Annotated in this window: 58 protein-coding genes and 1 pseudogene (1 of these 59 only partly in view); 34 read left to right on the forward strand and 25 right to left on the reverse strand. The window is 62.2% G+C overall.

Annotation, left to right across the window (positions count from 1 at the left end; all coding sequences use genetic code 11):
• Window positions 1-163 precede the first annotated feature (163 nt).
• The 3 genes from M5C01_RS14685 (at window position 164) to M5C01_RS14695 (ending at window position 3,120) form a co-directional block, all read left to right on the forward strand.
• Window positions 164-865: a 2OG-Fe(II) oxygenase gene (locus M5C01_RS14685; RefSeq protein WP_152739340.1), complete on the forward strand. Its 702-nt coding sequence runs from the start codon at window positions 164-166 to the stop codon at window positions 863-865.
• A gap of 105 nt (window positions 866-970) precedes the next feature.
• Complete coding sequence (gene ada / locus M5C01_RS14690) at window positions 971-2,035, forward strand: bifunctional DNA-binding transcriptional regulator/O6-methylguanine-DNA methyltransferase Ada (protein WP_152739343.1); 1,065 nt, start codon at window positions 971-973, stop codon at window positions 2,033-2,035.
• Window positions 2,036-2,190: 155 nt separating this feature from the next.
• Complete coding sequence (locus M5C01_RS14695; RefSeq protein WP_152739345.1) at window positions 2,191-3,120, forward strand: AEC family transporter; 930 nt, start codon at window positions 2,191-2,193, stop codon at window positions 3,118-3,120.
• Window positions 3,121-3,124: 4 nt separating this feature from the next.
• Here the strand turns inward: M5C01_RS14695 and M5C01_RS14700 are convergent, their stop codons facing one another.
• The gene (locus M5C01_RS14700; RefSeq protein ID WP_152739348.1) at window positions 3,125-3,685 is read right to left on the reverse strand and encodes a TetR/AcrR family transcriptional regulator; all 561 of its coding nucleotides are present in this window, start codon (window positions 3,683-3,685) and stop codon (window positions 3,125-3,127) included.
• 102 nt (window positions 3,686-3,787) lie between these two features.
• Here M5C01_RS14700 and M5C01_RS14705 point away from each other — a divergent pair, with 102 nt between their 5' ends.
• On the forward strand, window positions 3,788-4,576 hold the full coding sequence (locus tag M5C01_RS14705; protein ID WP_152739351.1) for an SDR family oxidoreductase: 789 nt from the start codon (window positions 3,788-3,790) through the stop codon (window positions 4,574-4,576).
• Window positions 4,577-4,646: 70 nt separating this feature from the next.
• On the opposite strand, the gene M5C01_RS14710 is transcribed toward M5C01_RS14705, so the two are convergent.
• On the reverse strand, window positions 4,647-5,540 hold the full coding sequence (locus M5C01_RS14710) for a DMT family transporter (protein ID WP_103494674.1): 894 nt from the start codon (window positions 5,538-5,540) through the stop codon (window positions 4,647-4,649).
• Between the two features lie 145 nt (window positions 5,541-5,685).
• Here M5C01_RS14710 and M5C01_RS14715 point away from each other — a divergent pair, with 145 nt between their 5' ends.
• Together M5C01_RS14715 and M5C01_RS14720 are read left to right on the forward strand one after the other, a co-directional pair.
• On the forward strand, window positions 5,686-6,123 hold the full coding sequence (locus M5C01_RS14715; protein WP_100943811.1) for an Lrp/AsnC family transcriptional regulator: 438 nt from the start codon (window positions 5,686-5,688) through the stop codon (window positions 6,121-6,123).
• Between the two features lie 240 nt (window positions 6,124-6,363).
• Window positions 6,364-7,419 (forward strand): permease, encoded by a 1,056-nt coding sequence (locus M5C01_RS14720; RefSeq protein ID WP_103494673.1) that lies wholly within the window; start codon window positions 6,364-6,366, stop codon window positions 7,417-7,419.
• Window positions 7,420-7,431: 12 nt separating this feature from the next.
• On the opposite strand, the gene mnmH is transcribed toward M5C01_RS14720, so the two are convergent.
• Together mnmH and selD are read right to left on the reverse strand one after the other, a co-directional pair.
• Window positions 7,432-8,529, reverse strand: a complete 1,098-nt coding sequence (gene mnmH / locus M5C01_RS14725) for a tRNA 2-selenouridine(34) synthase MnmH (protein WP_152739354.1) — start codon at window positions 8,527-8,529, stop codon at window positions 7,432-7,434.
• Complete coding sequence (gene selD, locus M5C01_RS14730) at window positions 8,529-9,563, reverse strand: selenide, water dikinase SelD (protein ID WP_152739357.1); 1,035 nt, start codon at window positions 9,561-9,563, stop codon at window positions 8,529-8,531. Before selD ends, mnmH begins: the two co-directional genes overlap by 1 nt.
• Window positions 9,564-9,778: 215 nt before the next feature.
• On the opposite strand from selD, the gene gltP reads away from it, so the two are divergent.
• The 6 genes from gltP to M5C01_RS14760 all read left to right on the forward strand — a co-directional run bounded on the left by gltP (window position 9,779) and on the right by M5C01_RS14760 (window position 14,817).
• The gene (gene gltP / locus M5C01_RS14735; protein WP_103494670.1) at window positions 9,779-11,104 is read left to right on the forward strand and encodes a glutamate/aspartate:proton symporter GltP; all 1,326 of its coding nucleotides are present in this window, start codon (window positions 9,779-9,781) and stop codon (window positions 11,102-11,104) included.
• A 26-nt stretch (window positions 11,105-11,130) separates the two neighbouring features.
• Complete coding sequence (locus M5C01_RS14740) at window positions 11,131-11,994, forward strand: AraC family transcriptional regulator (protein WP_178129837.1); 864 nt, start codon at window positions 11,131-11,133, stop codon at window positions 11,992-11,994.
• A gap of 100 nt (window positions 11,995-12,094) precedes the next feature.
• Entirely contained in the window at window positions 12,095-13,003 is a 909-nt protein-coding gene (locus M5C01_RS14745; RefSeq protein ID WP_152739360.1) for a PhzF family phenazine biosynthesis protein, read from the forward strand.
• Window positions 12,993-13,502, forward strand: a complete 510-nt coding sequence (locus tag M5C01_RS14750; RefSeq protein WP_178129838.1) for a RidA family protein — start codon at window positions 12,993-12,995, stop codon at window positions 13,500-13,502. Before M5C01_RS14745 ends, M5C01_RS14750 begins: the two co-directional genes overlap by 11 nt.
• Window positions 13,503-13,559: 57 nt before the next feature.
• Complete coding sequence (locus M5C01_RS14755) at window positions 13,560-14,393, forward strand: AraC family transcriptional regulator (protein WP_103494666.1); 834 nt, start codon at window positions 13,560-13,562, stop codon at window positions 14,391-14,393.
• Between the two features lie 46 nt (window positions 14,394-14,439).
• A complete protein-coding gene (locus M5C01_RS14760; protein WP_152739366.1) occupies window positions 14,440-14,817 on the forward strand; it encodes a cupin domain-containing protein in 378 nt (125 codons plus the stop codon).
• A 51-nt stretch (window positions 14,818-14,868) separates the two neighbouring features.
• On the opposite strand, the gene M5C01_RS14765 is transcribed toward M5C01_RS14760, so the two are convergent.
• Window positions 14,869-16,146, reverse strand: a complete 1,278-nt coding sequence (locus M5C01_RS14765) for a serine/threonine transporter (protein WP_152739369.1) — start codon at window positions 16,144-16,146, stop codon at window positions 14,869-14,871.
• Window positions 16,147-16,375: 229 nt separating this feature from the next.
• Between M5C01_RS14765 and M5C01_RS14770 the strand changes: the two genes are divergently transcribed.
• Complete coding sequence (locus tag M5C01_RS14770) at window positions 16,376-16,921, forward strand: DUF4946 domain-containing protein (protein ID WP_152739372.1); 546 nt, start codon at window positions 16,376-16,378, stop codon at window positions 16,919-16,921.
• An 8-nt stretch (window positions 16,922-16,929) separates the two neighbouring features.
• Here M5C01_RS14770 and M5C01_RS14775 read toward each other — a convergent pair whose 3' ends face one another.
• From M5C01_RS14775 to galU, 6 genes are all read right to left on the reverse strand, one after another.
• Window positions 16,930-17,388, reverse strand: a complete 459-nt coding sequence (locus M5C01_RS14775) for a DUF2214 family protein (RefSeq protein ID WP_152739375.1) — start codon at window positions 17,386-17,388, stop codon at window positions 16,930-16,932.
• Between the two features lie 81 nt (window positions 17,389-17,469).
• The gene (locus M5C01_RS14780; RefSeq protein WP_103494661.1) at window positions 17,470-18,429 is read right to left on the reverse strand and encodes a zinc-binding alcohol dehydrogenase family protein; all 960 of its coding nucleotides are present in this window, start codon (window positions 18,427-18,429) and stop codon (window positions 17,470-17,472) included.
• A gap of 34 nt (window positions 18,430-18,463) precedes the next feature.
• Window positions 18,464-18,637 (reverse strand): DUF1427 family protein, encoded by a 174-nt coding sequence (locus tag M5C01_RS14785; protein ID WP_103494660.1) that lies wholly within the window; start codon window positions 18,635-18,637, stop codon window positions 18,464-18,466.
• A 117-nt stretch (window positions 18,638-18,754) separates the two neighbouring features.
• The gene (locus M5C01_RS14790) at window positions 18,755-19,522 is read right to left on the reverse strand and encodes a helix-turn-helix transcriptional regulator (RefSeq protein ID WP_103494659.1); all 768 of its coding nucleotides are present in this window, start codon (window positions 19,520-19,522) and stop codon (window positions 18,755-18,757) included.
• A 3-nt stretch (window positions 19,523-19,525) separates the two neighbouring features.
• Window positions 19,526-20,884, reverse strand: a complete 1,359-nt coding sequence (gorA, locus tag M5C01_RS14795; RefSeq protein WP_152739378.1) for a glutathione-disulfide reductase — start codon at window positions 20,882-20,884, stop codon at window positions 19,526-19,528.
• A gap of 143 nt (window positions 20,885-21,027) precedes the next feature.
• The gene (gene galU / locus M5C01_RS14800; protein WP_100943795.1) at window positions 21,028-21,867 is read right to left on the reverse strand and encodes a UTP--glucose-1-phosphate uridylyltransferase GalU; all 840 of its coding nucleotides are present in this window, start codon (window positions 21,865-21,867) and stop codon (window positions 21,028-21,030) included.
• Between the two features lie 277 nt (window positions 21,868-22,144).
• Here galU and M5C01_RS14805 point away from each other — a divergent pair, with 277 nt between their 5' ends.
• Together M5C01_RS14805 and M5C01_RS14810 are read left to right on the forward strand one after the other, a co-directional pair.
• Window positions 22,145-22,333 (forward strand): hypothetical protein, encoded by a 189-nt coding sequence (locus M5C01_RS14805; protein ID WP_103494657.1) that lies wholly within the window; start codon window positions 22,145-22,147, stop codon window positions 22,331-22,333.
• A 7-nt stretch (window positions 22,334-22,340) separates the two neighbouring features.
• Window positions 22,341-22,622, forward strand: a complete 282-nt coding sequence (locus tag M5C01_RS14810; RefSeq protein WP_152739381.1) for a hypothetical protein — start codon at window positions 22,341-22,343, stop codon at window positions 22,620-22,622.
• 35 nt (window positions 22,623-22,657) lie between these two features.
• Here the strand turns inward: M5C01_RS14810 and M5C01_RS14815 are convergent, their stop codons facing one another.
• On the reverse strand, window positions 22,658-23,014 hold the full coding sequence (locus M5C01_RS14815; protein WP_152739384.1) for a hypothetical protein: 357 nt from the start codon (window positions 23,012-23,014) through the stop codon (window positions 22,658-22,660).
• A gap of 209 nt (window positions 23,015-23,223) precedes the next feature.
• Between M5C01_RS14815 and M5C01_RS14820 the strand changes: the two genes are divergently transcribed.
• From M5C01_RS14820 to alkB, 3 genes are read left to right on the forward strand one after another with little or no spacing between them, the layout of a single operon-like run.
• Window positions 23,224-23,529 (forward strand): DUF1883 domain-containing protein, encoded by a 306-nt coding sequence (locus tag M5C01_RS14820; RefSeq protein WP_100943791.1) that lies wholly within the window; start codon window positions 23,224-23,226, stop codon window positions 23,527-23,529.
• 39 nt (window positions 23,530-23,568) lie between these two features.
• Window positions 23,569-23,745: a hypothetical protein gene (locus M5C01_RS14825; RefSeq protein WP_178129839.1), complete on the forward strand. Its 177-nt coding sequence runs from the start codon at window positions 23,569-23,571 to the stop codon at window positions 23,743-23,745.
• A 22-nt stretch (window positions 23,746-23,767) separates the two neighbouring features.
• Window positions 23,768-24,424, forward strand: coding sequence for a DNA oxidative demethylase AlkB (gene alkB / locus M5C01_RS14830; protein ID WP_152739387.1), 657 nt, complete (start codon window positions 23,768-23,770; stop codon window positions 24,422-24,424).
• Window positions 24,425-24,435: 11 nt separating this feature from the next.
• Here alkB and M5C01_RS14835 read toward each other — a convergent pair whose 3' ends face one another.
• From M5C01_RS14835 to M5C01_RS14845, 3 genes and pseudogenes are all read right to left on the reverse strand, one after another.
• Window positions 24,436-25,419 (reverse strand): MDR family oxidoreductase, encoded by a 984-nt coding sequence (locus M5C01_RS14835; protein ID WP_152739390.1) that lies wholly within the window; start codon window positions 25,417-25,419, stop codon window positions 24,436-24,438.
• 46 nt (window positions 25,420-25,465) lie between these two features.
• Complete coding sequence (locus M5C01_RS14840) at window positions 25,466-26,101, reverse strand: TetR/AcrR family transcriptional regulator (RefSeq protein ID WP_152739393.1); 636 nt, start codon at window positions 26,099-26,101, stop codon at window positions 25,466-25,468.
• A gap of 58 nt (window positions 26,102-26,159) precedes the next feature.
• Window positions 26,160-26,618, reverse strand: a pseudogene (locus M5C01_RS14845) (GyrI-like domain-containing protein).
• Window positions 26,619-26,807: 189 nt separating this feature from the next.
• On the opposite strand from M5C01_RS14845, the gene M5C01_RS14850 reads away from it, so the two are divergent.
• From M5C01_RS14850 to M5C01_RS14900, 11 genes are all read left to right on the forward strand, one after another.
• Window positions 26,808-27,872 carry a nitronate monooxygenase gene (locus tag M5C01_RS14850; RefSeq protein WP_152739396.1) on the forward strand — a complete coding sequence of 355 codons (1,065 nt, stop codon included), beginning with the start codon at window positions 26,808-26,810 and terminating at the stop codon, window positions 27,870-27,872.
• Window positions 27,873-28,009: 137 nt separating this feature from the next.
• The gene (gene modA, locus M5C01_RS14855; protein WP_152739399.1) at window positions 28,010-28,777 is read left to right on the forward strand and encodes a molybdate ABC transporter substrate-binding protein; all 768 of its coding nucleotides are present in this window, start codon (window positions 28,010-28,012) and stop codon (window positions 28,775-28,777) included.
• The gene (gene modB / locus M5C01_RS14860; protein WP_152739403.1) at window positions 28,778-29,458 is read left to right on the forward strand and encodes a molybdate ABC transporter permease subunit; all 681 of its coding nucleotides are present in this window, start codon (window positions 28,778-28,780) and stop codon (window positions 29,456-29,458) included. It abuts the gene before it with no gap.
• A gap of 3 nt (window positions 29,459-29,461) precedes the next feature.
• Window positions 29,462-30,550 (forward strand): molybdenum ABC transporter ATP-binding protein, encoded by a 1,089-nt coding sequence (gene modC / locus M5C01_RS14865; RefSeq protein WP_152739405.1) that lies wholly within the window; start codon window positions 29,462-29,464, stop codon window positions 30,548-30,550.
• Between the two features lie 72 nt (window positions 30,551-30,622).
• Complete coding sequence (locus M5C01_RS14870) at window positions 30,623-33,256, forward strand: glucosidase (RefSeq protein WP_152739407.1); 2,634 nt, start codon at window positions 30,623-30,625, stop codon at window positions 33,254-33,256.
• A 412-nt stretch (window positions 33,257-33,668) separates the two neighbouring features.
• Entirely contained in the window at window positions 33,669-33,962 is a 294-nt protein-coding gene (locus M5C01_RS14875) for a hypothetical protein (RefSeq protein ID WP_152739409.1), read from the forward strand.
• 286 nt (window positions 33,963-34,248) lie between these two features.
• Window positions 34,249-36,960 (forward strand): magnesium-translocating P-type ATPase, encoded by a 2,712-nt coding sequence (gene mgtA, locus M5C01_RS14880; RefSeq protein ID WP_152739411.1) that lies wholly within the window; start codon window positions 34,249-34,251, stop codon window positions 36,958-36,960.
• A 171-nt stretch (window positions 36,961-37,131) separates the two neighbouring features.
• Complete coding sequence (locus M5C01_RS14885; RefSeq protein WP_100943779.1) at window positions 37,132-37,347, forward strand: hypothetical protein; 216 nt, start codon at window positions 37,132-37,134, stop codon at window positions 37,345-37,347.
• A 24-nt stretch (window positions 37,348-37,371) separates the two neighbouring features.
• Window positions 37,372-39,102 carry a Na/Pi cotransporter family protein gene (locus M5C01_RS14890; protein WP_152739413.1) on the forward strand — a complete coding sequence of 577 codons (1,731 nt, stop codon included), beginning with the start codon at window positions 37,372-37,374 and terminating at the stop codon, window positions 39,100-39,102.
• Window positions 39,090-39,437, forward strand: coding sequence for a DUF2493 domain-containing protein (locus M5C01_RS14895; RefSeq protein ID WP_152739416.1), 348 nt, complete (start codon window positions 39,090-39,092; stop codon window positions 39,435-39,437). Before M5C01_RS14890 ends, M5C01_RS14895 begins: the two co-directional genes overlap by 13 nt.
• Window positions 39,438-39,667: 230 nt before the next feature.
• Window positions 39,668-40,483 (forward strand): hypothetical protein, encoded by an 816-nt coding sequence (locus M5C01_RS14900; protein ID WP_248764339.1) that lies wholly within the window; start codon window positions 39,668-39,670, stop codon window positions 40,481-40,483.
• Between the two features lie 45 nt (window positions 40,484-40,528).
• Here the strand turns inward: M5C01_RS14900 and M5C01_RS14905 are convergent, their stop codons facing one another.
• The 5 genes from M5C01_RS14905 to M5C01_RS14925 all read right to left on the reverse strand — a co-directional run bounded on the left by M5C01_RS14905 (window position 40,529) and on the right by M5C01_RS14925 (window position 43,113).
• Window positions 40,529-40,828 carry a putative quinol monooxygenase gene (locus tag M5C01_RS14905; protein WP_152739418.1) on the reverse strand — a complete coding sequence of 100 codons (300 nt, stop codon included), beginning with the start codon at window positions 40,826-40,828 and terminating at the stop codon, window positions 40,529-40,531.
• 164 nt (window positions 40,829-40,992) lie between these two features.
• A complete protein-coding gene (locus M5C01_RS14910) occupies window positions 40,993-41,151 on the reverse strand; it encodes a hypothetical protein (protein WP_177098625.1) in 159 nt (52 codons plus the stop codon).
• 152 nt (window positions 41,152-41,303) lie between these two features.
• Window positions 41,304-42,098, reverse strand: coding sequence for an alpha/beta hydrolase (locus tag M5C01_RS14915; RefSeq protein ID WP_152739422.1), 795 nt, complete (start codon window positions 42,096-42,098; stop codon window positions 41,304-41,306).
• 176 nt (window positions 42,099-42,274) lie between these two features.
• Window positions 42,275-42,580 carry a DUF6482 family protein gene (locus tag M5C01_RS14920; protein ID WP_152739424.1) on the reverse strand — a complete coding sequence of 102 codons (306 nt, stop codon included), beginning with the start codon at window positions 42,578-42,580 and terminating at the stop codon, window positions 42,275-42,277.
• Window positions 42,577-43,113, reverse strand: coding sequence for a DUF3833 domain-containing protein (locus tag M5C01_RS14925; protein ID WP_152739426.1), 537 nt, complete (start codon window positions 43,111-43,113; stop codon window positions 42,577-42,579). The genes M5C01_RS14920 and M5C01_RS14925 overlap by 4 nt, the downstream gene beginning before the upstream one ends.
• Before the next feature lie 486 nt (window positions 43,114-43,599).
• Between M5C01_RS14925 and M5C01_RS14930 the strand changes: the two genes are divergently transcribed.
• Together M5C01_RS14930 and M5C01_RS14935 are read left to right on the forward strand one after the other, a co-directional pair.
• Entirely contained in the window at window positions 43,600-44,385 is a 786-nt protein-coding gene (locus tag M5C01_RS14930; protein WP_152739429.1) for an EAL domain-containing protein, read from the forward strand.
• Window positions 44,386-44,487: 102 nt separating this feature from the next.
• Entirely contained in the window at window positions 44,488-45,138 is a 651-nt protein-coding gene (locus tag M5C01_RS14935) for an HAD family hydrolase (protein ID WP_152739431.1), read from the forward strand.
• 9 nt (window positions 45,139-45,147) lie between these two features.
• Here M5C01_RS14935 and M5C01_RS14940 read toward each other — a convergent pair whose 3' ends face one another.
• The 5 genes from M5C01_RS14940 to M5C01_RS14960 all read right to left on the reverse strand — a co-directional run bounded on the left by M5C01_RS14940 (window position 45,148) and on the right by M5C01_RS14960 (window position 51,413).
• Window positions 45,148-46,401, reverse strand: a complete 1,254-nt coding sequence (locus tag M5C01_RS14940; RefSeq protein WP_152739433.1) for a 3-phosphoshikimate 1-carboxyvinyltransferase — start codon at window positions 46,399-46,401, stop codon at window positions 45,148-45,150.
• A gap of 86 nt (window positions 46,402-46,487) precedes the next feature.
• Window positions 46,488-47,111, reverse strand: coding sequence for a PAS domain-containing protein (locus M5C01_RS14945; protein ID WP_152739434.1), 624 nt, complete (start codon window positions 47,109-47,111; stop codon window positions 46,488-46,490).
• 84 nt (window positions 47,112-47,195) lie between these two features.
• Window positions 47,196-48,167 (reverse strand): ornithine cyclodeaminase, encoded by a 972-nt coding sequence (locus M5C01_RS14950; protein WP_152739436.1) that lies wholly within the window; start codon window positions 48,165-48,167, stop codon window positions 47,196-47,198.
• On the reverse strand, window positions 48,164-49,300 hold the full coding sequence (locus M5C01_RS14955) for an aminotransferase class I/II-fold pyridoxal phosphate-dependent enzyme (RefSeq protein WP_152739438.1): 1,137 nt from the start codon (window positions 49,298-49,300) through the stop codon (window positions 48,164-48,166). Before M5C01_RS14955 ends, M5C01_RS14950 begins: the two co-directional genes overlap by 4 nt.
• Before the next feature lie 121 nt (window positions 49,301-49,421).
• On the reverse strand, window positions 49,422-51,413 hold the full coding sequence (locus M5C01_RS14960; protein WP_152739440.1) for an amino acid permease: 1,992 nt from the start codon (window positions 51,411-51,413) through the stop codon (window positions 49,422-49,424).
• A 224-nt stretch (window positions 51,414-51,637) separates the two neighbouring features.
• Here M5C01_RS14960 and M5C01_RS14965 point away from each other — a divergent pair, with 224 nt between their 5' ends.
• The 3 genes from M5C01_RS14965 to kdpB form a co-directional block, all read left to right on the forward strand.
• Window positions 51,638-51,784 carry a hypothetical protein gene (locus tag M5C01_RS14965; protein ID WP_164886179.1) on the forward strand — a complete coding sequence of 49 codons (147 nt, stop codon included), beginning with the start codon at window positions 51,638-51,640 and terminating at the stop codon, window positions 51,782-51,784.
• A 238-nt stretch (window positions 51,785-52,022) separates the two neighbouring features.
• Window positions 52,023-53,750: a potassium-transporting ATPase subunit KdpA gene (kdpA, locus tag M5C01_RS14970; RefSeq protein ID WP_103494628.1), complete on the forward strand. Its 1,728-nt coding sequence runs from the start codon at window positions 52,023-52,025 to the stop codon at window positions 53,748-53,750.
• A gap of 16 nt (window positions 53,751-53,766) precedes the next feature.
• Window positions 53,767-54,552: the 5' portion of a potassium-transporting ATPase subunit KdpB gene (gene kdpB / locus M5C01_RS14975; protein ID WP_152739442.1), read on the forward strand. Its footprint extends 1,305 nt past the window's final position; only the first 786 of its 2,091 coding nucleotides appear in the window; its start codon is at window positions 53,767-53,769; its stop codon lies off the right edge, out of view.

Below are 54,552 nucleotides of genomic sequence, written 5' to 3' on the forward strand. Positions count from 1 at the left end.
CCTAGGGGAGCACGCCAGGGAAACACAGCCCCTCTCGGGCAAAGAAACTGCATCGTTCCATGTCTGCCGCTACCCGGAAAATTCAACCGCAAGAGTCGGAGTGTTTGGCCCCAGCGGCCTTTCTAGACTGCAAGCCTCACCGGATATGCCCCGAGGCAAGCTCATGCACACCCGAATACAATCACTGGATTGGCCGGCGATCCGCCGCGACCTGGACCAGCAAGGCAACGCCCTGTTGCCCAACCTCCTCAGCCCCGAAGAATGTCTGGAACTCGCCGCCCTGTACCCGCGCAAAGCGTCTTTTCGCTCCCGGGTCGTCATGGCCCGCCACGGTTTTGGCCAGGGCGAATACCAATACTTCGCCTACCCACTTCCGCCACTGGTCCAGCAACTTCGCACCGACCTCTATCCGCCGCTGGCAACGATTGCCAATGACTGGAACGAACGCATGCAAATAGCCGGATCGTTTCCCGAAACACACCAGGCCCTGCTCCAACGTTGTCATGACGCCGGCCAGCAACGCCCCACCCCATTACTGCTGCAATATGCAGCCGGAGACTACAACTGCCTGCACCAGGACCTCTACGGCGAACAGGTGTTTCCGCTGCAAGTCGCCATTCTGCTGTCCCGACCAGAAGAAGACTTCAGCGGCGGCGAGTTCGTCCTCACCGAGCAGCGCCCACGCATGCAGAGCCGCCCCCAGGTGGTCCCGCTGAAACAGGGCGACGCGGTGATCTTTGCCGTGTCCCAGCGCCCGGTTCACGGCACGCGGGGGTTCTATCGCGTAAATATGCGCCATGGCGTCAGCCGCGTGAATGCAGGCCAGCGACAGACCCTGGGCATCATCTTTCATGACGCCACCTGACATCCCGCTCACAGTCAGTAGAATTCAACCGCAAGACTCGGAGTTTTCCTGTCTCGCAGCGCCCCTAAGCTGAGCGAGAACTGAATCTTCCGACAGGAGAACACCATGAATACCTCGACCCAAGGAAACTCCATGGAACAGGACCCGCGCTGGCAAGCGGTACTGACACGGGACGCCAGCGCCGACGGCAGCTTCGTCTACGGCGTCAGAACCACGGGCGTGTATTGCCGCCCGAGCAGTGGCGCGCGTCGGCCCAATCCGGAAAATGTCGAGTTCTTCGATACCCCCGAGCAGGCCGAAGCTGCCGGCTACCGGCCAAGCCGGCGTGCCGCCGCCGACCAGACGTCGATCAACGAGCAACACCTGGCCCTGGTGACCCGGGCCTGCCAACTCATTGAAACGTCCGACACCCCACCCTCACTCAATCCCCTGGCCGAACAGTTGGGCCTGAGCCCTTTTCACTTCCATCGGGTCTTCAAGTCGGTCACCGGTCTGACACCCAAGGCCTACGCCACCGCTCATCGCGCCGGCAAACTACGGGCACAGTTGGCCCGGGGCGGCTCGGTCACCGAGGCCTTGTACGAAGCCGGCTTCAACGCCAGCAGCCGGTTCTACGAATCGTCCAATGGCGTGCTGGGCATGAAACCCAGCGACTATCGCGCTGGCGGTGCCAACACCGATATTCGCTTTGCCATCGGCGAGTGCTCGCTTGGGGCAATCCTGGTGGCACAGAGTGATCGAGGTGTCTGCGCGATCCTGCTCGGTGACGATCCGGATGCGCTGGCCAAGGACTTGCAGGACAAGTTCCCGCAGGCGCATTTCATTGGCGGCGACGCCGCCTTCGAGCAACTGATCGCCAAGGTGGTGGGTTTTATCGAAGCACCGGCCATTGGCCTGGATCTGCCGCTGGACCTGCGCGGTACAGCTTTTCAGGAACGGGTCTGGCAGGCACTGCGCAACATTCCAGTGGGCAGTACCGCGAGTTATGCCGAGATCGCACAGATGATCGGTGCGCCGAAATCCTTCCGCGCCGTGGCCCAGGCCTGTGGCGCCAACAGCCTGGCCGTGGCGATTCCCTGCCATCGGGTGGTGCGCAGCGACGGCAACCTGTCCGGTTATCGCTGGGGCGTGGAACGCAAACGGCAGTTGCTGGATCGGGAAGCGCAATAGGTTGCCACAACACAGGGTGTGCGGCGCTCCAACGCTGCCTCACCCCAGGCAGCACCCAGGATCGAATCCCTCGCCCCGAGAATAAAGATTGCAGGCTAACGATCTCCGCCTTTACCCTTCCCCACCCGCCTACCACCAAGGCTTCAGCTTCAATAATGTCCTCCGTACTAAGCGTCCTGCTGCCCATCTTTGCCCTGATCCTGGTCGGCTTCATCTGCCGTCGAACCAATCGACTGGGGCCCAACGCGGCTTCCGAGATCAACCGCATGGTGGTCTGGCTGTGCCTGCCGGCGCTGCTGTTCAAGGCCACGGCGACCGCGACCTGGGAACAGATCTGGCACCCGGGATTTGTCCTGGCATTTACCCTCGGTACCTTGGCGATGTTTGTCCTGACCTTGTTGCTGCGCTGGCGCAAGTCCGGGCATTTTGCCGACGCGAGCATCGATGCCCTCAGCGCGTCCTACGCCAATACCGGGTATATCGGGATTCCACTGTGCGTGATGGTGCTCGGCCAGAACGGCCTGGAGCCGGCGTTGATCGCCTCTTTGCTGGTGGTCTGCGTGCTCTTCGGACTGGCCCTGGTGTGTATCGAGATCGGCTTGCAGACCGAACGCCAGGTGCACCGGATCATCTTCAAGGTGCTGCTGGCCCTGGCGAAAAATCCGCTGGTGGTTTCACCCTTGCTCGGCGCGCTCTGGGCCTGGGGTGGAGCACCGTTGCCGGCGCCTTTCGAGAAGTTTCTCAGCCTGCTGGGCGCCGCCACCATTCCTTGCGCGCTGATCTCCCTGGGGCTGTTCCTCGCCCACAAGCAACAAGGCCCACGCCAGGGCGCGACAATGCTGGTGCTGATCAAGCTGATCGCCCACCCGCTGCTGACCTGGTTCCTCGCCTTCAAGGTGTTTCATCTGCCGCCGCTTTGGGCCAATTCGGCGCTGCTCTTGAGCGCGCTGCCCACCGGCACCGGGCCCTTTATGCTGGCGGAGTACTACAAGCGCGAAGCCTCGGTGGTGTCGAGCACCATCCTGATTTCCACCCTGGGATCACTGGTGACACTGTCGATCTGTCTGTATGTGATCGGCAACTGAGGTCCTAAGCCTCAGACGCCACCTCTTGCGTCAGTAACCACTCCCGCGTGTCGCTGAGCACCTGGTCGGCCAACTGCGGGTCATCACAGACCCGCGCCAACACCATGGCGCCGACCATCGCGGCCCAGCTTCCAGTAGCGGCACGGCGTTTTTCCTCGACCGTGGCACCCGTCATGGCCTGGCTCAAACTCTCGATCTGACGGCGAATACTCCCGGTCATCTGCGCCCGCGCCTCGGGGGCCTGACGGCTGGTCTCCGATGCCAGCCCGGCCATCGGACAGCCACCGGCACAGTCCTTCAAATGTGCGGAACTCAAATACTGCGTGACATAACCCGCCACGTCAGCGCCCGCCGGCACCGCCGTCGAAAACACATGGGCCAGGGACTGGGCCACCAGATCGTCCTTCGAGGCGAAATACCCGTAGAAACCGCCATGGGTCAGCCCCGCCGCCTTCATCACCTCCGACACGGTGACCGCCTCATAACCCTTGGCGCGAAACAGCCGACTGGCGGCTTCGAGGATATTGCGCCGGTTCTCTGCCACCTGCTCGCGACTGACCTTCATTGGAAACCTCCGGTAATAGGCTTGACAGTATACATGACAGCTATCATATTTACTAAACATGACAATTGTCATGAATAAATCAACCCGCTGAGGATTACCGTCATGACAGTCAAACCCGCCGTTCTGATCACCGGCGCTTCCACCGGTATCGGTGCCGTGTATGCCGATCGCTTTGCCAAGCGCGGCCACGACCTGGTGCTGGTGGCTCGGGACAAGGCCCGCATGGACAGCCTGGCCGAGCGGCTGCGGCAGGAAACCGGAGTTTCGGTGGATGTGGTCCAGGCCGACCTGACCGATGCCGGCGATCTGGCCCGTATCGAAGCTCGGGTTCGCGACGACGACAAGATAGGCATTCTGATCAATAACGCCGGGATGGCCGGAGCCGGGACTTTCCTCGAGCAGGCGCCTGATGCGGTGAGCCAGGTCATCAACCTCAACATCACCGCCCTCGCCCGCTTGACCAGTGCGATTACGCCACGCCTGATCCAGGCCGGCACGGGGTCGATCATCAACATCGCGTCGGTGGTCGGCCTGGCGCCGGAACTGCAGATGACAGTCTATGGGGCCACCAAGGCCTTTGTACTGTTCTTCAGCCAAGGGCTGAATATCGAACTCGGTGGCAAGGGTCTGTATGTGCAGGCCGTCCTGCCGGCCGCCACCCGCACCGAAATCTGGGAACGCTCGGGCAAGCGGATCGAGGACCTGTCGGCGGTCATGGAAGTCGATGATCTGGTGGATGCGGCGCTGGTGGGCTTTGATCGCCGTGAAACCGTAACCATTCCACCGCTGCCCGATGAAGGCCAGTGGCAAGCCCTGGAAGCCGCTCGCCTGGCGATGCTGCCAAACTTCCTGCAGGTCCTGCCGGCGGCGCGTTATCGCAATGGTGCCTGAGGTCAGCGTCGCGCCACGATAGCGCGTCGTACTCTGGAGCCGGATCTTCTGATCCGGCTGCTCCAAATCCTCAGCGCACAAGCACCCGCTTGAAGCCCAGCGTCCAGCCTTGTTGCATCCCTGCCGCCGCCAGCAGAATGGCAATCACCCCGACCCACTGCACCAGCACCAACTGGTGACCGAAGGCGAACCAGTCGACGAAGATCGCCGCAATCGGGTAGATAAAGGACAGCGCCCCGGTCATGGCCGTCGGCAATTTCTGGATCGCGCCATACAGCAGCACATACATCACCCCCGTGTGCACCACCCCCAGGGTCAGCAAGCTGCCCCAGGCACTCGCCTGCTGCGGGAACGCCGAAATATGCGCCCAGGGCGCCAGCAACAGTACCCCGGTGCAGACCTGGACCAGGGCGATCAGGTGCGGCGGTGTCCCCTTCAAACGCTTGATGATCAACGCCGCGATGGCATACAACAGCGCCGCCGCCAACGCCAGGCCGATACCCAGCAGATACTCGCCGCCGCTCTCTCCCGGCTGCCCGTGGGCACTGACAATCGCCAGCATCCCGACAAAAGCCAAACCCAGCCAGAACAACTTCTGTGCGGTGATCTTCTCACCGAGAAACAACGCCGCCAGGCCCACCAGCATAAACGGCTGGACATTGTAGACCGCCGTGCCGATGGCAATCGAGGCCCGGGAATAGGAGGCAAACAGCAGCACCCAGTTACCGACGATCGCCACGCCGCTGAGCACCGCCAGCAGGAAGGTGGTGCGGGTCAGGATGCCCGGGCGCAGAAAGCCCATGACGGCGCAGATCACCAGCAAGGTCAGTGCACCGAACAGGCAGCGCCAGAACACCACGTCCAGCACCGGCTGGCCGGACACCAGCACGAACCAGCCGATGGTCCCCGAGATCAACATGGCCGCGACCATTTCCAGCGAGCCACGATGCAGTGATGTGTTCATGAATGAGTTCCTCTGAGTCAGCCTTGGACAGATGGCAAAAGTATGCCGATTCCTCCAGCCGCTTCTCCAGCGCCAGAAATAGGCTAGACTTTGCTTCTGCCTTTCTTATCAAGGCAATTTTAGCGATTGACCTAACGAGGCCGCCATGACTGACGAAATCGACCACTTATTGATCAGCGCCCTGATGAGTGACTCACGGCGTTCGCTCAAGGCTCTTGCGCAGGTCAGCGGGCTGTCCTCGCCCAGCGTCGCGGAACGCTTGCGTCGGTTGGAAGAACGCGGCGTGATCAAGGGCTACACCGTCGATGTGGAACCCAAATCCTTCGGCTACCTGTTGCAGGCCATCGTGCGTATTCGCCCCCTGCCCGGCCAGTTGCAGGAAGTGGAACGACAGATCCAGGCGATTCCCCAGTTCACCGAATGCGACAAGGTCACCGGCGACGATTGTTTTATCGCCCGTTTACATGTCCGCGATATGGAACAGCTCGATACGCTGCTGGACCGACTCAACCATCACGCCGAAACCAACACCGCCATCGTCAAGAAGACACCGATCAAGCGCCGCTTGCCGCCGATGACCTGAGATAATCCGTTCAACCCCGCGCCTCTGCGCAAAAACACAACGCGTCGTCGGGAAATACGCCATCAAACAGGTCGCCATACGGACTTGAAATGGCGGAGGTACACACTCGGCACGCTATAAGAAATCGCCCACGCCCCGATAGGCCGAAACCTTCAACACACGTGGGGGCCCAACGGCTGGCGAAGGCCCACCGCTGGGTTATCATTCACCCATCACCCCTTATCCATCGGATACCCTCCCATGCCCACTCTTACCCAAGCTGCCCCCGCCCGAGGCTGGTCGCTCTGGTGGAAACCATTGCTGTTTCTCGCCGTCGCCGCCATCGGCCTGTACTACGTCAAATGGTCGCCCTACTACGCCAAGGCCTTCGTCGCCGCCGACAGTCACAGCATCGGCGCCTCGATCATCAACGACAACCCGGCCTCGCCGGTCGCCGCCGCGCTGGCCTACGCCCAGGTGTACTTCCTGGCGATCTGGAAAGCCGCGGTACTGGCAGTGATCCTCGGCTCGCTGCTGCAAGTGCTGATTCCCCGCGACTGGCTGCTGCGCCTGTTCGGGCGCGCCGGTTTCGCTTCGACCCTGCGCGGTGGCCTGTTCGCCCTGCCCGGCATGATGTGTTCGTGCTGCGCGGCACCGGTAGCGGCCGGGATGCGTCGACAGAACGTCTCGGTGGGCGCGGCGCTGGCGTTCTGGATCGCCAACCCGGTGCTCAACCCGGCGACCCTGGTGTTCATGGGCTTCGTGCTGGGCTGGGGCTTTACCGCGATTCGCCTGGTGGCGGGCCTGGTGCTGGTACTGGGGGTTTCGCTGGTGGCACAACGGGTCGCCCGTCCGGAAACCTTGCCGGAAGCGGCGGTGGAAGCCGTGGTCGATGCCAGCAGCCCGGACCAGAGCAGCTTTATGGCACGCTGGGGCAAGACCCTGTGGCAACTGTTCTGGACCACCATCCCGATCTATATCCTGGCGGTGCTGTTGCTCGGTGCGGCGCGGGTCTGGCTGTTTCCCCATGTGGATGGCGCCATGGGCAACAGCCTGCTGTGGCTGGTACCGCTGGCGATTATCGGAACCTTGTTCGTGATCCCGACGGCGGCCGAGATTCCCATCGTGCAGACCATGATGACCCTGGGCCTGGGAACCGCGCCGGCAGTGGCACTGCTGCTGACCCTGCCGAGCATCAGCCTGCCGTCGCTGCTGATGCTGCGCAAGGAGTTCGACGCCAAGGTGCTGGTGACCGTGGCGGTGCTGACGATGCTGGTGGGTGTGGTCAGCGGGCTGGTGGCCATGCTGGTCTTGTAAGACGCTACCCACTCAACGCCTTTGGCGGCGGTTCCTGAGATACTCCAGCACCGCCGCCTGCTCCCCGGCAAACTCGATCCGCTCGCCTTTGCTTTCACGCTGGAAGGCGTACATCGGGTCGTAATATTCGTTCAGCAAACCTTCGATCCACCCCCGGTGCAGCTCCACCGCACCGCTACGCTCCTGCTCTTCCAGCGCCGCCTGCATCAAGGCCTTCATCCGCTGGTGTCGCTCGCCACCAAGGCGCTTGTGGATGTTGTCCAGGCTGCCCAGCAGTCGCTCGGCAAACAACCGGAATCCCTGATCGGCATACACCGCGACGAATTCCGCGCAGAGATCAACCACATAGTCCCGCAGGATGCGCTCGACCCGGCTCTCCAGGCTGTCTTCAAGCCAGACCATGGGAAACCGTTGCATCCCCTGGAACAGCGTCAGTGGCAAGGCACAACGCCCGACCATGCGGCTCTCATCCTCCAGCACGAAGGATTCGATGCCCCGGTCCTGCTTCTTCAGCAGGTCCACGGCCAGACGGTTTTCAAAGTCGATATTCGACGGCTGGCCGGTAGCGCGCTTGCCGAAGCTGGAACCGCGATGGTTGGCGTGCCCCTCCAGGTCCAGGCTGTTTTCCAGTTGAACGATCACATCGGTCTTGCCGGTCCCCGTCATGCCCCCCAGCAAGACGAAGTCCGCCTGGGCCACGGCCAGCTCAATGGTCTGCATCAGAAAGCTGCGCATCGCCTTGTAGCCACCAGCGACGCGTGGAAAGTCGATCCCCGCGTCGCGAAGCCACTGCTGGACAATCTGCGAACGCAGCCCGCCACGAAAGCAATACAGCACGCCGTCGGGATGGGCGCGGGTGAAATCGGCCCAGGCCTGGAGCCGGGCCGCCTTGACCTCACCGCCCACCAGTTGGTGACCGAGGACAATCGCGGCCTGCTGCCCGTGCTGCTTGTAACAGGTGCCCACTCGTTGCCGCTCGAGGTCGGTCATCAGCGGCAGGTTGACCACCCCGGGAAAGGCGCCCTTGTTGAATTCGACAGGCGCCCGGGTATCCATCATCGGTGTGTCATTGAGAAACAAACTGCGGTAGTCGGTGATATCACGGGACATCAATACACCTCTACCGCGTGGCTCTGTCGCTCTACCAGTTGGCCGATGGGCTCAAGCTCCAGGCCCAGTTCGGCAGCCACGGCGAGGAACTCGGCCTCGCCTTCGGCGCTGACCGCCACCAGCAGCCCACCGCTGGTCTGCGGGTCGCAGAGCACGCGCTTGTGCAATTCGCGCAGAGGCCCGACCTTGCTGGCGTAACTGTCGTAATTGCGCAGGGTGCCGCCGGGCACGCAGCCCTGATCCAGGTAATACTCCACGGCCGGCAGGCGCGGCACCTGCTCATACACGATACGTGCGGTCAGGCCGCTGCCATCAGCCATTTCCACCAGGTGACCCAACAGCCCGAAGCCGGTGACGTCGGTCATCGCGGTAACCCCCGCCAGCTTGCCGAAGCGGCTGCCGGGTTTGTTCAGGGTGCACATCCAGTCCCGGGCCACGCCGACGTCTTCGCTGCGCAACTTGCCTTTCTTTTCCGCGGTGGTCAGCACGCCGATCCCCAGGGGTTTGGTCAGGTACAGTTTGCAGTCGGCCGTCGCGGTGTCGTTGCGCTTCATATGGCGCTTTTCCAGCAGGCCGGTCACCGCCAGGCCGAAAATCGGCTCGGGGGCGTCGATCGAGTGACCGCCGGCCAACGGGATACCCGCCGCGTCGCACACCGCGCGCCCTCCACGAATCACTTCACGGGCGATTTCCGGGGCCAGCAGGTTCACCGGCCAGCCAAGAATGGCGATGGCCATGATCGGATCGCCACCCATGGCGTAGATATCACTGATGGCGTTGGTGGCGGCAATCCGACCGAAATCGAAGGGATCGTCGACGATCGGCATGAAAAAGTCGGTGGTGGAGACCACGCCACGCTCTTCATCGATGGCATACACCGCGGCATCGTCACGCGAGGCATTGCCGACCCAGAGTTTCGGGTCGAGGTTCTGCGCGCCACTGCCGGCCAGGATCACTTCCAGCACCTGGGGCGAGATCTTGCAGCCACAGCCTGCGCCGTGGCTGTACTGGGTCAGACGAATCGGTTCGCTCATCGGTACACCTCAATCCGTTTCAAATTCCACCGAGTTTAACAGAGCCACCGACAACGGGGCCGGATCAGACATGGCCCAATCGTGAGCTTGCCCGGCCCGATTGGCGCTCATGCCCGGGGATTTGCGGCTCAACATCGAGCTGCCCCACCGGCGAGCCATTGCCCGCCTCCCCGGCCCCTGTATCGACCTCCAACAAAAACGGGAACCCTCCTACCATGAACAAGGCAAAACTGAGCCTCGCCTGGCAGATCGTCATCGGTCTGCTGCTGGGCATCGCCGTCGGCGCGCTCCTCAACCACTCCAGCGCGGACAAGGCCTGGTGGATCGGCACAGTCCTGCAACCGGCGGGCGATCTGTTTATCCGCCTGATCAAGATGATCGTCATCCCGATCGTGATTTCCTCGTTGATCGTCGGTATCGCCGGGGTCGGCGATGGCAAGAAACTCGGACGCATCGGTTTCAAGACCTTGCTGTACTTCGAGATCATCACCACCGTGGCAATTATTGTCGGTCTGGTCCTGGCGAACCTGTTCCAACCCGGCCATGGCATCGACATGAGCCTGCTGGGCACCACGGACATCTCCCAGTACGAGAAAACCACCAACGAAGTGCAGGCCAACCACGCCTTTATCACCACCCTGCTGAACCTGGTGCCGTCGAATATCTTCGCCGCCCTAGTACGCGGCGACATGCTGCCGATCATCTTCTTCTCGGTGATGTTCGGCCTCGGTCTGTCGAGCCTCAAGGACGAACTGCGCCTGCCCCTGGTCGGGGTGCTGGAGGGAGTCTCGCAAAGCATGTTCAAGGTCACCCATATGATCATGCGCTACGCCCCGCTCGGGGTTTTCGCCCTGATTTCGGTGACTGTGGCCAACTTCGGCTTCGCCTCACTGTGGCCGCTGGCGCGCCTGGTGACCCTGGTGTACGCCGCCATCGCATTTTTCGGCGTGGTGGTGTTCGGGCTGGTGGCGCGGATCTGCGGCTTCTCGGTGTTCCGACTGATCCGTATCCTCAAGGCCGAACTGATCCTCGGTTTCTCCACCGCCAGTTCGGAAACCGTGCTGCCACGGATCATCGAAAAGATGGAGGCCTTCGGCGCGCCACGGGCCATCAGCCGTTTTGTGGTGCCCACCGGCTATTCCTTCAACCTCGACGGCTCGACCCTGTACCAGAGCATTGCGGCAGTGTTCATTGCCCAGTTGTACGGGATCGACCTGTCCCTCGGTCAGCAGATCACCCTGGTGCTGACCCTGATGGTGACGTCCAAGGGCATCGCCGGTGTGCCGGGGGTCTCGTTCGTGGTGCTGCTGGCCACCTTGGGCAGCGTCGGCATTCCCCTCGAAGGCCTGGCCTTCATTGCCGGTGTGGACCGTATCATGGACATGGCCCGCACCGCGCTGAATATCGTCGGCAATGCCCTGGCGGTGGTGGTCGTGGCGCGCTGGGAAGGCCTTTACGATGACGCGGCGGGCGAGCGTTACTGGCAATCGCTGTCGCGGCCGCAAGCGGACGACGAGCAGGCGTTTGTCCCGGCGCGTTAACGGATAGACTGACGCGAGACACCTGAATGACCACCCTGGAGGTCGATCCCATGGCGCATTTATCGCCCAAGCTCAGCAGCATGTCCCCCGACGTGTTCCGCTTCGAGATCAGCGAAAGCACAGGTTATGCCCAGGACTGGCACGCCCACGACTGTCATATGCTGCTGTTACCGCGCCAGGGTGGATTGTTTCTGTCGACCGAAAGCCACACCAATGCGCTCCATGTCTCGCGCCAGGCCTTTTCCCTGGTGCCGGCGGATTTCGCCCACTCGACCCAGGCCGCCCCGGGTCGGGAGAAACACGTGGCGCTCTACGTCGACTCGCACTACATCAATCACCAGGGTCGGCTCGACGGCTACCAGGCCTTTGCCGAACAGGCTGATCGTTCGGGGATCTGGCAAGGCAGCGAGACCCTCGACAGCATCCTGCGCCTGCACGACCAGCTGGCGTCGGGATGCTCGGCCGAAGCCTTCCAACGCCAGGTCCCGCACCTCAACCACCTGCTGTTCGAAGAATGCGCCCGGCTGATTGCCCGCCAGCAACCGCCGACGCAGCACAGCGATAGCCAGCGCAATGCCCTGCTGGTCCGCGATATCCAGCGCTACGTGCGCGAACACCTGCAGGACGAGCTGAATGTCGACCTTATCGGCTATCAGTTCCACCTGTCGCGGCGCCACCTCACCCGCCTGTTCAAGGCCTGCACCAATGAAACCCTGGTGGATTTTACCAATCGCACCCGGGTCGAAACCGCCGCCCAACTGATCTCCAGCAGTTCCCTGTCGATCCTCGAGGTCAGCCTGGCCGTGGGCATCGATTCGCCTTCCTACCTGGCGCGCCTGTTCAAGCGCTACCTGGGCCTGGTGCCCAGCGACCTGCGCAAGCCACATTGAGGTCATGGCCCAAACGTTCGCTTGTACGACCCGATCCACCTAGAACCTGTCGCTGTCCGTTGCCAGAATCGACCTTATCCACCGTGTCGTGAGGTCAGGTATGAGTGATGTACAGGTTGTAGAAGTCTTCAAATCGAAACAGGGCGGCGGCAACCCCGCCCCCATCGCCGTTGCGGCCGACGGCCTGAGCGCCGAGCAGATGACCGCTATCGCCCGCGCCTACGGCCATGAAAGCGGCTTTGCCTTCACCCCGCAGGATCAGGCCAGCCACGACTACCATTTCCGTTTCTTCGTCCCCCTGCATGAAATGAGCATGTGCGGCCACGCCACCATCGGCACCGTCTGGCTGCTGCAACAACTCGGCAAGCTCGACCGCCAGCAGCTGTCCATCCAGACCCAAAGTGGCACCGTGACCGCGCATATCCAGGGCAAGCCGGGTGATGACGCCTTTATCGAGATTTCCCAGCCGGCGGGCGTGGTGAGCAAGGTCGAGGATGCCGAGATACGGGCACGGATCATCGAGGCCATCGGCCTGCAAGCGGACGACATCCTCGACCTGCCGTTCCTGAACGCCGCCACCAGCCGCATCAAGACCCTGGTTCCGGTCAAGACCCCGGCCCTGCTGGATGCCGCGCGTCCCGACTCGCCGCGCATCAAGGACCTGTGCGAGCAGATCGACTCCACCGGGCTCTATCTGTTCTGCCCGCGCCCGGATATCGCCCGGCAGTTCGACAGCCGGCAATTCCCCAAGGCCTCTGGCTACGCCGAAGACGCCGCCACCGGCATCGCCGCCACGGCCCTGGCGTTCGGTTTACTGGAATACGGCATGATCGAGGCCGATGAACAACCGATCCTGGTGCATCAGGGCCGGGCCATGGGTCGGCCCTCCGATATCTACGTGCGCCTGGACCTGGACGCAGGCAGTGCGCAGCCGGTCGGTTGTTATGTCGGTGGCTACAGCGCCTTTGCCGCCGAGCAGCAACCGGCGGGAGAGCGGCATGAGCACTGAAAACCGCCAATGGCTGCCCTTCTCCGAGGTCCGACAACCGTTCCAGGCATTGCTCTGGGCGGTTTACCACGAGGCGCCGCACAGCTTCGTGGTCCCGACACACTTCAAATTGAGCGTGCGTGACGGCAACCTGCTGTGGGTATCGGGCCAGGTGCCGCGCTTCAACCATGAGATTCGCCACACCGGGATCGTCGGCCAGGATATTTCCCTGGAGCAGGCGCGGGAAGCGGCGCGGCTGTGCACGGCGAACTTCCTGTCGATTGTCGCCGCCGCCTGCGATGGCGACCTGGAACGTGTCGAGCAGATCGTTCGCATCACCGGTTATGTACGGGCCCCCTCGGATTTCGGCGCGCAATCCGAGGTGATCAACGCGGCCTCCGAAGTCCTGGTCCAGGTCTTCGGCGACCGTGGCCAACATGCGCGCTCGGCCATCGGCGTGCAGTCCCTGCCAGGTGGCGCGGCGGTGGAGATAGAAGGTGTGGTTCGATTGAAGGATTAAACGGCGTTTTCCTTTACCATTCGCTTACTTCGGACGGTAAAGGGAGCACCAGGCCACATGGATCAGCGCACAGCAATCACCGACTGGGTCCGGCGGGCGCCACAATCCAGCCCGCTGGAGCGTATTGAAGCATTCTTTTCCGGCCACGGCTTCGACCCTCATCGCCACGACACCTACGCCATCGGCTGCACCTTGTCCGGCGTGCAGAGTTTCAAATATCGCGGCAGCCAGCGCCATAGCCTGCCCGGCGGTACCTTGGTACTGCACCCGGACGAGGTGCACGACGGCGAGGCCGGGACGCGGGATGGCTTCAAGTACCGCATGGTCTACGTGCAACCCTCCTTGATCCAATCGGCACTGGGCGGGCAGCCCCTGCCCTTTGTTCCAGGCGGTATCAGTCACGATCCGCGCCTGCGCCGGGCCACCGAAGCCCTGCTGCGGGGCATGGACAACGTCCTTGATCCACTGGAGGAGGAAGACGCGCTGTTCGACCTGGCCCAGACCCTGAATGCGCTCTGTGGCGCACCACGCCAGCCGCGAAGCTTCGATTACCAGGCGGCGGAACGGGCTCGAGCGTACATTCACAGCGCCCTGGATCGCACGGTTACCCTCGATGAGCTGGCCGAACACAGCGGGCGTGATCGCTGGAATCTGTCACGGGACTTCCGAATGCTGTTCGGCACCAGCCCTTATCGCTACCTGAGCATGCGCCGCCTGGACCTCGTCCGGTCATTGCTGGTTCAGGGTCGATCACTGGCCGAGGCGGCGTTGATCGCCGGCTTTACCGACCAGAGTCATATGACCCGTCAGTTCGGCAAGACCTTCGGTCAGTCGCCGGGACGCTGGCTGAACATGCAGCGCCTGCACAATCGTACAAGCGGTCGACACTGAAATGCAGCTAGGCTGGGTCTTAGTCATCCGCTCAGAGGTCCAGCCCATGAATACCCCACAAGCCCTTTCACCCATCAATTTCGCGCAGAAACTCGCCCTGTTCGATGACAGGTGGAAACCCCGGGTCATTGCCGAAATGAACGACTATCAGTTCAAGGTGGTGAAGATCGAAGGCGATTTCATCTGGCACTCCCATGCCGATACCGACGAGACATTTATCATCCTGGAAGGCGTGCTGCGCATCGACTTTCGTGATCGCCAGGTGCATCTGGCGGCCGGCGAAATGCTGGTGGTGCCCAAGGGTGTCGAGCACAAGCCGTTTGCCGAGAAGGAGGTCAGGATGCTGCTGATCGAACCACGGGGGGTGGTCAATACCGGAGACGAAGGCGGGGAAATGACAGCCAGCAATGACGTCTGGGTTTGAGGTGTCCTGTGGGAACTGGCTTGCCAGCTCCCACGGAAATCGCGTTTCAGGTCAGGCCGACAACGAATAGATCAACGCCGAAATCGCCACCAAGCCCACCAGCGTGACGAATACGTTGGACATCTGCCCCGAATACTGACGCATCGCCGGCACCCGGCGGATCGCGTACATCGGCATCAGGAACAGCAGCGCCGCGATGATCGGCCCGCCGAGGGTCTCGATCATGCCGAGAATGCTCGGGTTCAAGGTCGCCACCAACCAGCACACCACCAGCATGAACGCCGCCGTCATCCGGTCCAGGGCCTTGGCGCCCGGCTTGCGACCGCTCTTGGCGATCAGGCCCTTGAGGCCTTCGCTGGCCCCGATGTAGTGCCCCAGGAACGACTTGGAAATCGCCACGAAGGCAATCAGCGGCGCCGCGAAGGCAATGGTCGGGTTGCTGAAGTGGTTGGCCAGGTACGACAGGATCGACAGATTCTGCGCCTTGGCTTCGGCCAGCTGCGCTGGCGACAGGGTCAGCACGCAACTGAAGACGAAGAACAGCACCATCACCACCATCAGCAGGTGCGCCCGCGACAGGATCTGCGAGCTGCGCTCTTCGGCATGGGTGCCATAACGACGCTTCTGGTCAACCGCAAAGGCCGAGATGATCGGCGAATGGTTGAAGGAGAACACCATCACCGGAATCGCCAGCCACAAGGTGTGCAGCAAGGCCGACGGCTCGGGCGGGCTGCCGGCCGTGGCGAGGATGCCGCCGTTCCAGTGCGGCACCAGGTACACCGCCAGGAACAGCAAGGCGACGATAAACGGATAGACCATCAGGCTCATGGCCTTGACGATCACCTGCTCGCCACACCGCACCACCACCAGCAGGCCAAGGATCAGCATCAGCGACAACAGCGCCCGCGGTGGCGGCACCAGGTGCAGTTGATGTTCGAGGAAACTGCCGACGGTATTGGTCAAAGCCACGCTGTAGATCAGCAGGATCGGGAAGATCGCGAAGAAATACAGCAAGGTGATCAGCGCCCCGGCCTTGATGCCGAAATGCTCTTCCACCACTTCGGTGATGTCCGCGCCATCGCGCCCGGAGAGCACGAAACGGGTCAGGCCACGGTGGGCGTAGAAGGTCATGGGGAACGCCAGCACCGCCAGGACCAGCAACGGCCAGAAGCCGCCCAGCCCCGCGTTGATCGGCAGGAACAAGGTGCCTGCGCCGATAGCCGTGCCGAACAGGCCCAGCATCCAGGTGGTGTCTTGGCGGCTCCAACTGCTCAGTACAGCGGGTGCCGATTCATAGCGTTCGTCGACGCTGTTGGCCTGGTCATTCATCCGGTCGAATCTCCGTTAGCCGGTCATTACCACGCGACCGAGGCGGATAAAAAGCATGTCACTGGCAGCGCCCCGGCCATAAGAGGGGCGCGATTGTCCGGGATTAAGCTTGAGAAGCAAAGGGTTAGCTGAGTAACGGTCGATTGCAGCGGTAGTTTTATCCGCCATCGCCCGTGGAGTATTGATACACTGTAACAATCAACTTCAGCCTCTCGATCAGTGCCCTCCCATGACCCCCGTGCAATGTCGTGCCTGTTTTACCGCCCTTGTCCTGTTGCTGGGCTGCTCCTCGGCCCTGGCTGACGACCTGATCATCACCTGGCCCGGCGACTGGGAAGTACAGACCCTGCCTCCGGCCCAGAACGCCGCGGGCGAAGCGATCAGTGGCCTGCGCCAGCGCGCGGTGAAGAATGATGCCAACGGCGACCCGCTGATGGTCATGGAGTTGACCGAGTCGGGACTCAACCCCGACCACGCAGTCAACCTCCCCGGGGTGTTGCTGGAGATGCGCAAGGCGGTGCAGAAGAACTTCGTCGAGCGCGGTTTCATGAGTGTCTGCAACCGGATTCACGACAGCACCCTGGGCGGCATGGCGGCGGTAGAGACGACCTGCACCATCACCCAGAACGGCGGTCACGTAATGACCCAGACCCTGGTGGCCGCAGCCCGCGACGGCAAGGCGTATTCCTTGCTTTATGCCGGGTCGGCGGACGGTTACAAGAGTGTGGAGCCAGTGGTCAATGGCATCCGGGCGAGCCTGCACCTGCAGCCCTGATTCCCCAGCTACCCGGCCAGGAATCCCCGGGCCATGCCGCTGGCGGCAATCACCATCAGCATGATCAACAAGGCTTCGATATGGCTGATCCGCGCGAATAGCCGGGCACGGCCGATATCGATGACCGAGCCCTTCTTCCGGGCGATACGCCATTTGATCAAGGTGATCATCGGCGCCAGTTCCAGCAGCAGGATAATCACGAACAAGGTCAACTTGAGGTGGAACAGCGGCTGGTGCAGGTAGTAATCCGTGCCCTTCTCGAAACCGCCGAAAGCGCGCAGGCCACCGGTGATCAACAGGACACCGGCGCTGATGCCCCAGAGATTGTCCCAGACAAACACCTGCCGCAGTTCGGCCGGACTGGTGCCGGTGAGACGACGCAAGGCCCCGCCGCGTGCGAGGACCGCCGCCAGGGCGATACCGAACGCCAGAAGGTGAAGCGCTGCCAGGGACCAGTGAGCAAACATTGAGTCGTCTCCTTGAATGAGCAAGACAGTTGTAGCTCAAGCCGCCGATATTTGCGCAGGTCCCCGGCTCGACTCAGGGTCTCAAGGCAACAGGATCACCTTGTCACTACCGCCCTGATTGACCTCGGCATAACGCGCCAGGCCCTCGGACAGCGGCGACTCCAGCAACCCCGTCGGCAGCTCCAGCAAGCCCTCGTCAAAGAAGCGCCCGAACTGATCGAGCATTCGCGCACAGGCCTCGGTGCCATAGAGCAACGAGTTGATCCCGACCACCGAACCGCCCTTGCGGTACAACGCCAGTGCCGGCAATTGCACATGGCCGTCCACCGGCGCGGCGATGATCGCGATCCGACCGAAAGGCGCCAGGGCCGTCACGGCCGGCGGTAGCCAGAAGCCGGTGGTGTCGAAGATCACATCGGCGCCACCGGGGAATACACCATTGACCGACGCCGCGAGGTCTTCCGGCTTGTCCAGTTGAATGGCATCAAAGCCCTTGTCCTGAAGCGCCTTGACCTGCTCCGCACGGCGCACCGCGCCCAGCACCCGGGCCCCGCGAATCTTCGCCAGGGCCAGCGCGGCGCTGCCGACGGCGCCATTGGCACCGATCACCAGCAAACGCGTGTCGGCCTTCACCAGGCTGCGTTCCAGGGCATCCCAGGCGGTGGTGAACGGCACGCCGAGGCTGGCGGCCTGGGCGAAGCTCAGGTGTGTCGGCTTGATCGCCACACCGCTGGCGGGCAGGGTCAGGTATTGGGCATGGGAACCGTCGCCGGTAAAGCCCAGTTCCTTGCCGGTGCCCCAGACTTCCTGGCCCAGCAGCGATTGCGGCCCTTCGATCACCACCCCGGCGAAGTCCCGGCCGGGAATCCGTGGCAGCGTGGTGTAGGAGAAACGCCCCAGCACGTTTTTCACATCGCTGGGGTTCAGGCCGGCCGCCTTGATCTGCACCAGGACTTCTCCGGCAGCAGGCACAGGGGTGGGCACGTCGACCAGTTGCAGGGCCGAGAGATCGCCGGTTTTCGCAAATTGCAGGGCTTTCATACAGTACGTATCCAGTCAGAGAAAAATGCGGGATTCAGGACAGCCAGCCGGCGACCAATTGCTTGCCCAGGGGCCAGGCCTTTTCACCCAGTTGCATGCCCAAAAGGCCAACCAGTGCCACGGCGGGCGGTGCCGGGGAACGGAAGTCGAGCCCGCCGTAAAGCAGGCCGACAGCTATGCCGATGACGAGAGAAACAAGGTAGCTCATGACGAACTCCAGGCTCGGTGAGGGAATGCCCAGAGTCTATGACCGGCAAAGCGGGGGCGTCGGTCAAAGGCTTCTGTCTTTCGGCCAAAGCACCCTCCTCTGCAGGAACAGTGCTCGTCAGCCCGCCGGATAGTGGGACGGGGCAACGCCCAGGGCGCGCCGGAACATATCGCTGAAGCTGCTGGGCGAATAACCCAGCTCCCGGGCGATACGACTGACCGGCACGCCCTGGATCAACTCCGCCACGGCCGTCGCCAATTGCACCTGGCGCCGCCATTCGGCGAAGCCCATGCCCAGCTCGCCCTGGAACAAACGCGCCAGGGTTCGCACGCTGGCCCCGGCCGATTGGGCGTGCTGTTCGAAAGAGATGTCCAGCGACGGCGCGCTCATGACCGCCTGACACAGGTTCATCAGGCGGCGATCACTGTCCGAGGGCATGGGAATCTTCAGAAATGCGCGGCGTGCCCGCTTGAGTTCCAGCAGCGCCAGGTTGACCAACGCTTCGTAATAGTCGCCCCGGGGATCCTCGGCCTGCTCCACCAGATGCACGATCAACTCGCGCAGCAAGCCGCCGACCTCGATCACCTGGACCGTGTCTTCAAGGGTTTCGGCCAACGCCGGGCGCAGGTAGATATTGCGCATCTGCAGATCCGACACCACCCGGATCCCATGGGGGACACCGGGCGGCAGCCACACCGCGCGCTGCGGCGGGACCGCCAGGGCTTCGTGGGGCGTCTCGACCCACATCACCCCCGACATCGCATAGAGCAACTGGCCCCAGGCATGGGCATGGGGCTCGATAAACAAGCCCCGCGGGTAAGTCCGGGCCAGGGGTTGTACCGGCCTGTCGGTGTCGCTCAGGTCCGGCGGTGCGGCCAGGGCCATGGTTCAGCCGGCAACCGGCGTGCGCATGGTGACGAACTCTTCGGCCGCCGTCGGGTGCACGCCGATGGTTTCGTCGAAATGCTGCTTGGTGGCGCCGGCTTTCAAGGCAATGGCCAGCCCCTGGACGATTTCCCCGGCATCCGGCCCAACCATGTGACAACCCAGCACCTTGTCGGTCTTGGCATCCACCACCAGCTTCATCAGGGTCCGTTCCTGGCACTCGGTCAGGGTCAGTTTCATCGGCCGGAAGCGGCTTTCGAAGATCTGCACTTCATGGCCCTGCTCCCGCGCCTGCTCTTCGCTCAGGCCGACGGTGCCGATATTCGGCAGGCTGAACACCGCCGTCGGAATCATCGCGTAGTCCACCGGACGATACTGCTCAGGCTTGAACAGACGACGGGCCACCGCCATGCCTTCGGCCAGGGCCACCGGGGTCAACTGCACACGACCGATGACATCACCCAGGGCGAGGATCGACGGTTCGTCGGTCTGGTATTGCTCGTCGACCTGGATAAAGCCGTTCTTGTCCAGCTTCACCCCGGTGTTTTCCAGGCCCAGATTGTCCAGCATCGGCCGCCGGCCGGTGGCGTAGAAGATGCAGTCCGCTTCCAGCTCGCGACCGTCCTTGAGGGTAGCCTTGAGGCTACCGTCGGCCTGCTTGTCGATCCGCTCGATATCGGCGTTGAAGTTCAGGCCCAACCCGCGCTTGGTCAACTCTTCCTTCAGATGACGGCGCACCGAACCGTCAAAACCGCGCAGGAACAGGTCACCGCGATACAGCAACTGGGTATCGGCGCCCAGGCCGTGGAAGATCCCGGCGAATTCAACGGCAATGTAGCCGCCGCCGACCACCAGGATGCGCTTGGGCAGTTCCTTGAGGAAAAACGCTTCATTGGAACTGATGGCGTGCTCGCGGCCCGGAATCTCCGGAATCTGCGGCCAGCCGCCGGTGGCGATCAGGATGTGTTTGGCACTGTAGCGTTGGCCGTTGACTTCGACCTGATGCGGGTCCACCAGCTTGCCGTGGCCTTCGAGCAGGGTCACGCCGCTGTTGACCAGCAAACTGCGGTAGATGTCATTGAGGCGGTGAATTTCCTTGTCCTTGTTGGCGATCAGGGTCGCCCAGTCGAAGTCCGCCTCGCCCAGCGACCAGCCAAAACCCTGGGCCTGTTCGAAGTCCTCGGCGAAATGCGCGCCATACACCAGCAGCTTTTTCGGCACACAGCCGACGTTGACGCAGGTCCCGCCCAGGTAGCGGCTTTCGACCACCGCCACCTTGGCACCAAACCCCGCGGCAAACCGCGCCGCCCGTACACCGCCGGAACCGGCGCCAATCACAAACAGGTCAAAATCGTAGGCCATTTCAATCTCCTCGGCAGGCGCACAGCATACCCGCTGTAGCCTTCTGGGTCAGCGTCAGGCCTACATGAGGGCGCACTAACGAAAAAGCCACCCGGGTGGGTGGCTTTCTTTCTACGCAGTGCTTTCTGCAACAGCAGGCTCGATCAGTAAGCCTTGCCGGTCTTGTAGAAGTGCTCAAAGCAGAAGTTGGTCGCTTCGATGTAACCTTCGGCGCCGCCGCAGTCGAAACGCTTGCCTTTGAACTTATAGGCAATCACGCAGCCGTCCTGGGCCTGTTTCATCAGGGCGTCGGTGATCTGGATCTCGCCACCCTTGCCTGGCTCGGTCTGCTCGATCAGGGCGAAGATGTCCGGGGTCAGGATGTAACGACCGATGATCGCCAGGTTCGACGGCGCATCTTCCGGCTTCGGCTTCTCGACCATGTTGCGTACGCGGTACAGGTCGTCACCGATCAGGTCGCCGGCAATCACGCCGTACTTGTTGGTTTCCTGCGGATCGACTTCCTGGATCGCGACGATGGTGCAGCGATACTGCTTGTACAGCTTGACCATCTGGGTCAGGACGCCGTCGCCTTCGAGGTTGACGCACAGGTCGTCCGCCAGTACCACGGCGAAGGGTTCGTCACCGATCAATGGACGGCCGGTCAGGATCGCGTGACCCAGGCCTTTCATTTCGGTCTGACGGGTGTAGGAGAACGAGCACTCGTCCAGCAGTTTGCGGATACCGACCAGGTACTTTTCCTTGTCGGTGCCCTTGATCTGGTTTTCCAGCTCGTAGCTGATGTCGAAGTGGTCTTCCAGCGCGCGCTTGCCGCGGCCGGTGACGATCGAGATCTCGGTCAAGCCGGCATCCAGCGCTTCCTCGACGCCGTACTGGATCAGTGGCTTGTTCACCACCGGCAGCATTTCCTTGGGCATGGCTTTAGTCGCTGGGAGGAAGCGAGTACCGTAACCGGCTGCTGGGAACAAGCATTTCTTGATCATATAAGTCCTTGAAAGGGCGGTGTGTACAAGTTTCGGCGCAGTCTAATCAGGCAGCGGCCACCTTACAATGCCCTGCTGATAGCAGACTGACGTCAATCTAGAGAAACCTGGCGGCAGATAGTTCCGGGATTGTGTCAAATTTTGCTACATCCGGCGCTCACAGGCCCGGTCAAGCCTCGACCTTTACGCTTCGGCCAGCAACTCTAGCCGCTATTGACGGTTTATGCCTTGATCTGAGCTATCATCAGCACCTTTCATCAGCCCATGAGACAGATTGATGTCGGCAGCAAAGAACGTGAACGGTTACCTGATCAATCAAGCAAAAGATGGCCAATGGTGGCTGACCGGTGTCGATGGCGAACCTGTTGCCGGTCCGTTCCCGAGCGAAGCCCTGGCCATTGAAGTGGCCTCGGTGTTCGAAGATACCCCTGCCCCCGCCGCCCGGCGTCGTGGCAACAAGGATTGAAGCCGGCATGAACAAATTCCTGGTATTGATCGCTCTACTGGCCCTTGGCGGCTGCGCCACGGCGTCCAAAACCTACCTGAACAACGGCCAGCAGGGCCTGGCTATCGACTGTTCGGGCGAGGCGATGTCCTGGGCCAAGTGCTACGAGAAAGCCGATGCCTCCTGTGCCGGCACCGGCTACACCATCGTCGGCACCGACGGCACCCCGTCGCCCAAGGAAAGCGACAAGACCCTGGGCGTCGACGTGGGCAACTTCAAAAGCCGTACGGTGATCGTCAAGTGCAAATAGCCGCAGGCCCCGTCGGGGCATGCGCGCTGGCAACTTCAGCCTGAAATGCAATGCTCCGCGGCATTGAGCACAGCCTTGGAGCGCAAGGGGAAATTCGACATGCTCTCGAAGACCTTGATGCTGCTGCCGCTGGAGCGCTCTTCAATAATCAGCACCGCCGACGGATGGGTGGAGAATTGGTCACGCACGACCACCTTGACCCCGTCCTTGTGATACGGTTCGATCAACGAAGGCCCGCGCTCCTTGGTCAGCCGGGTATCGAAGCACTGGGCATAAGCCATGGGCTTCTTGCCTGAGATCACGCTCATTGTCGGCGGTGACTGCTCGATGTCCGATACACTCGCACACCCGCTCATGGCCAGAGCAACCAATGCCCACACACCCCACTTCATAAGCAAATCTCCAGTAAAGACGGTAGGACAGCGTCCGGGCGATTTTTCTCCCGCGTCCAAGGATTTAATCCAACTTTTATGGCGACAAGCCTACACAATCCGTCAAACTGGCGCCCGTGCCGGTCGAATAAATCCGCCAGCGCGCTAAAAACGCCCTGCGCCACATGCTATCTTTTTGATTTTGTAGAAAAAGCCTTCTGGAGACGCCCTTGAAATTCATCCACCAGCGCGAGCACCTCAACGAAGACGACATCGTCGTGATCGAATGCTCCCAGACGTGCAACATCCGCCTGATGAACGACGCCAACTTTCGCAGTTTCAAGAATGGCGGCCGACACACCTACCACGGCGGCGCCTTTGATACCTTTCCGGCGAAGATCACCATCCCGAGCACCGGTTTCTGGAACATCACCATTGATACCGTGGTGACCAAGCGCGCCATCAGCGTTACCCGCAAGCCGAACCTGACACACTCGATTCGCATCATCCGACGCTCCAGCTCGAAATTGCGCTGAATCGCCACCGCTGTCCATCTTCTCGTTACTGGAATCGCCGTGAACACCACACCCACCACCAAGTACGTCATCAAATACAAGCTCAACGGTGAGCGTCGCTTCGAATTCGCCCAACTGGAAAACGGCAGCGACGAGCAAGCCCTGGCCGCGCTGAAAGCCATTCATGGTGAAAGTGGCGATGTCATCAGCGATGTGAAAGCGAGCAAGGCCCTGTAAACCTCGCCACCCGCAGCCTGCCATGACCCTCGATCTGTTTGCCGACGCCGACCTGCAGCAACCCGAACGCTTCGAAGCCATCGGCGCGCAATCCTGCGTGCTGCGCGGCTTCGCCCTGCCCTGGGTCGAGCGCCTGTTGCCGGCCCTGGCCGAAGTTCTGGTAGAGGCGCCGTTTCGGCAGATGGTCACCCCGGGTGGTTTCACCATGTCCGCCAGCCTGAGCAGTTGTGGCGAACTGGGCTGGACCACCGATCGCGACGGCTACCGCTATACCCGCATCGACCCGCAAAGCGGTCGACCCTGGCCGGAAATGCCCGAGGTGTTCCGGCAACTGGCGGTGGAGGCGGCCGAGGCGGCGGGGTTTACCCACTTCAGTCCCGATGCCTGCCTGATCAACCGCTACCTGCCGGGGGCGAAGATGTCCCTGCACCAGGACCGCAACGAGCGCGATTTCAGCGCGCCCGTGGTTTCGGTCTCCCTGGGGCTGCCGGCGATCTTCCTGTTCGGCGGCCACGAACGCAGCGACAAGACCCGGCGCATCCCGTTGTTTCACGGCGATATCGTGGTGTGGGGCGGCGTCGACCGGCTGCGTTTCCATGGTGTCCTGCCGATCAAGGAAGGCCATCACCCACAGTTGGGGGCCGAGCGCCTCAACTTAACCTTGCGCAGCGCCGGTTAGCCGCCTGTGGCTTAGCGGTTGACGTCCACCACCACCCGACCGCGCACCTGCCCGGCGAGCAATCGCGGTGCTAGTTCAAGCGCCTCGCTCAGACTGATTTCCTGGCTGATCAGCGCCAGCAGCCCACGGTCGAGATCTTTTGCCAGGCGCTCCCAGGCGAGGATTCGTTGCACCTTGGGTTGCGTCACGCTGTTGATCCCGGCCAGGGTCACGCCGCGCAGAATAAAGGGAGCCACCGAGGCCGGAAAGTCCATGCCCTGGGCCAGGCCGCAAGCGGCCACCGTGCCGTTGGCGCGGATACCGGCGCAGACGTTGGCCAGGGTGTGGCTGCCCACCGAATCGATGGCGGCCGCCCAGCGCTCTTTCGCCAGTGGTTTGCCCGGCTGCGACAGGGGCTCGCGATCGATGATCTCGGCAGCGCCCAGTTGTTGCAGGTAGGCATGCTCGGCGGTACGTCCGGTCGAGGCCACCACCCGATAGCCCAGCCGCGCGAGCAAGGCCACGGCAAAACTGCCGACGCCGCCGTTAGCCCCGGTCACCAGTACATCGCCCTGATCCGGCGTCAGGCCATTGCGCTCCAGGGCCAGGATGCTGAGCATCGCGGTGAAACCCGCGGTGCCGATGGCCATGGTCTGCGCCGGGGTGAAGCCCGCTGGCATCGGGATCAACCAGTCACCGTTGAGCCGGGCTTTCTGCGCCAGGCCACCCCAATGCCCTTCGCCGACACCCCAGCCATTAAGCAGCACCCCATCGCCGACCCGATAATCGGCGTGGCTGCTCTGCTCCACCGTTCCCACCAGATCGATGCCCGGCACCATCGGAAACTGTCGCACCACCGGGCTTGCGCCGGTGATCGCCAAGGCATCCTTGAAATTCAGGGTGCTGTAGGCCACCCGCACCGTCACATCGCCTTCCGGCAACTGCGCCTCGCTGATGGATGCCAGGTTGGCCCGATAACCGTCCGCGTCCTTTTCGATCAAGATGCCGTTGAACATACTTGCCTCCAATTTAGACCGATCGTCTAGAAATAAACCAAAAAAATCAGCGCGCCAGACTGCGCACAAATCCCTGCATGAAAATTTCCAACGGTACATCGCTGCGCACCAGCCGGGCGCGCAATACCGCACCCTCCCAGCCAATCCAGAAAAAGCTCGCCAAGGCCTCGCAGTCCGCGTCCGCCGCCAACTCGCCCGCGGCTTGCGCCGCTTGCAGACAGCGCGACAGGCGCAACTCCCAACTGCGAAACACAGCGTCCAGTTGCTCGCGGTAACTGTCCGGCAACAGCGTCACTTCCTGGCCAAGATTGCCCACCAGGCAACCGCGACGAAACTCATGCCGGGCCATGCCGGCCTTGGCCTCGTCGACAAAACCGCGCAGGCGCTGCAACGGTGGCAGGGACGCATCCAGCAGCCAGCGGTCGAGCTTGCGGGCAAAATACCCGGCGTAACTCTCAAGCACTGCCTGGCCAAAGGCTTCCTTGCTGTCGAAGTAATGGTAGAACGAGCCCTTGGGCACCCCCACCCGCTTGAGCACGGTATCGATCCCCGTGGCCATGAAACCTTGCTCGGTGAGGATCTCGGTGCCGCAACGAATCAGCATCTCGCGGGTTTGCAGGTTCTCCCGGGGGATCTTCGGCGGACGGCCAGGCTTGCGCGGTGCGGGGGTTATCGGAGTCATGGGCACAATATAGACCGATCGGCTACAAAATACATACGACCAAAGAGGTAGTCCCGGCTCAATCGACGACGCCGATATACACCGCCACGCTGTCGGGCCCGGTATAGGCTTCGAAATCCGTGGCAAAACGACGCTGCCCGGGATGCTGCTCGAAGTAGGATCAGATCCGACCCCAGGTGTCGATCACGGTTTGCGGCATGGCGCCACGGCCCTCGAAGACCAGGTAGGGACCCGCCTGTACCTGCAGCGTCTCATAGCCGGGCGCGGGCGCGCTGACCGCCACCGCGGCCGTCACATCGAAATAGCCGCTGGCATCGGACTCGTAACCGGAATAGACGCCATACACCAGCGAGTCGGGCTGCCGGGTACTGATGCGCTCGGCCAATCCCTCGGCGAAAAAGCTGCCCCACAGCCCGCCGATCCTTGCCGTCCGAGGTTGCTGTTCATCCTGATTGCGGGTGCGGACCTGCGGGCCGCAGACCTGGAAAGCGGCCACTTCCACGCGTTTCACGTCCATCTGATTTGTGCTCCTGAGCGGGTGTTTTGAAGTGCGACAACTTTAGGTGGATTTTCCGAGGCCGTCACCGGGGAGCACTTTTTTTGCGTGTGCAAATAAGACAGCGACTGGCCTTACGGTCCTCATTCCTGATACAAACCAGCCCTGTTCTCGTCGTTATCCTCTTATCTGCCCCGGAGAAAAGTCGTCATGAGCACCTGGCCTGACACCCGTATTCTTGACCTGTTCGGCATCGAACTCCCGATCATCCAGGGGCCGCTGGCCGGGGCGACCACGTCCGCCATGATGATCGGCGTTGCCCGGGCCGGCGGCCTCGCGTCCCTGCCCTGCGCGATGCTGACCCCGGAGCAGATTCGTCAGGAGGTGCAGCTCTTTCGCAGCGCGACCCAGGCGCCATTGAACATCAACTTCTTCTGCCACCAACCGCCGGCCGCGGACCCGGAGCGGGAAAAACGCTGGAAAGAGCGCCTGGCCCCCTATTACCGTGAACTGGGCGTGGATTTCAATGCGCCGACACCGGTGTCCAGCCGTGCCCCCTTCGATGAAACCAGTTGCCAACTGGTGGAAGAGCTGCGTCCGGAGATCGTCAGTTTCCACTTCGGCCTGCCGCCCGAAACCCTGCTCAATCGGGTGAAGGCTACCGGCGCGACGATTATCGGCTGCGCCACCACCGTGGATGAAGCGCGCTGGCTGGAAGAGCGCGGCTGCCACGCGATCATCGCCATGGGTAACGAAGCCGGCGGCCATCGCGGCATCTTCCTGAGCAATGACCTCAACACCCAGGTTGGCACCATCGCCCTGGTGCCGCAGATCGCCGATGCAGTGGATGTGCCGGTGATTGCCGCCGGCGGTATCGGCGACGGCCGTGGCATCGCGGCGGCCTTTATGCTCGGGGCCTCGGCGGTACAGCTGGGGACCGCTTACCTGTTCACCCCGGAGGCCAAGGTCTCGGCGTCCCATCACCAGGCGCTGCGCACGGCGAAGGAAAGCGAAACGGCACTGACCAATCTGTTCACCGGCCGGCCGGCGCGGGGGATCATGAACCGGGCGATGCGCGAACTGGGGCCGATAAGCGACATGGCCCCGGCGTTTCCCCTGGCCGGCGGGGCGCTGCTGCCGCTGCGGGCCAAGGGCGAAGCGGACTTCAGCAACCTGTGGTCGGGCCAGGCGTTGCGGTTGAGCGTGGAGCTGCCGGCCGAGGCGTTGACCCGGCAGCTGGCGGAACAGGCCCAGGCGATATTGACCAGACGCTGAGCAGGAGCCGGCCCCCTCGCCAGGGCCATCAAATCGCTATATATTTATTTATATAGCGATTTACCCTCTCAGCGCCGCACACTTCCTATAACAAGCGGCGCATTTGCCTGTCCCTTTCCTTTGAACGGAGCCGCTTCATGACCATTCGTGCCTCACGCTTTGCCCCGACTTGCCTGGCCACCCTCCTCGGCGTGCTCGCTTTCAGCTCGGCCCAGGCTGACGAAGTCCAGGTCGCCGTCGCGGCCAACTTCACCGCGCCGATCCAGGCCATCGCCGCCGACTTCGAAAAAGACACCGGCCACAAGCTGGTCGCGGCCTACGGTGCCACCGGCCAGTTCTACACCCAGATCAAGAACGGTGCACCGTTCGAAGTCTTCCTCGCCGCCGACGACAGCACCCCCGCCAAGCTGGAAAAAGAAGGCGATATCGTTGCCGGCTCGCGCTTCACCTATGCCACCGGCACCCTGGCCCTGTGGTCGGCCAAGGACGGTTATGTCGATGCCAAGGGCCAGGTGCTCAAGGACAACCAGTACCAGCACCTGTCCATCGCCGACCCGAAAGCCGCGCCTTACGGCCTGGCCGCCACCCAGGTCCTGGCCAGACTCGGCCTGACCGACAAGGTCAAGGACAAGCTGGTCACCGGCCAGAACATCACCCAGGCCTACCAGTTCGTCTCCACCGGCAATGCCGAGTTGGGTTTTGTCGCCCTGTCGCAAATCTACAAGGACGGCAAGGTCACCAGCGGTTCGGCGTGGATCGTTCCGGCCGACATGCATGAGGCGATCAAGCAGGACGCGGTGATCCTGACCAAGGGCAAGGACAACGCCGCCGCCAAGGCCCTGGTCGAATACCTGAAGGGCCCGAAAGCCGCCGCCATTATCAAGTCCTACGGTTACCAGCTCTAAATGCCGCTCACGAGTGCTGACTTCGCCGCCATCTGGCTGACCCTGAAACTGGCGTCCCTGGTCACGCTTATCCTGCTGGTGATCGGCACTCCGATTGCGCTCTGGCTGGCCCGCACCCGCTCCTGGCTGCGCGGACCGGTCGGCGCGGTGGTGGCGCTGCCGCTGGTGCTGCCGCCGACGGTGATCGGCTTCTACTTGCTGATCGCCTTCGGCCCCCACGGCTATATCGGCCAGTTCACCCAGTCCATCGGACTGGGCACCCTCACCTTCAGCTTCACCGGGTTGGTGATCAGCTCGGTGATCTACTCGATGCCCTTTGTGGTGCAACCACTGCAGAACGCGTTCAGTGCCATCGGCACGCGCCCGCTGGAGGTGGCGGCGACCTTGCGCGCCAACCCCTGGGACACTTTTTTCAGCGTGGTCCTGCCCCTGGCACGACCCGGTTTTATCACCGCCGCGATCCTCGGCTTTGCCCATACCGTCGGCGAGTTCGGCGTGGTGTTGATGATCGGCGGCAATATCCCGGAAAAGACCCGGGTGGTCTCGGTGCAGATCTACGACCATGTCGAGGCCATGGAATACCTCCAGGCCCACTGGCTGGCCGGCGCCATGCTGGTGTTTTCCTTTATCGTGTTGCTGGCGCTTTACTCGAGCCGCAAGACCAAAATGGGCTGGAGTTGAGCCATGGCTTCTTCGATACAGGTTCGCCTGCACCTGGATTATCCGGACTTTGCCCTGGACCTCGACCTGCAACTGCCCGGCCGTGGCGTCACCGCCCTGTACGGGCACTCGGGCTCGGGCAAGACCACCTGCCTGCGCTGCATCGCCGGCCTGGAAAAAGCCCCCGAGGCCCTTATCCGGATCAACGACCAGGTCTGGCAGGACAGCGCCCGTAAACTCTTCGTCCCGCCCCACAAGCGCGCCCTGGGCTATGTGTTCCAGGAAGCCAGCCTGTTTGCACATCTGTCGGTGCGCGCCAACCTGGAGTTCGGCCTGCGCCGCATTCCCCGCGCACAACGCCGGGTCGACATGGCCCACGCCACCCACTTGCTGGGCATCGGGCATCTACTCGACCGCCACCCACAGCACCTGTCCGGCGGCGAGCGCCAGCGCATCGGCATCGCCCGGGCACTGCTCACCAGCCCGCAACTGCTGCTGATGGACGAACCGCTGGCGGCGCTCGACAGCCAGCGCAAGAACGAGATCCTGCCATACCTCGAACGTCTGCATGACGAACTGGATATCCCGGTGCTCTACGTCAGTCACTCCCAGGACGAAGTGGCGCGCCTGGCCGACCATATAGTCCTGCTCAGCGCGGGCAAGGCTCTGGCCAGCGGTCCCATCGGTGAAACCCTGGCCCGGCTCGACCTGCCCATGGCCCTGGGCGATGACGCCGGGGTGGTGATCGAGGGCACGGTCAGCGCCTATGACGACCAGTATCAACTGCTGACCCTGCAATTGCCCGGCAGCCTGCTGAACGTGCGAGTGGCCCACGCACCGCTGGCCCCGGGCAAGCGCCTGCGCGTCAAGATCCAGGCCCGGGACGTCAGCCTCAGCCGGCAACCGGGCGAACACAGCAGCATTCTCAATCTGTTGCCGGTGACCCTCATAGGGGAAATCCCCGCCGACAACAACGCCCATGTGCTGATCCGCCTGGAGGCCGCGGGTACCCCGTTGCTGGCGCGGGTCACCCGTTACTCCCGTGACCAGCTCAAGCTGGCTCCGGGACAGACCCTCTGGGCACAGATCAAGTCGGTGGCGGTGCTCGCCTGACGGCACTCGATTCCCGCAAGACCGTCGCCGCGTTCTACACTGCTGCTCACTCCCCGAGCGACGGAAGACCCGATGACGGCCAAACCAACAGCGACGCTTCTCGACACCCTTGAAGGCCAGCGCCTGGCCGGTGAGGATGCCACCCGCTGGCGCGAATGGGGACCATACCTGAGTGAACGGCAATGGGGCACGGTACGCGAGGACTACAGCGCCGACGGCGATGCCTGGACCTATTTTCCCCACGAGCACGCCCGTAGTCGGGCCTATCGCTGGGGCGAGGAAGGTCTTGCGGGGTTTTCCGACAAGTCCCAGCACTGGTGCCTCGGACTGGCCCTCTGGAACGAGCGCGACCCGATTCTCAAGGAGCGCCTGTTCGGCCTGAACAATGCCGAAGGCAACCACGGCGAAGACGTCAAGGAGCTGTACTTCTACCTCGACGGCGTGCCCAGCCATGCCTATATGCGCATGCTCTACAAATACCCGCAGGCGGCCTTCCCCTACAACGACCTGATCACCGAAAACGCCCGGCGCGGCCTGGCCGATGCCGAGTACGAGATCCTCGATACCGGGGTGTTCGAGGACAACCGCTATTTCGATATCACGGTCGAGTACGCCAAGCAGGGCCCGAACGATATCGTCATGCGGGTCAGTGTGCATAACCGCTTTCACCAACCTGCCCGCCTGCGCGTGCTGCCCCATCTCTGGGCGCGCAATGACTGGAGCTGGAGCGACCACGCCCGACGGCCGCGCCTGGTCCTGGAAGGTGACAAGATCAGCGCCCAGCACGCCGGCTGCGACCCCATGCAAGCCAGCGCCTGGGGCGATGACAGCTATGAGTGGCTGTTCTGCGAAAACGAAACCAACACTCGGCGACTGTATGGCTCGCAAGACCGCGGACCGTTCAAGGATGGCATCAACGACCATGTGGTGAACGGCGCCGAGAGCATTCGCCGGGATACCGGGACACGGGTCGCGGCGCACTTTTCCCTGGTGCTGCAAGGGGATGAAACCCGCACGGTCTACCTGCGCTTCGCGCCCCCCGATGCCGAAAAGATCAATGCCCGTCATCTGTTCGAAAAGCGCCGCCAGGAAGCCGATGACTTCTATGCCACCCTGCAGGAGGGTCTCGAAGACGCCGACGCGCGCAATGTCCAGCGCCAGGCCCTGGCCGGCCTGCTGTGGTCCAAGCAGCTCTATTACTTCGATGTGAACCAGTGGCTCGACGGCGACCCGACCCAACCGCAACCACCGGCCGAACGCCTGCACATCCGCAACACCCACTGGCGGCACCTGTCGAACTTCGACATCGTCTCCATGCCGGACAAATGGGAATACCCCTGGTACGCCTCCTGGGACCTGGGCTTCCAGGCAGTGGCCTTCGCCCTGATCGATCCGGGCTTCGCCAAGCACCAGTTGCTGCTGTTGGTCAAAGACCGCTTCATGCACCCCAACGGCCAATTGCCCGCCTACGAGTGGCGTTTCGACGACGCCAACCCACCGGTGCATGCCTGGGCGTCGTGGCGGGTCTATCAACGGGAAAAACAGCTGACCGGCACCGGCGATCTGGATTTCCTCGAGCGGATCTTCCACAAGCTGCTGCTGAACTTCTCCTGGTGGGTCAACCGCAAGGATGCCGAAGGCCGCAACCTGTTCCAGGGTGGCTTCCTGGGCCTGGACAATATCGCCCTGTTCAACCGCTCCGACGACCTGCCACCCGGTTACACCCTCGACCAGGCCGACGGCACCGCCTGGGTCGCCGCCTATGCCCTGGACATGATGCGCATCGCCCTGGAACTGGCCAAGCGCAATCCGGTGTATGTCGATATCGCGGTGAAATTCTTCGAGCACTTCCTCTATATCGCCGGGGCGATCAATCGGGTCGACGACAGCGCCGAAGGCCTGTGGGACAACCAGGACGAGTTTTTCTACGACGTGCTGCAACACCCGGACGGCCAAAGCGAACCGGTGCGCCTGCGCTCCATCGTCGGGCTGATGCCGCTGTTCGCCGTGCTGGTGCTGGAACAGCGCGAACACGAAGGCCTGCCCGGCCTGCGCGAGCGGCTGCTGGGGTTCATGCACCATCGGCCCGACCTCGCGGCACTGGTCTCACGCTGGAACGAACCTGGCGACGGCAATCGCCTGCTGCTGGCCCTGCTGCGTGGCGAACGCACCAAGAACCTGCTCAAGCGCATGCTCGATGAAGCCGAGTTCCTCTCCGACTTCGGCATCCGCTCACTGTCCAAGGTGTTTGCCGAACAGCCGCTGGCGATGCAGCTCGACGGCAAGACCCTGAGCGCCCGCTACCAACCGGCGGAGTCCGACTCGCGCCTGTACGGCGGCAACTCCAACTGGCGCGGACCGTTGTGGATGCCGGTCAACTACCTGCTGATCGAATCGCTGCGCGAATTCCACCGCTACTACGACGATCACTTTTCCGTGGAATACCCCAGCGGCTCGGGCTATCTGTCGTCCCTGGACGAAGTCGCCGACAGCCTGGGCCAACGCCTGACCTCACTGTTCCTGCTCGACGAGAACGGATGTCGCCCAGCCATGGCGGCCTACACGCAATTGCAGGCCGATCCGGCGAGTCGCGACCTGGTGCTGTTTCATGAATATTTCCATGGCGACAGCGGACGCGGCCTGGGGGCCTCCCATCAGACCGGCTGGAGCGCGTTGCTGGCCTTGCTGCTGCAACCGAGGCGCTGATCCGCGATAAAAAAGTCCGGTCAAAAAATTAAGTAGATATGTACTCGAGCGCCACGGCGATACATATTCACCTCATTGAAACAAACAACTTCAGAACTCAATACCCGAAGACTATCTCCTTCACTTCAGCTTATATTCAGGTTACTCCAACAAAACGCTGCATTTGATATTGACTTCAAGCACCCCGTTGAGTAAATTCCCCCTGCCTGCTGCTCAGGCCTTTTTTCAACTCACAAAAGAACCCAATGGACACAGTATCTAGACGCTGTCCGGTTCCCGCGAATGCGGCTCACCGGGCGCTTAACCCAGAAAATGACGGGACTCGACGTACAGGTCGGGTGAGCTGCGCCAGGGCTTGATGCTCTTTCCGTAACTCGCCTCTGCCGGCGCCAGTCCGGTCGCGAGGTGTGTTATGACTTTCAAAACCTACGTAATGCCAGGCGTTCGCGCCTTTGCTTCGAACATGCGCGTCAAATTGTCCCGTGAGCCGGTGAAGTCGGCCCGCGGCAACGCCCTGTTCGCCGCCCCCTCCTCCAAGGCTTCGGCACGCGCTTCCGTCTGCTGGCGTATCTGCCCGGCCACCGGCCAGCTGCAACAACGCTGGAATTTCGATGACAGCCAGGACCCGCAGAGTCCCGGGCTTGCGCAGCTGTTCCAGCGCGCCGGCCTGACCCTGAACCTGTATGTCGAGGCCCGCGCCGCTTAATTATCCGGCACTGACACTGACAACTACCGCCCCTGCACTTCCCACTTGGAAGTGCACGGCATAGTTATGCCTTTAATTATTAAAACTTGAGTATTTCATTATGGACGAAGCCAGTAGACGGTTCGCTGTTCGTCATTATTTGGTGAACGGGCAGCGAACGTTAAAACCTTATACACCCTCTTACTCGAATCACTCGCATCCGCGTGACTCGGCCTGTATTCGTTCGCCTGTTGAATAGGTGAGTCGTCTATATGCCCGGTCACGAAGACGTGACAGAGGCATCGCTATGAACGCAGTCAAAGACCCTATCCGGCCCACCGGAAACCGTGCGACGCAAGACACCAAACTGTCGATGCGCGCCGCTCGCGAATCGCAACACACCCTGGCCACCACCCTGAGCAACGTCAACGCCAGCCGTGACGGCCTGACCGAACTGGACGCCGCCGGCCGCCTGCAACGCGAAGGCTTCAACGAAGTCGCCCACGACAAGCCGCCACACGTCCTGATCCAGTTCCTCCAGGCGCTGAACAACCCCTTCATCTACGTGCTGCTGATCCTGGCCGGCATCAGCTTCTTCACCGACTTCTGGCTGGCCGAGCGCGCCGGTGAAGAAGGTGACCTGACCAAAGTCATCATCATCATGACCATGGTGACCCTGAGCAGCACCCTGCGCTTCTGGCAGGAACACCGCTCGGCCAAGTCCGCCGAAGCCCTCAAGGCCATGGTCCGGACCACCGCCACGGTGCTGCGCCGCGAGCAGCTGGGCAACAAGCCAGTACTGCGCGAAGTGCCGATGCGCGAACTGGTGGCCGGCGATATCGTGCAGTTGTCGGCCGGCGACATGATTCCGGCGGATATCCGCCTGATCGAATCCCGCGACCTGTTTATCAGCCAGGCGGTGCTCACCGGTGAAGCCTTGCCGGTGGAGAAGTACGACACCCTCGGCGATGTCGCGGCCAAATCCGCCTCCACCGGCACCGACCAGAGCAATCTGCTGGACCTGCAGAACATCTGCTTCATGGGCACCAACGTGGTCAGCGGCACCGCCAAGGCCGTGGTGGTCGCCACCGGTGCGCGTACCTACTTCGGCTCGCTGGCCAAGGCGATTGTCGGCTCGCGGGTGCAGACCGCCTTCGATCGCGGGGTGAACAGTGTCAGCTGGCTGCTGATCCGCTTCATGCTGGTGATGGTGCCGATCGTGTTCCTGCTCAACGGTTTCTCCAAAGGCGACTGGAGCGATGCCCTGCTCTTCGCCCTGGCGGTCGCCGTCGGCCTGACCCCGGAAATGCTGCCGATGATCGTCAGCGCCAACCTCGCCAAGGGTGCCATGGCCATGGCCCGGCGCAAGGTGGTGGTCAAGCGCCTGAATGCCATCCAGAACTTCGGTTCCATGGACGTGCTGTGCACCGACAAGACCGGCACCCTGACCCAGGACAAGATCATCCTCGAGCACCACGTCGACGCCACCGGCCAGCGCGATGACGCGGTGCTGGGCCTGGCCTGGCTCAACAGCTACCACCAGAGCGGCATGAAGAACCTGATGGACCAGGCGGTGCTGCAGTTCTCCCGGGAGAACCCCAACTTCCAGGAGCCGTTCGCCTACAGCAAGGTCGATGAACTGCCCTTCGACTTCGTCCGTCGGCGCCTGTCGATCATCGTCCAGGACAGCCGTGCCGATCACCTGCTGGTGTGCAAGGGCGCGGTCGAGGAAATGCTCGCCATCTCCAGCCACGTCATGGAAGGCAACGAGGTCGTGGCCCTGGACGAGCAGCGTCGCAAGACCCTGCTGGCCCTGGCCAACGATTACAACAAGGACGGTTTCCGCGTCCTTCTGCTGGCTACCCGCGACATTCCCAAACCGCAGACCAAGGGGCAATACAAGACCGCCGACGAGCGTGACCTGGTCATCCGCGGCTTCCTGACTTTCCTCGATCCGCCGAAGGAAACCGCCGGGCCGGCGATTGCCGCCCTGCGTGAGATCGGCGTCACGGTCAAGGTGCTGACTGGCGACAACGCCGTGGTCACCTGCAAGATCTGCCGTGAAGTCGGCCTGGAGCCAGGCCTGCCGCTGCTGGGCCAGGACATCGAGCATATGGACGACGCGACCCTCAAGCTGCGGGTCGAGGAGCGCACGGTCTTTGCCAAGCTGACCCCGTTGCAGAAATCCCGGGTGCTCAAGGCCCTGCAATCCAACGGCCATACCGTCGGTTTCCTCGGCGACGGCATCAACGACGCCCCGGCCCTGCGGGATGCCGACGTCGGGATCTCGGTGGACAGCGGCACGGACATCGCCAAGGAATCGGCCGACATCATCCTGCTGGAAAAGAGCCTGATGGTGCTGGAAGAAGGCGTGCTCAAGGGCCGCGAAACCTTCGGCAATATCATGAAGTACCTGAACATGACCGCCAGCTCCAACTTCGGCAACGTGTTCTCGGTGCTGGTGGCCAGTGCGTTCATCCCGTTCCTGCCGATGCTGTCGATCCACCTGCTGCTGCAGAACCTGATCTACGACATCTCCCAGCTGGCCCTGCCGTGGGACAAGATGGACAAGGAATACCTGCGCAAGCCACGCAAGTGGGACGCGAAGAACATCGGGCGTTTCATGCTGTGGATCGGGCCGACCTCGTCGATCTTCGACATGACCACCTTTGCCCTGATGTGGTACGTGTTCGCCGCCAACAGCGTGGAAGCCCAGGCATTGTTCCAGTCCGGCTGGTTTATCGAAGGCCTGCTGTCGCAGACCTTGGTGGTGCACATGCTGCGGACCCAGAAGATCCCGTTCTTCCAGAGCACCGCGTCGCTGCCGATCATCGTCATGACGTGCCTGGCGGTGTCCATCGGCATCTACCTGCCGTTCTCGCAACTGGGCACGCTGGTGGGCCTGGTGCCGTTGCCGATGGCGTACTTCCCATGGCTGGTGGGCACCCTGCTGGCCTACTGCGTGGTGGCCCAGAGCATGAAGATGTTCTATATCCGCCGCTTCAAGCAGTGGTTCTGATGCGGTTCGTCAGATAACACCGAACCTTGTAGGAGCAGGGCTTGTCCGCGAAGGGGACCTCGAGACCGCTAAAAGCTTCGCGGGCAAGCCCTGCTCCTACAGGTGCGTGGTGTTCATACGATTGTATTCGCGCATTGGCACCTATAACCCGGCCATCCCCCGGAGCCCACCATGGAACCACTCAGCCAGTTCCTCGCCGTTCTCGACTACAGCTATCGGGCGCTGTCGGTCCTGTTCCTGACCAAAGCGGCAAAAGTGGTCAGGCGGGTCACCGTGAAGCTCTATGTTCGCGGGACGCTGACCGCTATCGAAATGCGCTACCTGCTGGCGTTCTCCAGCACCATCAGTCGTGTCTCGGTGAGGTTGCTGCGCCCACCCAGAAAGTAAAAAACCAGTACGTGGAGAATCCTCATGTCTGGAACCGCTCTGTTGATCCACCTCGCCGGCGCCATCGCCTTGTTGCTCTGGGGCACCCATATGATTTCAACCGCCCTGCTGCGTGGCTTCGGCACCCAGCTGCGCAATGGCCTGGGCCGCAATCTCGATAAACGCTGGAAGGCCCTGCTCTGTGGCATCGGCATCACCACCGTGCTGCAAAGCAGTACCGCGGTAAGCCTGATGGCCAGCTCTTTCACCGCCGCCGGCACCCTCAGTCTCGCTCCGGCGCTGGCGGTGATGTTGGGGGCCAATATCGGCTCGACCCTGGTTGTGCAACTCCTCAGCTTCGACACCTCGATCGCCATCCCCCTGGTACTGCTGGCGGGCTTCGTGGTGTTCCGCCTGCGCGACGACTCGCGTTATGAAAGCGTCGGCTGCGCCCTGATCGGCCTCGGCCTGATGCTGCTCGCCCTGAGCCTGCTGGGTGCCGCCCTCGGGCAGATGGAAAGCACGCCGTTGTTCCATGTGGTCATGCAAGGCCTTGACGGCGACCTGTTGATCGCCTTGCTGGTGGCGCTGCTGCTGACCTGGATGTGCCATTCCAGTGTCGCGGTGATCCTGTTGATCGCCTCCCTGGCCAGCACCGGGCTGATGTCGCCGGTGACCACTCTAGCCCTGGTGCTCGGGGTTAATATCGGCGGCGCCTTGCCGTCGGTGATGAATGCCGGCACCCCGGTCGCCCGACGCCTGCCCCTGGGCAATCTGCTGGTGCGGCTGTTCGGCGCGCTGCTGTTGCTGCCGTTCGCCTCGCTGCTGGGCAAGAGCCTGGCCGCTACCACCATCGCCCCCGCGCAGCTGGTGGTGTACCTGCATATCGCCTTCAACCTGCTTCTGGGCCTGGGCTTTATCGGTTTGGTGGATTGGCTTGCCAAGGGCCTGACCCGACTGCTGCCGACACCGGAGCAGGCCGCCGACCCGGGCATGCCGCAGTACCTCGACGAAGCCGGCCTGGAAGTGGCCAATATCGGTCTCTCGAACGCCGTGCGCGAAGCCCTGCGCATCGCCGACATGCTCTCGGTGATGCTCGATCGGGTACTGCAACTGTTCCAGAAACCCGGCGAGGTGTCGGCCGAGGCTATCCGCCAGCTCGACCAGTCCCTGGACCTGCTCAGCGCGGCGATCCGCGCCTACCTCGCGGATATCGGCCAGGACGGCCTGAGCGACGAGGATGCCGACCGCGCCCAGGAAATCCTGATGTTCGTGATCAACCTGGAGCATGCCGGCGACATTCTCTCGACCAACCTCGCCCAATTGGCGGCGCGCCGTCGGCGCCGTGGCGAACGCTTCTCGGAGTTCGAACTGGGGCACATCTATCCGTTGCACGAAGAGCTGCGCGAAAGCCTGAGCCTGGCGGTCACCGTGTTCCTGCGCGAAGACACCGTCACGGCCCATCGACTGGTGGAGCGCAAGGAGGTGATTCGCCGCCTGGAAGCCGGCGCCAGCCGCGAACACTTTCGTAAACTCAGTGCCGACAAGAGCACCTGGGCCGAGTCGGGGGATATTTTCCAGCGGGTGCTGCGCGATTACCGGCGTGTACACCACCACATCGCGGCACTCGCCTATCCAGTGCTCGAACGCTCGGGAGAACGCGTCCCGGAAACTCAGTCCCCGGGCGCGAACGAGCCAGCACCCGGGCCTGTACACGCCCTTGAACTCAACGACGAGCCCCGGCTCGACAAGGATAACTACCCATGCGCGTCCTGATCTGCGCCGGGCGCTATTACCTGAACGCGGCGATGTGCCGCAAGGTGCTGGAGGCTTATCACCAGACCCACAGGATCAGTGTCCTGATTCATGGCGGCAACCAGTTCCTGGGCAGTGAGATCGAGGATTGGGCCCGGGAAAACGGTACGCACCTGGTGCGCTATCCGTCCAATTGGCAGCTCTATGGCAAGCAGGCCGAACGCCGGCGCAACCAGTTCATGCTGATGGACAGCGAACCGCAGCTGGTGATTGCCTTTCCCGGCGGCCACGACACTGAAGAGCTGGTGGCCCAGGCCAGGGCCATGGAGATCGATGTCCTGTGCCTGGAGGACTGAGCGTCTGTTCACCCCTTATCAAGCAACACCCTGCCCGGCCTTTTACCTAGGTAGAGGTCAGGCCATTGCCTGCACGCGGTCACTGACCGCCCACCCCGAAGGAGCATCAAGCATGAATGAAGAACCCGGTTGTAACGCGTACCACCACGACCTCCATACCCCTTTGCCCGTTTCACGACGACGCGCATTCGACCCGCGCGCCCGTGAGCACCTGATCACCGAGGCCTGCCATGAAAAAATCCACTTCTCGCCACACCAAGCGAACGACCACCGCCCGGCCGACGCCGACGGTTTCCAGCTCCCTGCTTAAACACCTGCCCCCGGCCCAGCGCCGCGCCCTGCAACGCACGGTGGTGCTTGTCGGTGCCACCTTCGGCACCCTCCTGCTGCTTTCGCTCTACTCCAAGGCCCACGCGGCCGGCGGTTCGTACGTCGTCGATGATGGCGGGATCAACGACCCCGGCCAATGCAATATCGACACCTGGTACAAGAGCGGCCGGCACAACGCCGCCAGCGGCGAAACCGTGCTTTCGGCGGACTGCACACCGACCAGTCTGCCCGCCGTGCAACTGGGTGCCGACATCAACCGCAGTCGTGACGACGGCGAGCACACCACGATGCTGAGTCCGCACCTGAAGGCCTCGATTTTCACTCGGGAAGACCTGGGGCTCGAAGCCGCAGTAGTGGCCCAGGCCCACGTTGCCACGGATCGCCGGCATGCCTTCGACGGCGCCGACCTCGCAGTGCCGCTGACCTACACGCCTTTCACACCCTTGCGCCTGACCGTCAGTGCCGGCTGGTACCACGCCCATAACGACGGCGCGCCCAGCGAGGGCCGGAGCTGGGGCGGTGGTGTGGAATACGATGTGCTGAAGTCGCTGACCCTGGTGGCCGAACGTTTCGGCCAACAAAATGGCGACCAGGGCTGGCAGGCCGGACCGCGCCTGCATATTGGCAAAAATCTCGACATCGACCTGGTGGCCGGTCAGCACCTGTCGGGCGATCGCGATCGTTGGTTCACCACCGGCGCGACGGTGCGCTTCTAAGCCACCGGCAACGAACCTGGTGCTTGCACGCCAGGTTCATCAGCCTTACTGCCCAGGCACCTCATCCAACAGCAGGACCTGGCGCTCACTCAACAAATCACCGATCGCCGCGGCCATCGCCTTGTAGTGCGCGGTGCCGCGGTGGTGTTCGATGGCGGCCTGATCGATCCAGCGCTCGACGAAGATGAAACGCTCGGGGTCGGCCTGATCGACATGCAGGATATATTCACGGCAACCAGGTTCGGCGCGGGACGGGACCACGCAAGCCCTGAGATGGGATTCCAGCTCTGCTGCCTTGCCCGGTTTGGCATGAAGACTGGCAACGACACGAATTTCATGGTTCATGGAATTTCCTGGAAAAGGGAGATGAAGTCGTCAGCGATCATGAGCCCTTGCTCCGACGCCTTCAAGTCAAAGGAGTGCATTCGCCACAGGCGCGATATTGATTGGGACCGGGTTTTCAACGGCAGACGAACAACACAGCCCGGCTTTGCACCGGGCTGTGTGTCTCAAGGTTTGAGCGGCAGTTCTTCATCAAGCTCAGAAAGGCTTTTGCCATCGTCGGGGTGTTTCCAGGTTTGCGGCACCTGGTGATCGTCTTCGTTGCCGGGGGTCTCGCTGAGCGGTTCTTGATCCTCATCCGGGATCGGCACCTTGCGCCAGGGCATGGCCTGGACACCCGGGTACGCAAACTCAGTGAACGGGGAAGCAGGTTGAGTATCCATACGCACCTCGCATCAGCAGCCCGGACCATCCGGGCTGTCAGTTTCAGTGTAGGCCTAGCCTGCCGCCCCCTCCACCTTGTGGCTGTCGACTGCGACTATTTGGCATCCAGCGCGTGTTTCGCCGCCTGCTCGATCAGCGCCGCCACTTCCTTGGGGTGGGACTCGTAGACCGCATGGCTGGCGCCAGCGATTTCAATGGTGTGGCTGTTGGCGCGCTTGGCGTACATGCGCTCCAGGTCCGGGTTGATGATCCGATCGGCTTTTGCCACGGCGTACCAGCTCGGCTTGGTTTTCCAGGCGGCCGAAGTAGCGGCGGTGGTAAACACCGAGGCAGAGGTCAGGGACTGGGCATTGGCCTCGAATTCAGCCTGGGCCTTGGGCAGGTCAGCCGCGAAATCAGCGGCATAGAACGCCGGATCCAGGTAGAGGAAGCCGTCCGCGGTTTTCTTCACGGCCTTGGTCAAATTCGGATACAGCTTGCCGTTGGCGGCTTCGGTTTCACCGATATCCAGGGCATGGGCAGCAATGTAGACCAGGCCCACCACATGGTCGTCGGTACCGGCATCGGAAATCACCGCGCCGCCGTAGCTGTGGCCGACAAGAATGGTCGGACCGTCCTGCATCGCCAGGATCCGCTTGACCGCCGTCACGTCATCGCTGAAAGCGGTCAGCGGATGCTGCGCCACCGAGACGTGGTAACCGTCCTTGACCAGGATGTCGTAGACCGGCTTCCAGCCCGCGCCATTCACAAAGGCGCCGTGGACCAGAACGATATTGTGCACGGGGGCCGCTGCCGGAGCCGGGGCCGCCGTTGCGCTGCCGGCCATCGCCAGGGTCATGCAGGCCAGGGAAACGGCCGCCAACAGGGAAGGTACTTTCGCAAATTTCATGGGAATTCGTCTCGCTCGGGATTCGGGTGATCGCCCGGCCTTGTCGGCCATTGCGCCAGTACAAAGTGGCTTGCCCTAGTCCGACGCGCACCACGCCGAGTTATTCCACGACCCGCTGAAAAATATTCGAAAAGCCCGTACCGGCATGCTGCTTACACGCCATCGGACAGCGGCCGTCACCAGGGTGAGGTCAGAGAAAATGGCAGGCGCAGGGGCTCGATGGGACCGTCACGCATACCGCACATCTCGTCGTGGACGACGTGTTGCACCAGCACACAGGGTAGCGACGGCAACTCGCGCAACAACTCACGCACATGACTCGTGGAACGCAGCCGCAGCACTTCACCGCGCGCGTCCAGCAAGGTACGCATGCCCTGCTCCAGTCGAGCTCGCAGCAGGTAGAAGCCGCCCTCCAGCGATAGCAGCTCCAGTTCCTGGACACGCCCTTCGGCGGCCCATTCGCTCAAAGTCTGAAGGTTCATTGCGACACCACCGGCTGCCGGCGGAAAAACAGGGTCACCTGACCCAGTTCGACGCCGAGCTTGCTCATGCTCGAACGATTGATCAAGGTGTCCTCATCCATCAGGTACATCCAGTCGTCGAGGCTCACCTCCCAGGTCGAACCGTCCACCGGCAGGTTCATCTGATAGCGCCAGCGCAGGGCATTGCCCGCTACTTCACCACGCGCCTCGCCGACCACATCGGCGGCACGGCCGGTCCAGTGCCCGGTGGCCCCAGGGGTCAGGGTCCAGATCCGCTGCTGGCGGCTGCCGTCGCTATAGAGGAAATGTTCGTCGAGAATCAGTTGCTCACCTTCGCGACGACTGGCGATCTGCACATGGAATCTCTTGACCACCTCCCCCGAACGTTTCTGGAAGATCCCCCAGGCCTCCACCGGTTGCGAAAAGAAGCGCACCAGATCGAGCGAGGGACGTTCGGCGGCGTAGTGATCGACTTCGACGTTGCCGCAACTGCCCAGCAAGAAGCAACAAAGCGCCATCAGCAGGATTCGCATGCTCCAACACCTCGTAGACTCCGAAAAACTTCAGGAGAACACTCGAAATACTATACAGAAAATAATAATTGTAAAGGTTTTGCCCGACCGGCATCAATTCGACTCCTGTCGAGATATTTGCGAGTCAGAGTGGTAGGCAGCGCGACAGAAAAATCTTGCATCACAGCCGGAAACAACCTGTAGAGCTTGATTTTTCGAGCAGGACGACTCAAATGCAACGCTGTGCATCGGCTCGATGCCGAGCCCAAGAGAACAGCGCTTACCTCCCCGGCATAAGCGATCAAAAAACGATAACCGCCAAAAACCGACACAGAATGAACAACTTATTCAATAAATTCCTATACAAAAACTCACAACCGTACAGATACGTCCACCCACACCGAGATGAAATCAAAGCGCCATCATCCGCTCGCCTTGAACAGGACGGAAAAGGACTATGCTCTGGGAACCCGAAAATATTTCAGGCATTAGCACGAGTGAATCGCTATGAACACGACCCATGGTTCATCCGCAAGCTGTCTTGCTTGTAAAGAGGGCACCGCTCTCGAGTTCGATTTCAGCATGGCATTCCAGCCAATCGTGGACGTCCGCACACACCAGGTATTTGCCTACGAAGCCTTGGTCCGCGGACTTGACGGAAGTGGCGCCCAAAGTATTTTGAGCCAGGTTTCTGAAAGCAATCGTTATGCATTCGACCAGGCTTGCCGGGTAAAAGCAGTCGAATTGGCCGCTCGACTCGTAATACCTTGCTATCTCAGTATCAACTTCCTACCCAATGCGGTGTACCAGCCGGCGGCCTGCATCCGTGCCACGCTGGAAGCGGCAAGGCGCTTCAATTTCCCGACGAGTCGAATTATCTTCGAAGTCACCGAAAACGAGTATCTGGTTGATAAGCAGCATATCAAGCAAATTATGCTGGAATATAGAAAACAAGGCTTCAAGACTGCCATCGATGACTTTGGTGCAGGTTATTCCGGGCTCTGTTTTCTCGCCGAGTTTCAACCCGACATCATCAAGCTGGACATGGAGCTTATCCGAAATATCCATGATGACCGAGTCAGGCAGGTCATCACCGACAGCGTGCTGGGCATGTGTCGATCTCTCGACATACGGGTGATCGCCGAGGGTGTCGAAAGCGAAGAGGAGTATCTCCAACTCCGCCGCCTTGGCGTTGAACTCTTCCAGGGCTACCTGTTCGCCCGCCCGCAGTTCGAAGCACTGCCCAGCATCACATGGCCAACCGAACCAGCGGGCAACGGCCAGACCGCTTGAACAAGCCGTCGACCTGCTCCGCGCACCGGTAAAGACAACCGAAAATCCCGTGCTAGCATGCTGCCTTTGCCCTGCGACAAGGGCTGACAGTGGAGAACGGAGATGGTTGAAGGTCAGCGATTCGCGGCGTTTCTATTCGATATGGACGGGACACTGCTCAACTCCATCGCCAGCGCCGAGCGCGTCTGGGCCCAATGGGCAGAGCGCCACGGCCTCGATGTGGAAGCCTTCCTGCAGACCATTCACGGTGTGCGCAGTATCGAAACCGTGCGCCGCCAGAACCTGCCGGGCGTCGATCCCGAGCGTGAAGCAGCGGCGATCACCCAGGCCGAGATCGACGACGTCGAAGGCGTGATCGCCATCGAAGGCGCAAAAGCCTTTCTCGCCAGCCTGCCGCCGGAGCGCTGGGCGATTGTCACCTCGGCGCCGCGGGCCCTGGCCGAACGGCGGATGGCCGCTGCCGGCCTGGACTTCCCGCCACTGGTGATCACTGCCGAAGATATCGCCCACGGCAAGCCTGCGCCCGACTGCTACCTGCTGGCAGCACAGCGCCTGGGCGTTCGCCCACAAGATTGCCTGGTGTTTGAAGATGCCCCGGCGGGGATTACCGCTGGAGAAGCGGCTGAGGCGCGGGTGGTGGTGATCAGTGCCACCCACGCCCACCCGATGGAAACCCCGCACCGGGTGCTGGCCGATTACCAGCAGGTCGCCGTCGATATCAACGATCTGGGCCTGGCGCTGGTCCAGGCCTGATCGAATCCGTCAGGCGTACTGTACGCCCAGCGACGCCAGGGCCTTCCAGTAATCCGGGTAGGTCTTGGCCACGCAATCGGGGTCCTGGATACGGATACCGGCGACTTTCAGGCCGGCCAGGGCGAAACACATGGCGATGCGATGGTCGGAGTGGGTGTCGATCAGGGCATCGCAGGTGGTGCCGGCCAGGGCCGGATCGGCGGCGACCAGCAGGTCGTCACCTTCCACGCTCGCCAGGCCCGGGCGAATGCCGTTGAGGCCATCGAACAGCGCCTGGACCCGATCGCATTCCTTGACCCGCAAGTTCGCCAGCTCAACGAAACGCACCGGAGTTTTATTGAACGCCGCCAGTACCGCCAGGGTCGGGATCGCGTCCTGCATCTGCGAACCATTGATCACGGCGGGCATGTGCGGGAACTGCTGGATCACCTCCAGTGCCTTGGCGTCCGGCTGGGTGAAGTCTTCACCGGCCACGCCCAGGTCGATATGACCGTCGGTCAGGGCTTGCGCCGCCCACAGGTAGGTGGCCGCCGATGCGTCCGGCTCGATGCGGTAGTCACAGGCCTGGTAGCCGGTGGCGGCAACGCGCCAGAGGGTTTCGTCGAGCACTTCGACCTGGGCACCGAAAGCCTGCATGCAGGCGATGGTCAGGTCGACGTAACCACGGGCACCGATGTCCTTGCCGGTCAGGGCCACCTCGATCGGGGCCTCGCCGCAGGCCGCCAGCATCAGCAAGGCCGATACGTACTGGCTGGACAAGCCGCCGTCGATCTCGAAACGCTTGGCTTGCACGCCGCCACGACCGTTCACGATCACCGGCGGGCAACCGGTCTCGCTGGCTACGTCCAGGCCGCCGCGCTGCAAGGCCTCGAGCAACGGGCCGATCGGGCGCTTGCGCATATAGTGGTCGCCGTCCAACACCACTCGGCCATTCACCGTAGCCACTGCCGCAGTCAGGAAGCGCACCGCGGTCCCGGCATTACCGAGGAACAGCGGTTGTTCCGGCACTTGCAGCTTGCCGTTGCCGGTGACCACGAAGGTGGTTTCGTCCGGTTCGTCGATCTGCACGCCCATCTGCCGCAGGGCAGTGGACATATGGCGGGTGTCATCGCTTTTCAGCGCGCCGGACAGGCGGCTGGTGCCCTTGGCCAGGGCGGCGAGCAACAAGGCCCGGTTAGTGATCGACTTCGAACCGGGCGGCGTCACCTTTCCGTTCAGGGACGCGTTCGGCGGGATCACGGTGAGGGTTTGCTGCACAGCCATTCATCAACTCTCCAGGCTCGAAAGATAAGCGCACAAGCTCGTGCACCTCGACAGTCCGCCATGATGCCATTAATGCGCCCGGCGGATCATCCGTTTCCGTCGTCGGCGGCAATGGCTTTCAGGTAGTTGTAAACCGTCGCCCGGGAAATCTCGAAGTATTCGGCGAAATAATCGACGAAATTGCGGATATCCAACAGCCCGCCGGCCTTGGCCTCGATCAGTGCCAGGCGGATTTCGGCGCGGCCGAAATCGCTTCGGCGCACGCATTGGCGGGCCGAGATGGCTTCGACGATATCGTTGAGCTTTTCCCGCCAGTCGGCATTGAACAAGGCCTGTGGACGCGGCTGCGGCTGGCTGCCGGCGGCAAAGCCGCTGAGCAGCTTCTGCACCTGGGACAGGGCCGTGACATCGAAATTCAGGCACAGCAGGGCGACGATCTCGCCGCTGTCGGCGCGCGCGGCGATGCTGATGGAACGCAACTGGCGATTGTTGGCGCCGTTCTTTTCGTAGGGACCGATAACGTCCGCGCCCTGCTCCAGTTCAGCGAGGTCGTCGAGCAACGAAGGATCACCGACCTTGCGCCGGGAAAAGCCATTGGCGATATGAGTGATCCGCCCGCTGCGGACATCGTGGACCACCGCTTCAAGGTCGGGAAACAGCAGCGCCGCGAAACCATCGGCGGCGGCGTTCATAAAGGCGATATCGACCATAGGGGAGCCGGGCCATTGAAAATAAGCGGGAATTGTACGCAATGCCCCCTGCAGGAGCGAGCTTGGTGGCGAGGCCCCCGGCGCCTAACGCTCCGCGTTGCGCAGCGACTCGATCGCCAGGCTGGCAATGGCAATGTCATGGGCCGCCAGTCCCGTCAGGTCGGCCACGGTCACATCGTCATCGCTGAAGCGCCCCGGGACCTTGCCCGCCAGCACCTGGCCCAGCGAAACATCGGCTCCGGCCTCCACCAACCCCGCCGCCAAGGCATGGGCCAACTCACCCCGCTCGGTGCACTGATGACGATCATCGGTCATGATCACCCGGGCCCGGGCCAGGATCGCCGGGTCCAGCTCCTGTTTGCCGAGGCTGTCGGCTCCCAGTGCGACAATATGGGTACCGGGCCGTACCGCCGAAGCCGGGACCAGCGCCTCGGTTGAAGGCGTGCAGGTCATCACCACGTTGCAACGCTCGAACAACAGCTCAACGCTCGGCAACGCCTGGGCGATCAGGCCCTGATGGCTGAGACTGGCCGCCAACCGCGCGGCTTTGTCCGGGCTGCGGCCCCAGATAAACACCCGGTCGATCCCCAGCATCTCGGCGGTCCAGCGCGCCTGGTGCTCGGCCTGATGGCCGCTGCCGACAATGCCCAGCGCCGTGACCCGCGACGGCGCACCGGCCTTGGCCGCCAGCGCGCCGGCGGCAGCGGTCCGCCAACTGGTCAACCAGCCTTCGTCATTGAGCACGGCCAGGGTCGCCCCGGTCCGCGCATCGAAGACCAGCATCAGGCCGTTATTGGTCTCAAGGCCCTTGGCGGCGTTCCCATAGAACCCCATCGCCACCTTGACCACAAACACCTCGCCACCACGGAAATGGCCAAACTTGATATGACAGTCCCCCGGCGGATCCTGGAACAGCAACTCACCGCCACGGGGCGCGACGACTTCACCCTCGGCATGGCGGATAAAGGCCTCACGCACCACCCGCAACATGTCCTTGCGCAGCAGCACGTCGCGCAACTCCCCCAGGCCATGGACCGGCAACGCTATCGGGCTCATGGACGGCGACCGCGCAGGTAGTTGGCAAACACCTCCAGCCCCTCCTCCATATGGGCCCGGCCATAACCGATACGAAAGCGATCCTGGGGCACCGGCCCCAGCGCCGACTCGTAGATGCTCGACGGCAACAGCAGCACGCCAGTGCGCTCCACCAGGTCGGTGGCGAAACGCTCGACCCCTTCGGCCCTGAGGTAACGCGGGTAGGCAATGCAGCCGCCATCAGGGCGATACCACTCGAACAACTCTTCAAACTCGCGGAAGAATCCATCCAGCAGCGTGAGGTTGTGGCGCATCAACTGGTGGATCCGCGCCAGGATCGGCTCGCGAGCCTTGAGCGCGATCCGTGCCAGCACTTCACTCGGGCCGGCGTTACAGATCGACAGGTAATGCTTCATGCGCTCCATGCGCGACAGCAACCCACGGTCCTGGCAGGCGATCCAGCCGATGCGCAGCCCCGGCAAGCCATAGGGCTTGGACATCACCGCCAGGGACAGACCACGTTCGTAGACATCGGCCACCGCCGGCAGTTGCCCGCCCTCACCCAGGCCCAGCAAGCGATAGGCCTCGTCGCTGAACAGGTAGATACCGTGCTGGCGGCACAGGTCGACCAGAGCGTCGAAACGCTCGCGTTCAAGGATCTTGCCGGTGGGGTTATGGGGAAAGTTGATGGAGATCAGCCGGGTATTGGGGCGGATCGCCGCCGCCACCGCGTCGATATCCAGCGTCCAGCCCTGCTCCGGGTCCAGGGCCACGCCCGTGACCTCGCAGAGACTCAAGGGGATGGTTTCCGAGGACTGGTAGTTGGGCGTTACCACAATGGCGTGGTCGCCTTTATCCAGCAGCGCATGCATGGCCACATAGAGCCCTTCCTCGGCCCCGGCGAAACAGAGCAGATCGGCCGGGACCAGGCGCTCGTAGGTCGAGGCGATCACTTCCAGCAACTCGGGCGCACCGAAGGTCTGGGTGTAGCCCAGGGACAAGGTCTCGAAGGCTTCGCGGTCCGACGCATCGGCCAACGCCAGCAACTCCTTGATGGTCAGGCTTTGCGCATCGGATGCGGTCATATGGTAGCGCGCGGAAAACTCCCACTTGGAAAAGTAGGTTTCCAGGCGGAAATCCGGAAGTGTGGCCATGTGATTTTTCCCCAGGTCAATTCAAGTCACGGCCCTTGCGTCAGGACATCAGGCCTTGGAACGAGAATACCCAGAACAATACATATTGTCTAATTTTTACAAATTATATAAAAACACATTCTCAAGCCATCACGCTCTTGTGTTCGGACCCACTCAATCTGAGAGGCAGAATCACCAGGGGAATGCCATCCAGATGAAGTCGGCGCTGCAGCAGCAAGGGCGTCTGGTTGTGCAGCCACTCGCTGAAACCCCAGCTGTCCTGCAGGATCAGCTTGTTGCTGAAACAGACGCAGCCCGGGTAATGCCGGGTCGCCTCACCGAGCAGCTTCTGCAACTCGGCGACCGGGTCGGTGCCGTAGCCGATTCGCCGTGTCGCGCTGATACCGGCCTGGGCACAGAAGGCCTCCAACTGATCCATGGACTCGTCGAGCCGGGTCTTGCGCCGTTGCACACCGTCGATCCGCCCCCACACATGCCCTTCCACCTTGACGATGCCGACAAACACCACATTGGCGAAACGGTTCGGGAACAGACGCTGCACCCAAAGCAAGGTATGGATCGCCGCGCCCCAATGTTCGGTGGCCAGGATCACCGCCGTCGGCGCGTCTGGCGTGGGCTCGATGCGGGTGACGGTTGCCAGCACCTGCGCCGGCAGGGTGAACTCGGTATCCATCTGCAGGCGCAGGGTTTCCACCTTGGCGTAGTGGTGCCGGACCAGGGCGCAGCCGCCGATCACCAGCAGGGTCAGGCAAAGGGTCGCCCAACCGCCTTCGAAGAACTTTTCCGTCAGGGTTACCAGCAGGATGCCCGAGGCCACGCAAAAGCCCGTGACCGACACCAGCATCCGTCCGAGCCAAGGCCCTTCGCGGCGATGCTGCCACCAGTGGCGGCACAGCCCGGCTTTGGCCAGGGCCAGGCTGAGAAACACATTGATGCTATAGAGCACCACCAGCAGCCCCAGCGATCCCCTTGATAACAGCAGGATCAGCAGCGCGCAGGCCCCCACGAAAACCACCCCGTTCTGCTTGACCAGGCGGTTCGACAGGTTGCAGAAACGGTGCGGCAGCCAGGAGTCGGCGGCCATGCGGCCGAGCAGCGAGGGGGCGAAGATCAGGATCGAATTGGCCGCCACGAAGACAATCGCACCTTCCAGTGCCAGGGTCAGCAGGAGTAGCCCATGACTGGCACCCGGTGCAATCCCGAGTTGCTCGATAACGGCCTTGAACACCACTGCGTTCAGGGTCTGCCCATAGGTCGGTTGCGCGCCCCAGAGGCTGTACAGAAGAATCATGCCGCCGGCCATGAACGCCAGGGAAAAGCCCACCGAGAGCAAGGCGGTGCGACCGGTCTTGATCCGGGGCTCGGCCAGCAGGTTGACGTTGTTGGCAATCGCTTCGGACCCCGCGTAGGTACTGCCCCCCAGGGAATAAGCCCGCAGGAACAGCGCCACCAGCAGAGGCCAGCCGATATCCCCGGACAAGGCCACGGTATCAGCGGAGCTGCGCACCAGCGTGCCCGTCAGGTCACCGGCTTTCGAGGCAACGCCATAGACGATCAGCCCCACATGCACCAGCACAAACCCCAGCGTCAGGGGCAGCAGCAAGCGGATCGAGTCGGCGATGCCGCGCAGATTCAACAGGATCAGCAGCAGCACCAGGCCGACCTCCACCACCAGCTTGTGGCTCTGCCACTCAACCGGCAACAGGCTGAACAACGCATCGGTGCCACTGGCCAGGCAAACCGCAATGGTCAGCACATAGTCGACCAGCAAGGCGCAACCGGCCACCAGGCCGAGCCTGGGGCCCAGCAGTTTCGAGACGATCTTGTAGTTGCCGCCGCCCGAAGGAAACAGCTCGACCACCTGACGATAGGCCAGCGACAGGACCCAGACGGTCAGCAGCGTCGCCAGGGCCAGGAACACCCCCAGCTCGGGATGGGCCCCCAGCGCCAGATAAGCTCTTTCCGGGCCATAACTGACCGAAGCCAAACCGCTGGCTCCCAGGCCCGCCCAGGCCAGCAGACCGACCAGCAGCGTATGGGCGCGTGTATCGGGGGCCAATGGATCGCGCGCGGGCCCGATAATCCCCTGTGCCAGCCGTTCCAGTTTGAGCATGAGCGCCGCCTTGAATGCGTTGTTAATAGCCTTGATGTCAGTTAGGACCCCAGGTATCAATTCGCCAAGTTTCTTTACGGAAAATTGATAGCGCCAACGCCTAAAAAGACACAGGCCTTATCAGACCCGGATAATCCGAAACTTATACTGAAACTGTACCCACCGAGATCGGCCAGACCGATTGAAAGTGCCCACTAACGCTACAGGTATCGAGGACTAACATCATGTTACTCAGCGCACTCCTGTTTGCAGCGATCATCGGCTTTTATCTGTTATGCGGGCTGGTCGTCTACTTTGCCGACAACGTCATCACGCCCTCGAAAGCCCCGGATATAAAGCCCGTGCTGCCGAACCGGCACAGCCGCAACTGATCCTGAAGACGGCTCGCCGACCGATTTCAAATCACGCAGCGGGCGTGCCCCGTCCGCTGCCCCCACTCAAACACGGCAAGAAGGAATACTCGACATGGCCATTGATCTATTACTGGCGCTGGTGGTTGGCGTAGTGATCTATCTGTTCTACGCCGTTATCAATCCGGAAAAGTTCTGACGGCCTGTTTCTGTTTAATAGCGCACGCCAGAACAGTCCGCTGATTCAGGAGTTAACGCAATGTCACACCTCTGGCTACAAATCATTATTACCTTGATCGCCACCCTGGCACTGAGCCTGGTGGCGGGACGTTATCTGGCCAGGGTGGTGACTGATCAGAAAACCGTGCTCGACCGGGCGCTCGATCCACTGGACAACCTGCTCTACCGGCTGATCGGCAAACAGGCCTGCAGCCAGGCGATGAACTGGAAAAGCTACACCCTGCACATGCTGGCGACCAACCTGGTGATGGCCCTGCTCATCTACCTGGTGCTGATCTTCCAGAATGTCCTGCCGCTCAACCCGCAGCATTTCGCCGGCATGGAACCGATGCAGGCGTTCAACACCGCCATCAGCTTTATCACCAACACCAACTGGCAGAGTTATGGCGGCGAAAGCACCCTGTCCAACTTCAGCCAGATGGCCGCCATCACCTTTCCGATGTTCACCTCGGCGGCGACCGGTTTCGTGGTGGCAATTGCCTTTATCCGTGCCTTGCTGGTCACCGACGGCGGCGCCAATCTGGGCAACTTCTACCGCGACCTGATCCGCTTTATCACCCGGGTGCTGCTACCCGTGGTGCTGGTGCTGAGCCTGTTCCTGATCTGGCAAGGCGTGCCGCAGACCCTGGATGCCAGCCTGGTGACCGATACCCTGCAAGGCGGCCACCAAACCCTGACCCTGGGCCCGATCGCCGCACAGGAAGCGATTGAAAACCTCGGCACCAACGGCGGCGGCTTCTTCAACGTCAACGCCGCGCACCCGTTCCAGAACCCCAACGCCCTGACCAACTTCGTGCTGATCCTGCTGATGGCCAGCCTGCCCGCCGCCCTGGTGGTGATGTTCGGCCACATGATCAAGAACCATCGCCAGAGCGCGGTGATCTATAGCGTCATGGCCCTGATGCTGGTGGGTTTCCTGCTGCTCTGCGTGATTCCGGAGCAGGCCGGTACGCCGCTGCTGAGCCAGCTGGGTATCGATCCCCATGCCAGCGCCCTGCAGGCCGGCGGCAATATGGAAGGCAAGGAAGTGCGTTTCGGCATCGCCGAAAGCGGACTCTACGCCGCCTACACCACGGCATTCACCACCGGCTCGATCAACTCGATGCACGACAGTTTCACCCCACTGGGCGGTCTCTCGACCCTGGTGCAGATGATGCTGCAATGCGTCTTCGGCGGTAAAGGCGTGGGCTTCCTCAATTTCCTGATCTACGGCCTGGTCGGGATCTTCGTCGCCGGCCTGATGGTCGGGCGCACCCCGGAATTTCTCGGCAAGAAGATCGAGAAACGCGAAATCATCCTGGTCTCGCTGGCCATGCTGATCCACCCCCTGGTGATCCTCGCGCCCTCGGCCTGGTCGATGGTGATGCCCTACGGCGTGGCCGCGCTGGGCAATGCCGGGGTACATGGTTATTCGGAAGTGCTCTACGCCTTTACCTCCGCCGCCGCCAACAACGGCTCGGCCTTTGGCGGCCTGAACGCCAATACGCCCTGGTACAACCTCGCCATCGCCTGCGTGATCGTGATCGGTCGCTACCCCTCGATCATCTTCCTGATGGCGGTAGCCGGCTCACTGGCGGCCAAGCCGACCCTGCAGCCCAACATAGGCACCCTGCGTACCGATACCCCGATGTTCGGCATCTGGTGGCTGGCGACGATCGCTATCGTCGGCGCACTGACCTTCCTGCCGGCGCTGGTCCTGGGACCGATCGCCGAGTTTTTCGCCATGAACAAGCACTTGCTGTTCTAAGGGTGAGGAGACTGAGATGAAAGTTGAAAAAGCATTGCCACTGGCCCCGCTGTCGACCCCGGTTGCGGCCCGCAAGGCGCCGCGCGCGGAGAACCGGCAGGAGCGTCTGCGGCTGATCCTGGTCGAACCGCTGAAAAAGTTCGATCCACGGGTGCAGATCAAGAACCCGGTCATGTTCGTGGTCTGGATCGGCACCCTGGTGACCGCTGCGCTGACGATCAACCCGCAACTGTTCGGACCATCGAATGCCACGTCGCTGTACAACGGCGTGGTGACCTTCATCCTGTTTATCACGGTGTGGTTCGCCAACCTCGCCGAAGCCATGGCCGAGGGCCGTGGCAAGGCCAAGGCCGCTTCGTTGCGCCACACCACCACGCAGCTCAATGCCACCCGGCTGCTCTCTGACGGTCGCCAGGAATTGGTGTCCGCTGCATCGTTGCGCAAGGACGACCTGGTCAAGGTCAACCGCGGCGAACTGATTCCCATGGACGGCGAAGTGGTCGAAGGCGCGGCCTATGTCGACGAGTCGATGATCACTGGCGAATCCGCACCGGTGATCAAGGAGTCCGGTTCGGACGTCAACTCCACGGTCACCGGCGGGACCAAGGTGATCTCCGACTCGTTGGTGATCCTGGTCACCGCGTCGCCCGGCAACACCTTTCTCGACCGCATGATCAGCCTGGTAGAAGGCGCCAAACGGCAGAAGACCCCGAACGAGATCGCGCTGACGGTGCTGCTCTCGGTGCTGACCCTGATCTTCGTGATCGTGGTCACGGCCATCGCCCCGGTGGCGAGCTACCTC

It is taken from the genome of Pseudomonas sp. MWU12-2319 (assembly GCF_023242525.1).
Lineage (GTDB): Bacteria > Pseudomonadota > Gammaproteobacteria > Pseudomonadales > Pseudomonadaceae > Aquipseudomonas > Aquipseudomonas gingeri_D.

What these genes read in the sequence shown, in the direction of transcription:
- M5C01_RS14685 (WP_152739340.1), top strand. Translation starts at nt 164, where the DNA reads ATGCACACCCGAATACAATCACTGGATTGGCCGGCGATCCGCCGCGAC.
- ada (WP_152739343.1), top strand. Translation starts at nt 971, where the DNA reads ATGAATACCTCGACCCAAGGAAACTCCATGGAACAGGACCCGCGCTGG.
- M5C01_RS14695 (WP_152739345.1), top strand. Translation starts at nt 2,191, where the DNA reads ATGTCCTCCGTACTAAGCGTCCTGCTGCCCATCTTTGCCCTGATCCTG.
- M5C01_RS14700 (WP_152739348.1), bottom strand. Translation starts at nt 3,685, where the DNA reads ATGAAGGTCAGTCGCGAGCAGGTGGCAGAGAACCGGCGCAATATCCTC.
- M5C01_RS14705 (WP_152739351.1), top strand. Translation starts at nt 3,788, where the DNA reads ATGACAGTCAAACCCGCCGTTCTGATCACCGGCGCTTCCACCGGTATC.
- M5C01_RS14710 (WP_103494674.1), bottom strand. Translation starts at nt 5,540, where the DNA reads ATGAACACATCACTGCATCGTGGCTCGCTGGAAATGGTCGCGGCCATG.
- M5C01_RS14715 (WP_100943811.1), top strand. Translation starts at nt 5,686, where the DNA reads ATGACTGACGAAATCGACCACTTATTGATCAGCGCCCTGATGAGTGAC.
- M5C01_RS14720 (WP_103494673.1), top strand. Translation starts at nt 6,364, where the DNA reads ATGCCCACTCTTACCCAAGCTGCCCCCGCCCGAGGCTGGTCGCTCTGG.
- mnmH (WP_152739354.1), bottom strand. Translation starts at nt 8,529, where the DNA reads ATGTCCCGTGATATCACCGACTACCGCAGTTTGTTTCTCAATGACACA.
- selD (WP_152739357.1), bottom strand. Translation starts at nt 9,563, where the DNA reads ATGAGCGAACCGATTCGTCTGACCCAGTACAGCCACGGCGCAGGCTGT.
- gltP (WP_103494670.1), top strand. Translation starts at nt 9,779, where the DNA reads ATGAACAAGGCAAAACTGAGCCTCGCCTGGCAGATCGTCATCGGTCTG.
- M5C01_RS14740 (WP_178129837.1), top strand. Translation starts at nt 11,131, where the DNA reads ATGACCACCCTGGAGGTCGATCCCATGGCGCATTTATCGCCCAAGCTC.
- M5C01_RS14745 (WP_152739360.1), top strand. Translation starts at nt 12,095, where the DNA reads ATGAGTGATGTACAGGTTGTAGAAGTCTTCAAATCGAAACAGGGCGGC.
- M5C01_RS14750 (WP_178129838.1), top strand. Translation starts at nt 12,993, where the DNA reads ATGAGCACTGAAAACCGCCAATGGCTGCCCTTCTCCGAGGTCCGACAA.
- M5C01_RS14755 (WP_103494666.1), top strand. Translation starts at nt 13,560, where the DNA reads ATGGATCAGCGCACAGCAATCACCGACTGGGTCCGGCGGGCGCCACAA.
- M5C01_RS14760 (WP_152739366.1), top strand. Translation starts at nt 14,440, where the DNA reads ATGAATACCCCACAAGCCCTTTCACCCATCAATTTCGCGCAGAAACTC.
- M5C01_RS14765 (WP_152739369.1), bottom strand. Translation starts at nt 16,146, where the DNA reads ATGAATGACCAGGCCAACAGCGTCGACGAACGCTATGAATCGGCACCC.
- M5C01_RS14770 (WP_152739372.1), top strand. Translation starts at nt 16,376, where the DNA reads ATGACCCCCGTGCAATGTCGTGCCTGTTTTACCGCCCTTGTCCTGTTG.
- M5C01_RS14775 (WP_152739375.1), bottom strand. Translation starts at nt 17,388, where the DNA reads ATGTTTGCTCACTGGTCCCTGGCAGCGCTTCACCTTCTGGCGTTCGGT.
- M5C01_RS14780 (WP_103494661.1), bottom strand. Translation starts at nt 18,429, where the DNA reads ATGAAAGCCCTGCAATTTGCGAAAACCGGCGATCTCTCGGCCCTGCAA.
- M5C01_RS14785 (WP_103494660.1), bottom strand. Translation starts at nt 18,637, where the DNA reads ATGAGCTACCTTGTTTCTCTCGTCATCGGCATAGCTGTCGGCCTGCTT.
- M5C01_RS14790 (WP_103494659.1), bottom strand. Translation starts at nt 19,522, where the DNA reads ATGGCCCTGGCCGCACCGCCGGACCTGAGCGACACCGACAGGCCGGTA.
- gorA (WP_152739378.1), bottom strand. Translation starts at nt 20,884, where the DNA reads ATGGCCTACGATTTTGACCTGTTTGTGATTGGCGCCGGTTCCGGCGGT.
- galU (WP_100943795.1), bottom strand. Translation starts at nt 21,867, where the DNA reads ATGATCAAGAAATGCTTGTTCCCAGCAGCCGGTTACGGTACTCGCTTC.
- M5C01_RS14805 (WP_103494657.1), top strand. Translation starts at nt 22,145, where the DNA reads ATGTCGGCAGCAAAGAACGTGAACGGTTACCTGATCAATCAAGCAAAA.
- M5C01_RS14810 (WP_152739381.1), top strand. Translation starts at nt 22,341, where the DNA reads ATGAACAAATTCCTGGTATTGATCGCTCTACTGGCCCTTGGCGGCTGC.
- M5C01_RS14815 (WP_152739384.1), bottom strand. Translation starts at nt 23,014, where the DNA reads ATGAAGTGGGGTGTGTGGGCATTGGTTGCTCTGGCCATGAGCGGGTGT.
- alkB (WP_152739387.1), top strand. Translation starts at nt 23,768, where the DNA reads ATGACCCTCGATCTGTTTGCCGACGCCGACCTGCAGCAACCCGAACGC.
- M5C01_RS14835 (WP_152739390.1), bottom strand. Translation starts at nt 25,419, where the DNA reads ATGTTCAACGGCATCTTGATCGAAAAGGACGCGGACGGTTATCGGGCC.
- M5C01_RS14840 (WP_152739393.1), bottom strand. Translation starts at nt 26,101, where the DNA reads ATGACTCCGATAACCCCCGCACCGCGCAAGCCTGGCCGTCCGCCGAAG.
- M5C01_RS14850 (WP_152739396.1), top strand. Translation starts at nt 26,808, where the DNA reads ATGAGCACCTGGCCTGACACCCGTATTCTTGACCTGTTCGGCATCGAA.
- modA (WP_152739399.1), top strand. Translation starts at nt 28,010, where the DNA reads ATGACCATTCGTGCCTCACGCTTTGCCCCGACTTGCCTGGCCACCCTC.
- modB (WP_152739403.1), top strand. Translation starts at nt 28,778, where the DNA reads ATGCCGCTCACGAGTGCTGACTTCGCCGCCATCTGGCTGACCCTGAAA.
- modC (WP_152739405.1), top strand. Translation starts at nt 29,462, where the DNA reads ATGGCTTCTTCGATACAGGTTCGCCTGCACCTGGATTATCCGGACTTT.
- M5C01_RS14870 (WP_152739407.1), top strand. Translation starts at nt 30,623, where the DNA reads ATGACGGCCAAACCAACAGCGACGCTTCTCGACACCCTTGAAGGCCAG.
- M5C01_RS14875 (WP_152739409.1), top strand. Translation starts at nt 33,669, where the DNA reads ATGACTTTCAAAACCTACGTAATGCCAGGCGTTCGCGCCTTTGCTTCG.
- mgtA (WP_152739411.1), top strand. Translation starts at nt 34,249, where the DNA reads ATGAACGCAGTCAAAGACCCTATCCGGCCCACCGGAAACCGTGCGACG.
- M5C01_RS14885 (WP_100943779.1), top strand. Translation starts at nt 37,132, where the DNA reads ATGGAACCACTCAGCCAGTTCCTCGCCGTTCTCGACTACAGCTATCGG.
- M5C01_RS14890 (WP_152739413.1), top strand. Translation starts at nt 37,372, where the DNA reads ATGTCTGGAACCGCTCTGTTGATCCACCTCGCCGGCGCCATCGCCTTG.
- M5C01_RS14895 (WP_152739416.1), top strand. Translation starts at nt 39,090, where the DNA reads ATGCGCGTCCTGATCTGCGCCGGGCGCTATTACCTGAACGCGGCGATG.
- M5C01_RS14900 (WP_248764339.1), top strand. Translation starts at nt 39,668, where the DNA reads ATGAAAAAATCCACTTCTCGCCACACCAAGCGAACGACCACCGCCCGG.
- M5C01_RS14905 (WP_152739418.1), bottom strand. Translation starts at nt 40,828, where the DNA reads ATGAACCATGAAATTCGTGTCGTTGCCAGTCTTCATGCCAAACCGGGC.
- M5C01_RS14910 (WP_177098625.1), bottom strand. Translation starts at nt 41,151, where the DNA reads ATGCCCTGGCGCAAGGTGCCGATCCCGGATGAGGATCAAGAACCGCTC.
- M5C01_RS14915 (WP_152739422.1), bottom strand. Translation starts at nt 42,098, where the DNA reads ATGAAATTTGCGAAAGTACCTTCCCTGTTGGCGGCCGTTTCCCTGGCC.
- M5C01_RS14920 (WP_152739424.1), bottom strand. Translation starts at nt 42,580, where the DNA reads ATGAACCTTCAGACTTTGAGCGAATGGGCCGCCGAAGGGCGTGTCCAG.
- M5C01_RS14925 (WP_152739426.1), bottom strand. Translation starts at nt 43,113, where the DNA reads ATGCGAATCCTGCTGATGGCGCTTTGTTGCTTCTTGCTGGGCAGTTGC.
- M5C01_RS14930 (WP_152739429.1), top strand. Translation starts at nt 43,600, where the DNA reads ATGAACACGACCCATGGTTCATCCGCAAGCTGTCTTGCTTGTAAAGAG.
- M5C01_RS14935 (WP_152739431.1), top strand. Translation starts at nt 44,488, where the DNA reads ATGGTTGAAGGTCAGCGATTCGCGGCGTTTCTATTCGATATGGACGGG.
- M5C01_RS14940 (WP_152739433.1), bottom strand. Translation starts at nt 46,401, where the DNA reads ATGGCTGTGCAGCAAACCCTCACCGTGATCCCGCCGAACGCGTCCCTG.
- M5C01_RS14945 (WP_152739434.1), bottom strand. Translation starts at nt 47,111, where the DNA reads ATGGTCGATATCGCCTTTATGAACGCCGCCGCCGATGGTTTCGCGGCG.
- M5C01_RS14950 (WP_152739436.1), bottom strand. Translation starts at nt 48,167, where the DNA reads ATGAGCCCGATAGCGTTGCCGGTCCATGGCCTGGGGGAGTTGCGCGAC.
- M5C01_RS14955 (WP_152739438.1), bottom strand. Translation starts at nt 49,300, where the DNA reads ATGGCCACACTTCCGGATTTCCGCCTGGAAACCTACTTTTCCAAGTGG.
- M5C01_RS14960 (WP_152739440.1), bottom strand. Translation starts at nt 51,413, where the DNA reads ATGCTCAAACTGGAACGGCTGGCACAGGGGATTATCGGGCCCGCGCGC.
- M5C01_RS14965 (WP_164886179.1), top strand. Translation starts at nt 51,638, where the DNA reads ATGTTACTCAGCGCACTCCTGTTTGCAGCGATCATCGGCTTTTATCTG.
- kdpA (WP_103494628.1), top strand. Translation starts at nt 52,023, where the DNA reads ATGTCACACCTCTGGCTACAAATCATTATTACCTTGATCGCCACCCTG.